The 55,074-nt window shown below is 60.6% G+C and carries 57 protein-coding genes and 2 pseudogenes (2 of these 59 only partly in view); 32 read left to right on the top strand and 27 right to left on the bottom strand.

The annotated features are described in order from the left end of the window. Nucleotides 1–13: the start of an MmgE/PrpD family protein gene (locus BWR59_RS14215; RefSeq protein ID WP_081566270.1), read on the bottom strand. 1,469 nt of this gene lie to the left of the window's left edge; 13 of the gene's 1,482 nt are visible here — the first part of the coding sequence; the start codon lies at nt 11–13; its stop codon lies off the left edge, out of view. A 111-nt stretch (nt 14–124) separates the two neighbouring features. Here BWR59_RS14215 and BWR59_RS14210 point away from each other — a divergent pair, with 111 nt between their 5' ends. Further along, nucleotides 125–1,024 (top strand): LysR family transcriptional regulator, encoded by a 900-nt coding sequence (locus BWR59_RS14210; RefSeq protein ID WP_343286987.1) that lies wholly within the window; start codon nt 125–127, stop codon nt 1,022–1,024. 103 nt (nt 1,025–1,127) lie between these two features. On the opposite strand, the gene BWR59_RS14205 is transcribed toward BWR59_RS14210, so the two are convergent. Continuing rightward, nucleotides 1,128–2,024, bottom strand: coding sequence for a LysR family transcriptional regulator (locus tag BWR59_RS14205; protein WP_081566269.1), 897 nt, complete (start codon nt 2,022–2,024; stop codon nt 1,128–1,130). A gap of 100 nt (nt 2,025–2,124) precedes the next feature. Between BWR59_RS14205 and BWR59_RS14200 the strand changes: the two genes are divergently transcribed. Further along, nucleotides 2,125–2,988, top strand: coding sequence for an aldo/keto reductase family oxidoreductase (locus BWR59_RS14200; protein ID WP_081566268.1), 864 nt, complete (start codon nt 2,125–2,127; stop codon nt 2,986–2,988). 75 nt (nt 2,989–3,063) lie between these two features. On the opposite strand, the gene BWR59_RS14195 is transcribed toward BWR59_RS14200, so the two are convergent. Next, nucleotides 3,064–3,813 (bottom strand): creatininase family protein, encoded by a 750-nt coding sequence (locus tag BWR59_RS14195; RefSeq protein ID WP_081566267.1) that lies wholly within the window; start codon nt 3,811–3,813, stop codon nt 3,064–3,066. Nucleotides 3,814–4,013: 200 nt separating this feature from the next. Further along, a complete protein-coding gene (locus tag BWR59_RS14190; protein ID WP_081566266.1) occupies nt 4,014–5,729 on the bottom strand; it encodes an amidase in 1,716 nt (571 codons plus the stop codon). A 269-nt stretch (nt 5,730–5,998) separates the two neighbouring features. On the opposite strand from BWR59_RS14190, the gene BWR59_RS14185 reads away from it, so the two are divergent. The 6 genes from BWR59_RS14185 (at nt 5,999) to BWR59_RS14160 (ending at nt 10,720) form a co-directional block, all read left to right on the top strand. Beyond that, complete coding sequence (locus tag BWR59_RS14185; RefSeq protein ID WP_230982019.1) at nt 5,999–7,207, top strand: SpoIIE family protein phosphatase; 1,209 nt, start codon at nt 5,999–6,001, stop codon at nt 7,205–7,207. 8 nt (nt 7,208–7,215) lie between these two features. Then, complete coding sequence (locus BWR59_RS14180; protein ID WP_081566264.1) at nt 7,216–7,785, top strand: SiaB family protein kinase; 570 nt, start codon at nt 7,216–7,218, stop codon at nt 7,783–7,785. An 18-nt stretch (nt 7,786–7,803) separates the two neighbouring features. Continuing rightward, nucleotides 7,804–8,190, top strand: a complete 387-nt coding sequence (locus tag BWR59_RS14175) for a DUF1987 domain-containing protein (protein ID WP_081566263.1) — start codon at nt 7,804–7,806, stop codon at nt 8,188–8,190. A gap of 14 nt (nt 8,191–8,204) precedes the next feature. Then, entirely contained in the window at nt 8,205–8,951 is a 747-nt protein-coding gene (locus BWR59_RS14170; RefSeq protein WP_081566262.1) for a GGDEF domain-containing protein, read from the top strand. A 208-nt stretch (nt 8,952–9,159) separates the two neighbouring features. Next, complete coding sequence (locus BWR59_RS14165) at nt 9,160–9,639, top strand: VOC family protein (RefSeq protein ID WP_081566261.1); 480 nt, start codon at nt 9,160–9,162, stop codon at nt 9,637–9,639. A 127-nt stretch (nt 9,640–9,766) separates the two neighbouring features. Next, nucleotides 9,767–10,720, top strand: a complete 954-nt coding sequence (locus BWR59_RS14160) for a LysR family transcriptional regulator (RefSeq protein WP_081566260.1) — start codon at nt 9,767–9,769, stop codon at nt 10,718–10,720. Between the two features lie 335 nt (nt 10,721–11,055). On the opposite strand, the gene BWR59_RS14155 is transcribed toward BWR59_RS14160, so the two are convergent. Then, nucleotides 11,056–11,244, bottom strand: a complete 189-nt coding sequence (locus tag BWR59_RS14155; protein WP_081566259.1) for a hypothetical protein — start codon at nt 11,242–11,244, stop codon at nt 11,056–11,058. Between the two features lie 102 nt (nt 11,245–11,346). Between BWR59_RS14155 and BWR59_RS14150 the strand changes: the two genes are divergently transcribed. From BWR59_RS14150 to BWR59_RS14110, 9 genes are all read left to right on the top strand, one after another. Next, on the top strand, nt 11,347–12,258 hold the full coding sequence (locus BWR59_RS14150; protein WP_081566258.1) for a dihydrodipicolinate synthase family protein: 912 nt from the start codon (nt 11,347–11,349) through the stop codon (nt 12,256–12,258). Next, the gene (locus tag BWR59_RS14145; RefSeq protein WP_081566257.1) at nt 12,251–13,768 is read left to right on the top strand and encodes an aldehyde dehydrogenase; all 1,518 of its coding nucleotides are present in this window, start codon (nt 12,251–12,253) and stop codon (nt 13,766–13,768) included. Before BWR59_RS14150 ends, BWR59_RS14145 begins: the two co-directional genes overlap by 8 nt. Continuing rightward, the gene (locus BWR59_RS14140) at nt 13,765–15,111 is read left to right on the top strand and encodes an FAD-binding oxidoreductase (RefSeq protein ID WP_081566256.1); all 1,347 of its coding nucleotides are present in this window, start codon (nt 13,765–13,767) and stop codon (nt 15,109–15,111) included. Before BWR59_RS14145 ends, BWR59_RS14140 begins: the two co-directional genes overlap by 4 nt. 70 nt (nt 15,112–15,181) lie before the next feature. Beyond that, a complete protein-coding gene (locus tag BWR59_RS14135) occupies nt 15,182–16,030 on the top strand; it encodes a glycine betaine ABC transporter substrate-binding protein (protein ID WP_081566255.1) in 849 nt (282 codons plus the stop codon). Between the two features lie 78 nt (nt 16,031–16,108). Then, complete coding sequence (locus tag BWR59_RS14130; protein WP_081566254.1) at nt 16,109–17,227, top strand: glycine betaine/L-proline ABC transporter ATP-binding protein; 1,119 nt, start codon at nt 16,109–16,111, stop codon at nt 17,225–17,227. Next, the gene (locus tag BWR59_RS14125) at nt 17,224–18,072 is read left to right on the top strand and encodes an ABC transporter permease subunit (protein WP_081566253.1); all 849 of its coding nucleotides are present in this window, start codon (nt 17,224–17,226) and stop codon (nt 18,070–18,072) included. The genes BWR59_RS14130 and BWR59_RS14125 overlap by 4 nt, the downstream gene beginning before the upstream one ends. Further along, nucleotides 18,069–18,920 (top strand): ABC transporter permease subunit, encoded by an 852-nt coding sequence (locus BWR59_RS14120; RefSeq protein WP_081566252.1) that lies wholly within the window; start codon nt 18,069–18,071, stop codon nt 18,918–18,920. Before BWR59_RS14125 ends, BWR59_RS14120 begins: the two co-directional genes overlap by 4 nt. Nucleotides 18,921–18,932: 12 nt before the next feature. Further along, nucleotides 18,933–19,931 carry a 4-hydroxyproline epimerase gene (locus BWR59_RS14115; protein WP_081566251.1) on the top strand — a complete coding sequence of 333 codons (999 nt, stop codon included), beginning with the start codon at nt 18,933–18,935 and terminating at the stop codon, nt 19,929–19,931. Between the two features lie 140 nt (nt 19,932–20,071). Next, on the top strand, nt 20,072–21,055 hold the full coding sequence (locus BWR59_RS14110; protein WP_081566250.1) for a GlxA family transcriptional regulator: 984 nt from the start codon (nt 20,072–20,074) through the stop codon (nt 21,053–21,055). A gap of 373 nt (nt 21,056–21,428) precedes the next feature. Here the strand turns inward: BWR59_RS14110 and BWR59_RS14105 are convergent, their stop codons facing one another. The 3 genes from BWR59_RS14105 to BWR59_RS32395 are packed head-to-tail and all read right to left on the bottom strand — an operon-like array spanning nt 21,429 to nt 22,737. Beyond that, on the bottom strand, nt 21,429–21,818 hold the full coding sequence (locus BWR59_RS14105; protein ID WP_081566249.1) for a GFA family protein: 390 nt from the start codon (nt 21,816–21,818) through the stop codon (nt 21,429–21,431). A 16-nt stretch (nt 21,819–21,834) separates the two neighbouring features. Next, nucleotides 21,835–22,569 (bottom strand): glutaredoxin, encoded by a 735-nt coding sequence (locus BWR59_RS14100; RefSeq protein WP_081566248.1) that lies wholly within the window; start codon nt 22,567–22,569, stop codon nt 21,835–21,837. 27 nt (nt 22,570–22,596) lie between these two features. Next, nucleotides 22,597–22,737, bottom strand: a complete 141-nt coding sequence (locus tag BWR59_RS32395) for a hypothetical protein (protein WP_168184485.1) — start codon at nt 22,735–22,737, stop codon at nt 22,597–22,599. 259 nt (nt 22,738–22,996) lie between these two features. Between BWR59_RS32395 and BWR59_RS14095 the strand changes: the two genes are divergently transcribed. Together BWR59_RS14095 and BWR59_RS14090 are read left to right on the top strand one after the other, a co-directional pair. Beyond that, nucleotides 22,997–23,581, top strand: coding sequence for a hypothetical protein (locus BWR59_RS14095; RefSeq protein ID WP_081566247.1), 585 nt, complete (start codon nt 22,997–22,999; stop codon nt 23,579–23,581). A gap of 83 nt (nt 23,582–23,664) precedes the next feature. Continuing rightward, nucleotides 23,665–24,486: a transporter gene (locus BWR59_RS14090; RefSeq protein ID WP_143490838.1), complete on the top strand. Its 822-nt coding sequence runs from the start codon at nt 23,665–23,667 to the stop codon at nt 24,484–24,486. Between the two features lie 6 nt (nt 24,487–24,492). Here BWR59_RS14090 and BWR59_RS14085 read toward each other — a convergent pair whose 3' ends face one another. Beyond that, nucleotides 24,493–25,323 (bottom strand): helix-turn-helix transcriptional regulator, encoded by an 831-nt coding sequence (locus tag BWR59_RS14085; RefSeq protein ID WP_081566245.1) that lies wholly within the window; start codon nt 25,321–25,323, stop codon nt 24,493–24,495. A 98-nt stretch (nt 25,324–25,421) separates the two neighbouring features. Between BWR59_RS14085 and BWR59_RS14080 the strand changes: the two genes are divergently transcribed. After that, a complete protein-coding gene (locus BWR59_RS14080) occupies nt 25,422–26,309 on the top strand; it encodes an SDR family oxidoreductase (RefSeq protein WP_081566244.1) in 888 nt (295 codons plus the stop codon). A gap of 1 nt (nt 26,310) precedes the next feature. Here the strand turns inward: BWR59_RS14080 and BWR59_RS14075 are convergent, their stop codons facing one another. Genes BWR59_RS14075 through BWR59_RS14065 form a run of 3 tightly spaced genes read right to left on the bottom strand, consistent with a single transcriptional unit; the run spans nt 26,311 to nt 30,411 of the window. Beyond that, nucleotides 26,311–27,732, bottom strand: a complete 1,422-nt coding sequence (locus tag BWR59_RS14075) for an efflux transporter outer membrane subunit (protein ID WP_081566243.1) — start codon at nt 27,730–27,732, stop codon at nt 26,311–26,313. After that, nucleotides 27,729–29,309: a DHA2 family efflux MFS transporter permease subunit gene (locus BWR59_RS14070; protein ID WP_081566242.1), complete on the bottom strand. Its 1,581-nt coding sequence runs from the start codon at nt 29,307–29,309 to the stop codon at nt 27,729–27,731. Before BWR59_RS14070 ends, BWR59_RS14075 begins: the two co-directional genes overlap by 4 nt. Continuing rightward, complete coding sequence (locus BWR59_RS14065) at nt 29,302–30,411, bottom strand: HlyD family secretion protein (RefSeq protein ID WP_081566241.1); 1,110 nt, start codon at nt 30,409–30,411, stop codon at nt 29,302–29,304. Before BWR59_RS14065 ends, BWR59_RS14070 begins: the two co-directional genes overlap by 8 nt. A 98-nt stretch (nt 30,412–30,509) precedes the next feature. On the opposite strand from BWR59_RS14065, the gene BWR59_RS14060 reads away from it, so the two are divergent. Further along, a complete protein-coding gene (locus BWR59_RS14060) occupies nt 30,510–31,220 on the top strand; it encodes a CerR family C-terminal domain-containing protein (protein WP_081566240.1) in 711 nt (236 codons plus the stop codon). A 54-nt stretch (nt 31,221–31,274) separates the two neighbouring features. Here the strand turns inward: BWR59_RS14060 and BWR59_RS14055 are convergent, their stop codons facing one another. Together BWR59_RS14055 and BWR59_RS32390 are read right to left on the bottom strand one after the other, a co-directional pair. Beyond that, the gene (locus BWR59_RS14055; protein ID WP_081566239.1) at nt 31,275–32,084 is read right to left on the bottom strand and encodes a hypothetical protein; all 810 of its coding nucleotides are present in this window, start codon (nt 32,082–32,084) and stop codon (nt 31,275–31,277) included. Between the two features lie 2 nt (nt 32,085–32,086). Continuing rightward, on the bottom strand, nt 32,087–32,227 hold the full coding sequence (locus BWR59_RS32390) for a hypothetical protein (protein ID WP_168184484.1): 141 nt from the start codon (nt 32,225–32,227) through the stop codon (nt 32,087–32,089). Nucleotides 32,228–32,592: 365 nt separating this feature from the next. On the opposite strand from BWR59_RS32390, the gene BWR59_RS14045 reads away from it, so the two are divergent. Next, nucleotides 32,593–33,183, top strand: a complete 591-nt coding sequence (locus BWR59_RS14045) for an NADPH-dependent FMN reductase (RefSeq protein WP_081566237.1) — start codon at nt 32,593–32,595, stop codon at nt 33,181–33,183. Here BWR59_RS14045 and BWR59_RS14040 read toward each other — a convergent pair. Together BWR59_RS14040 and BWR59_RS14035 are read right to left on the bottom strand one after the other, a co-directional pair. Continuing rightward, the gene (locus BWR59_RS14040) at nt 33,148–33,516 is read right to left on the bottom strand and encodes a cytochrome C oxidase subunit IV family protein (RefSeq protein WP_081566236.1); all 369 of its coding nucleotides are present in this window, start codon (nt 33,514–33,516) and stop codon (nt 33,148–33,150) included. The genes BWR59_RS14045 and BWR59_RS14040 overlap by 36 nt on opposite strands. Next, nucleotides 33,516–34,142 (bottom strand): cytochrome c oxidase subunit 3, encoded by a 627-nt coding sequence (locus BWR59_RS14035; RefSeq protein ID WP_081566235.1) that lies wholly within the window; start codon nt 34,140–34,142, stop codon nt 33,516–33,518. Before BWR59_RS14035 ends, BWR59_RS14040 begins: the two co-directional genes overlap by 1 nt. An 80-nt stretch (nt 34,143–34,222) precedes the next feature. Here BWR59_RS14035 and BWR59_RS32800 point away from each other — a divergent pair. Continuing rightward, nucleotides 34,223–34,426: pseudogene (locus BWR59_RS32800) on the top strand (cbb3-type cytochrome c oxidase subunit I); the annotation flags it as partial. Here BWR59_RS32800 and BWR59_RS14025 read toward each other — a convergent pair. The 3 genes from BWR59_RS14025 to BWR59_RS14015 form a co-directional block, all read right to left on the bottom strand. Beyond that, complete coding sequence (locus BWR59_RS14025; RefSeq protein WP_081566234.1) at nt 34,362–34,724, bottom strand: hypothetical protein; 363 nt, start codon at nt 34,722–34,724, stop codon at nt 34,362–34,364. The pseudogene BWR59_RS32800 and the gene BWR59_RS14025 overlap by 65 nt on opposite strands. 238 nt (nt 34,725–34,962) lie before the next feature. Beyond that, nucleotides 34,963–35,592, bottom strand: a complete 630-nt coding sequence (locus BWR59_RS14020) for a cytochrome ubiquinol oxidase subunit II (RefSeq protein ID WP_178111227.1) — start codon at nt 35,590–35,592, stop codon at nt 34,963–34,965. A gap of 63 nt (nt 35,593–35,655) precedes the next feature. Then, nucleotides 35,656–36,186: a DUF4142 domain-containing protein gene (locus tag BWR59_RS14015; protein ID WP_081566233.1), complete on the bottom strand. Its 531-nt coding sequence runs from the start codon at nt 36,184–36,186 to the stop codon at nt 35,656–35,658. Between the two features lie 239 nt (nt 36,187–36,425). Here BWR59_RS14015 and BWR59_RS14010 point away from each other — a divergent pair, with 239 nt between their 5' ends. Together BWR59_RS14010 and BWR59_RS14005 are read left to right on the top strand one after the other, a co-directional pair. After that, the gene (locus BWR59_RS14010; RefSeq protein ID WP_081566232.1) at nt 36,426–37,283 is read left to right on the top strand and encodes an SDR family oxidoreductase; all 858 of its coding nucleotides are present in this window, start codon (nt 36,426–36,428) and stop codon (nt 37,281–37,283) included. Nucleotides 37,284–37,419: 136 nt separating this feature from the next. Next, nucleotides 37,420–39,449 (top strand): annotated as a pseudogene (locus BWR59_RS14005) (molybdopterin-dependent oxidoreductase). Between the two features lie 43 nt (nt 39,450–39,492). Here the strand turns inward: BWR59_RS14005 and BWR59_RS14000 are convergent. Both BWR59_RS14000 and BWR59_RS13995 read right to left on the bottom strand, forming a co-directional pair. Beyond that, a complete protein-coding gene (locus tag BWR59_RS14000) occupies nt 39,493–40,341 on the bottom strand; it encodes a mechanosensitive ion channel family protein (protein WP_081566231.1) in 849 nt (282 codons plus the stop codon). A 138-nt stretch (nt 40,342–40,479) separates the two neighbouring features. Beyond that, entirely contained in the window at nt 40,480–40,839 is a 360-nt protein-coding gene (locus BWR59_RS13995) for a glyoxalase superfamily protein (protein WP_081566230.1), read from the bottom strand. 185 nt (nt 40,840–41,024) lie between these two features. On the opposite strand from BWR59_RS13995, the gene BWR59_RS13990 reads away from it, so the two are divergent. The 3 genes from BWR59_RS13990 (at nt 41,025) to BWR59_RS13980 (ending at nt 45,454) form a co-directional block, all read left to right on the top strand. Continuing rightward, nucleotides 41,025–42,065: an extracellular solute-binding protein gene (locus tag BWR59_RS13990; protein WP_081566229.1), complete on the top strand. Its 1,041-nt coding sequence runs from the start codon at nt 41,025–41,027 to the stop codon at nt 42,063–42,065. After that, on the top strand, nt 42,062–43,783 hold the full coding sequence (locus BWR59_RS13985) for a sensor domain-containing diguanylate cyclase (RefSeq protein ID WP_081566228.1): 1,722 nt from the start codon (nt 42,062–42,064) through the stop codon (nt 43,781–43,783). The genes BWR59_RS13990 and BWR59_RS13985 overlap by 4 nt, the downstream gene beginning before the upstream one ends. Nucleotides 43,784–44,137: 354 nt before the next feature. Continuing rightward, a complete protein-coding gene (locus BWR59_RS13980) occupies nt 44,138–45,454 on the top strand; it encodes an OprD family porin (protein WP_230982018.1) in 1,317 nt (438 codons plus the stop codon). A gap of 50 nt (nt 45,455–45,504) precedes the next feature. Here the strand turns inward: BWR59_RS13980 and BWR59_RS13975 are convergent, their stop codons facing one another. The 5 genes from BWR59_RS13975 to BWR59_RS13960 all read right to left on the bottom strand — a co-directional run bounded on the left by BWR59_RS13975 (nt 45,505) and on the right by BWR59_RS13960 (nt 49,402). Continuing rightward, nucleotides 45,505–46,194 (bottom strand): DUF1275 family protein, encoded by a 690-nt coding sequence (locus BWR59_RS13975; RefSeq protein WP_081566227.1) that lies wholly within the window; start codon nt 46,192–46,194, stop codon nt 45,505–45,507. 69 nt (nt 46,195–46,263) lie between these two features. Continuing rightward, a complete protein-coding gene (locus tag BWR59_RS13970; protein ID WP_081566226.1) occupies nt 46,264–47,469 on the bottom strand; it encodes an MFS transporter in 1,206 nt (401 codons plus the stop codon). 230 nt (nt 47,470–47,699) lie between these two features. Continuing rightward, a complete protein-coding gene (locus BWR59_RS13965) occupies nt 47,700–48,719 on the bottom strand; it encodes an alpha/beta hydrolase (RefSeq protein WP_081566225.1) in 1,020 nt (339 codons plus the stop codon). A 198-nt stretch (nt 48,720–48,917) separates the two neighbouring features. Then, nucleotides 48,918–49,190 carry a hypothetical protein gene (locus BWR59_RS32795; protein ID WP_230982023.1) on the bottom strand — a complete coding sequence of 91 codons (273 nt, stop codon included), beginning with the start codon at nt 49,188–49,190 and terminating at the stop codon, nt 48,918–48,920. Beyond that, entirely contained in the window at nt 49,076–49,402 is a 327-nt protein-coding gene (locus BWR59_RS13960; protein ID WP_230982007.1) for a LysR family transcriptional regulator, read from the bottom strand. The genes BWR59_RS32795 and BWR59_RS13960 overlap by 115 nt, the downstream gene beginning before the upstream one ends. 207 nt (nt 49,403–49,609) lie before the next feature. On the opposite strand from BWR59_RS13960, the gene BWR59_RS13955 reads away from it, so the two are divergent. Continuing rightward, nucleotides 49,610–50,131: a carbonic anhydrase gene (locus tag BWR59_RS13955; protein ID WP_218191200.1), complete on the top strand. Its 522-nt coding sequence runs from the start codon at nt 49,610–49,612 to the stop codon at nt 50,129–50,131. A gap of 434 nt (nt 50,132–50,565) precedes the next feature. Here the strand turns inward: BWR59_RS13955 and BWR59_RS13950 are convergent, their stop codons facing one another. Next, a complete protein-coding gene (locus BWR59_RS13950; RefSeq protein ID WP_081566223.1) occupies nt 50,566–51,441 on the bottom strand; it encodes a helix-turn-helix domain-containing protein in 876 nt (291 codons plus the stop codon). A 251-nt stretch (nt 51,442–51,692) separates the two neighbouring features. Between BWR59_RS13950 and BWR59_RS13945 the strand changes: the two genes are divergently transcribed. The 3 genes in view from BWR59_RS13945 to BWR59_RS13935 are tightly spaced (at most 44 nt apart) and all read left to right on the top strand, a layout consistent with a single transcriptional unit that may run on beyond the window. Next, nucleotides 51,693–53,054, top strand: coding sequence for a glutamine synthetase family protein (locus BWR59_RS13945; protein WP_081566222.1), 1,362 nt, complete (start codon nt 51,693–51,695; stop codon nt 53,052–53,054). Nucleotides 53,055–53,098: 44 nt separating this feature from the next. Continuing rightward, nucleotides 53,099–54,184 (top strand): polyamine ABC transporter substrate-binding protein, encoded by a 1,086-nt coding sequence (locus BWR59_RS13940; RefSeq protein WP_275532538.1) that lies wholly within the window; start codon nt 53,099–53,101, stop codon nt 54,182–54,184. Between the two features lie 11 nt (nt 54,185–54,195). Then, nucleotides 54,196–55,074, top strand: the 5' portion of a protein-coding gene (locus tag BWR59_RS13935; protein WP_081566220.1) for an FAD-binding oxidoreductase. Its footprint extends 417 nt past the window's final position; 879 of the gene's 1,296 nt are visible here — the first part of the coding sequence; its start codon is at nt 54,196–54,198; its stop codon lies off the right edge, out of view.

Genomic DNA, 55,074 nt, shown 5'->3' with positions numbered 1-55,074 from the left:
TGATCGTAGTCATGAGGTGCGCTCCATTATTTATGATTGTTTGAGGACACGTGCCGAGCAGCACCCAGCGATCATGAAGCAGCGGTGCTAGCATTTGAATTGCAAGAATCTGATGGATCTATGCATGCCAAACATGAATCTGGAAATGAGCGATTTGCGCGCCTTTGTCGCGGTCGCCGAGTTGGGAACCTTCAGTGCAGCCGCGCTGGACCTCCATTTATCGCAACCCGCGCTGTCGCGGCGGATCTCTAAACTGGAAGCGAAGATGGGCGTGCGCCTGCTCGAACGCACCACGCGCCGGGTCGACCTCACTGCCTTCGGCCGCGACTTTGCGCGCAAGGCGCGGGACATCCTCAATAGCCTCGATGAGTCGTTGATCGGGCTGGGAGAGGTGGCCGCACGCATGACTGGCGAAGTCACCGTGGCTTGCGTTCCGTCAGTGGTGCGTTATTTCCTGCCGCAAGTGCTCAAGGACTTTCATGAGCAATACCCGCGCATCGTCATCCGCATCATGGACGAGGGTGCCAGCGACGTGCTGTCCAGCGTGGTGCGCAACGAGGCTGATTTCGGCCTGAATTACATCGGTGTTCAGGAAGCCAACATCGACTTTCAGGCGGTGCTGAAAGAAGCCTTCGTCGTCGCCTGCCGCCGCGATCATGCCTTGGCCAAACGCAAAAAAGTCAGCTGGGCAGAGCTCAAAGCGTACGACTACATGAGCGTCGCCAAAGCCAGCGGAAATCGCTTGCTGCTCGATCTGGCCCTGGCGGACAGTGCCGACCTGCCGCGTTCGTTCTGCGAAGTGCGGCATGTGATGAGCGTGGTCAGCCTGGTCGAGGCCGGCGTGGGCATCGCCGCGGTGCCTCGCCTTGCGATGCCTGATGACGACCACCCGCTGCTGGTGAGCGTGCCGTTGGTCGATCCTGTGGTCAGCCGCACGGTCGGTTTGATCAGGCGTCGCGGGCGCGTGCTGTCGGCAGCGGCGCAACAGCTTTACGACATGATCGGGGAGCGTGGACGCGAATGAAGGTCGAGGGCTGAGTCATTGGGGCGCAGTCAGGGTCGGTAGATCCGTTGATCGTTCCCGCGCTCCACGTCGTAACGCCTCTGGTAAAGCTGTAGGCGTTACCTCACCCCGCCCTGATGAAATCCACGAACGCTCTCAGCGGCGACGGCAGATATTTGCGGCCGGGGTAGTAGAGAAACGGGCCGCTGAAGCTTTGCCACCAGGGTTCGAGGATGGGTTCCAGTGCGCCGCTTTCAAGATGTGGGCGCAGCCAGTCTTCGAAGAGGAAGACGATGCCCAGGCCGTCAATGGCAGCCTGGACGGCGAGGTCGATGGCGCCGGAGATGTTGACGAGCAAGGGGCCGGTGGGGTCGACGCGGATGGTTTCGCCGTTGCGCTCGTATTCCCACAAGGGCATCGCGCCGCTGGGGAATTTGCCGCGCAGGCAGTCGTGGTCGAGCAGGTCCCGAGGATGTCGGGGGCGGCCTCGGGCATCGAGGTAGGCAGGGGAGGCGGCGGTGGCGAAGCGCTGGAAACGTGGGCCGATGGGGACCGCGATCATGTCTTGTTCCAGGCGTTCGTCGTAGCGAATCCCGGCATCGCAACCGGCCGCGAGCATGTCGACGAAGCTCTCTTCGACGATCACCTCCAGGCGGATATCCGGATGCGCTTGCAGGAACGGCGTGATGATCGCCGGCAGCACCAGCCTTGCCGCACTGGCAGGCACGTTGAGTTTCAGGGTGCCGGAAGGGCGGTCGCGAAAGTCGTTCACCACATCCAGCGCCGATTCGACTTCACCCAGGGCAGGCACGATGCGCTCCATCAGCCGAGCCCCGGCCTCGGTGGGCACCACGCTTCGGGTCGTGCGATTGAGCAAGCGCACCCCCAGCCGGGCTTCCATGCGCCGCACCGCATCACTCAGGCTCGACGCCGATTTGCCGCTCACCCGCGCGCCTTCGCGAAAGCCGCCTGCTTTGACCACGGCCACGAAGGCCAACACATCTTGAATATCCGCCGCCATTGTTCGCTCATCCGTACAACCTGTGCCGATTGCACCTGATTATCAGTGAAGTGGTCAACGCCTATAGTGGCACCACCTTACCTTGATAGAGGCAAACGACATGAGCGACGCCAGTAAAGCAGGCACTTTTCAATTGGGCGGGCGCAGCGTGAACCGCATGGGCTACGGCGCCATGCAACTGGCCGGTCCCGGCGTGTTCGGGCCACCGAAGGACCCTGCTGCTGCCGTCGCGGTCTTGCGCGAGGCCTTGGCATTGGGCGTGAACCACATCGACACGTCCGACTTCTATGGCCCACACGTCACCAATAAGCTGATCCGCGAAGCGCTGCATCCTTATGCAGAAGAGCTGGTGATCGTCACCAAGGTCGGTGCGCAGCGTGGCGCGGATGGTTCGTGGAATCCTGCGCAAAGCCCCGAAGAGCTGACTCGCGCGGTACACGACAACCTGCGCAATCTTGGCCTGGATGCGCTGGAAGTCGTGAACATGCGAGCGTGGGGCAATATGCATTCGCCGGGCGAGGAGTCCATCGAAGCGCAGTTCACCGCGCTGGCCGAACTGCAACGCCAGGGCCTGATTCGTCATCTGGGCCTGAGCAACGTCACGGCGGCGCAGGTGAAGCAGGCGCAGAGCATCGCCAAGGTCGTATGCGTGCAGAACTACTACAACCTGTCCCATCGCAACGACGAACAACTGATCGCCGAGCTCGGCAAACAGGGCATTGCCTACGTGCCGTTCTTCCCGCTGGGCGGTTTCACGCCGCTGCAATCGGACACGCTGGCCAGCGTCGCCCAGCGCATGGGCGCGTCGCAGCTGTGCATTGCGTTGGCCTGGCTGCTGCAACGTGCGCCGAACATCCTGCTGATACCGGGCACTTCGTCGGTGGCTCATTTGCGGGAAAACCTGACTGCCAGTGAGCGAGTGATTCCTGCTGATTTGCTGGCTGAGCTGGATGCCGTGGGATAGTAGGGAGCGGCGCTGTGGCATCGGTTTAACGGCCATGACGGCACCGATGCCACGGGAGAGGACTTGCGATGCTGCTTAGCTCGGCGACACTTCCCGGCTGAACGCCGCAAGTTCTTTGATCAGGCCTTGCGCCGCGAGCCGCACCAATTCTCCGCCTTTTTCCGGGCTTGCCAGATCCGGGTCGGAACCCATACGGCCGTCCGGGAAGCGGGCGCGGAAGTCGTGGGCTTCACGAATCGGGCCCATGTTGGCGATCTGTGGGGAGTAGGACGCGGACTTGATCGCATCTGGATAGGCCCACTGGGTCACGGCGATCTCCGAGGGCGTGGCGTGGACACCATGGCCTGTCGGGAATTGCTCGTGGGCCAGTTTGCCAACGCCTTCAAGGTCCCACCAGTTGCACAGCTTCAGGGCGAATCCTGCGGGGCGGCGGGCGAAGCTGGCTTCGGCGTAAAGCTCGGAAAACGCAGCCTCGATGGAGGCGACGTTACCGCCGTGACCGTTGAGGAACAGGATCTTCTCCAAGCCGTGGCCCACCAGAGAACGTGTCCAGTCGCCGATGGCGGCGATAAACGTCGAAGGGCGCAGGGAAATGGTGCCCGGGAAACCCAGGTGGTGTTGCGCCATGCCGATATTGAAAGTCGGTGCGATCAGAATGTCGGCGTTCTTCTGGGCTTCTTCAGCGATGATCTGCGGGCACATCCAGTCGGTGCCCAGCAGGCCGGTCGGGCCATGCTGTTCGTTGGAACCGATGGGGACCACGATGGTGCGGCTGCGGGTCAGGAATTGTTCGATCTCGCGCCAGGTCGACAGGTGTAAAAGCATGGTTGTTTCCTCTCTCGGGCTTGCCCGTTCTGGTTGATGACGGGTTGGAGTGGGTGGTCGAAACTGTCACACGGCACGGACAGCCCGGCAATGACACCTAAGTGCAGGTGTCGGGTTCTTCGTTGAACGACAGGGATCGCATCGACGATCCAGCGGCGGGGAAGGGCTTGGCGCCATTGCGGCGCCAAGCCCTTTTGCGTTTAGCGTTTTGCCGATGACAGCGCTGGCGTACGCGGCGGAATCAGTCGCTTGCTGCCGGTCGATTCGAAGGCCGAAGCCAGCTTTAGCAGCGTCGAATCATCGTAGGCGCGCCCGGCGAATGTCAGGCCGACCGGCATGCCGATGTCCGGCATCACGCCCATCGGTACGGTGACAGTCGGCACGCCCAGGTGGCGAATGGCGAGGTTGCCGTTAGCCACCCAGACGCCGTTGCTCCAGGCGATATCCGCCGAGTCGGGGTTGACGTCGGCATCCGCAGGGCCGACATCGGCCACCGTCGGGAACAGCACCGCGTCCAGTCCCAGTCGATCCATCCAGTCTTCCAGATCCATCTTGCGGGTCTTTTCCAGGCCGCGCAGGCCGTCGGCCAGCGTGGGGATCTTGTCCCACGGTGTGATGCCGCGCTCGGCCATGCGCACGTATTCGTCCATGCCAGCGGCGAGATCGCCCTCGCGATTCGGCAAGGTGCCGGGGTCATGGGGGAAGATCTTCGGACCGTCCACATCCACCAGACGGTTCAGCTTCGGATCACCGTTGGCCCGCAAAAAGTCATCGAAGGCCCAGGCCGACAGATCCCACAACTCGTGGTGCAGGAACTCCTTGGAGACGATGCCGCGATTGAACACGGTCGGCGCACCGGGGCGGTCGCCCTCGCAATTGGAAACCAGCGGGAAATCGACTTCGATGACTTCGGCGCCTGCCGCTTCGAGGGCCTTGCGCGCTTCCTGCCAAAGCCCGATCACCGAAGGGCGGGTATTGATGCGTTGCCCGGTGGGGCCGCCGATGCCCGGCGCGTCACTGGTGCCGGCTTGCGGGTCGGCATTGATGTACATGCGCGGTATGCCCAGACGCTTGCCGGCCAGCGCGTCGGCTTTCACGGCGAGTTCGGCATAAGAAGCAGGACGCACCGACTCAACGGCCGGAATCGGCACCCACGGCTGCAAACGCCACAGGTCGCCACGGGTGTCGGAATCGGGTGCCACGACCACGTCGAGGACTTCCAGCAGGTCGGCCATGGTCCGGGCGAACGGCACGACCACGTCCATGGTCGGCGTCAGCGGCCAGTTGCCGCGCACCGAAATCACTCCGCGCGAAGGCGTGTAGGCACATAAACCGTTGTTCGACGCCGGGCCGCGTCCGCTCGACCAGGTTTCTTCCGCCAGACCGAATGCCGCAAAGCTGGCCGCCGTTGCGGTGCCAGCACCGTTGGACGAGCCGGAGGCGAAGGGGGCGGTGAGGTAGTCGCCGTTGTACGGGCTCTGCGCACGCCCATAGACGCCGCGCTGCATTCCGCCGTTGGCCATCGGCGGCATGTTGGTCTTGCCCAGGCAGATCGCCCCGGCGCCGCGCAACCGTTCGATGGTGAAGGCATCGCGACATGCGACCAGGTCGGCGAAGGCCGGGCTTCCGGAAGCAGCGGTGAGGCCCTTGACCAGATAGCTGTCTTTGGCAGTGTAGGGAATGCCGTCCAGGGGGCCCAGGGTTTCGCCTTTGGCGCGGCGGGCGTCGGCGGCTTGCGCTTCTTTGAGTGCCTCGGGGTTGCGCACCACCACGGCATTCAGCGCGGTCGGCGTGTCCGGGCCATCGTAGGCGTCGATCCGAGCCAGATACGCCTTGACCAGTTCAACCGACGTGGTCTGCCCGGACTCCAGCGCTGCGCGCAGATGGGCGATGGAAACTTCGGTGACTTCGATCATGCGGTCACCGCCATAGGCAGGGAGGAGAGGCTGAGAGGTGTTTCAAAATGGTTTTTCATATCGCTTTCCGTTTCTGCGCCGTGCGACGGGGGCTGACGTACAACCTGAAGGCGGTATTTAACACCAAGTGCGGGGTCGCAGGCATGGGAGTAAAACGCCAGACCTGAACATATCCGCTTTTTGTAACATCACTTTAATATCACCTTGATAGTCTCCGCGCTTTAGTCTGGCGCGGTGGCACGAGCATGCAGGCAGAACATTTCACATTCATGCGTCCGGCATTGCCGAGGGATCACCGGTGCGCCGGCGATCTGTGCAATGAAGTGCCCGGTATCGACTCCGACAGCACCAACAGCCGGGTCATGGAAATCTTCTCGGCCCATCGCGATCGGGCCAGCCTGGCGGTGGTGGAGGGCGAGCGGCCAATCGGGCTGATCAACCGCAACATCTTTCTGTCGCAGATGAGCAAGCCGTTTCACCGCGAGCTGTACGACAAGAAAAGCTGCATCGCCTTCATGGACAAGGAACCGCTGATCGTCGATGCGCAGATGAGCATTGAAGAACTGACGTTCAAGACCGTGGAGTTCGGTGAAAAGGCCCTGGCGGACGGCTTCATCGTCACCCGCAACGGACGTTTCGCAGGGCTCGGCAATGGCCTGGAATTGATGGCGGTGGTCGCGGCCATGCAGGCCGAGAAAAACCGCCAGATGATGCAGAGCATCGAATACGCCAGCGTCATCCAACGCGCCATGCTGCGCGCCTCCCGTGAGGCGCTGACCTCGACCCTGGACGATGCCTCGCTGTTGTGGGAGCCGCGAGATGTAGTGGGCGGCGATTTCTATCATTTCTGCGCCTATCCGGACGGCTGGTTTGGCGCCATTGCCGACTGCACCGGGCATGGCGTGCCGGGGGCGTTCATGACCCTGATCGCCTCCTCGTCGCTGACGCAGGCATTGAACCAGCTGGGGCCACGCAACCCCGCGCGGCTGTTGTCGGCGGTCAACCGCAGCGTCAAGGAGCTGCTGGGGCAGGTCGACGGACTGGACGGCACCCCCGAGTCCGACGACGGCCTGGACGCCGCGTTCTTCTGGTTCGAGAACGCCACGCAGATCCTCAACTTCGCCGGCGCACGCATGGCCCTGCACGTGCTGCAACCCGATGCCGAACAGCTGCAGACCATCGCCGGACAGCGCATGGGCGTGGGCTACGTGGACAGCGATTTCGACTACGAGTGGTCGATCAGCACCGCGCAGATGCAGCGCGGCAGCCTGATGTTCATTGCCACTGACGGCATGACCGATCAAATCGGCGGCCCGAAGAAAATCGCTTTCGGCAAACGCAAGGCGTTCGACACCATCGTCGAGCACCGCACCCAGTCATCGAGCGCTGTCTGCGAAGCGCTGCAAGCGGCACTGGCCGTGTGGCAGGGCGAGCAGACCCGTCGTGACGACCTGACCTTATTCTGTGCCCGTCTTTAGGAATGATGATGTTCAACTCACCCACTGCTCAGCAGGACTGCACGTTCTTCGATCTCGCCCAACAGCGGAACGTGATTTTCTATCATATGGGGTATTTCTCCCATCACATCATTTCGGCAATGGCCGAGGTGGTGAAGTTGCAGCTGGAAATCTCGGGCGTCAGTGGCCCCACGCGGCGCAAGCTGTTTTCCTCATTCGTCGAACTCTCGCAGAACATCATTCATTACTCCTCCGATGCCCTCAGCGCATCGGTTGCCGATGAGTCCGGACTGCGTCAGGGCGCGGTGTGCATCAGCAGTGACGGCGAGCGCCATCTGATGCTCTGCGCCAACCCGATCGCTACCGTCGACATCGAACGCCTGCGTGAAAAACTCGAGCCGCTGCGCAACATGTCGATCGAAGAAATCAAGCAGGCCTACAAAGTGACGCTGCGCGCCGAGACACCGGAAGACAGCAAGGGCGCGGGCCTGGGCTTTCTGACCATGGCCCGCGACGCCTGCGCGCCTCTGGAATTCGGTTTTCATCCGCGCGCCGACGACCCGGACACCACTCTGTTTTGCCTTAAAGCCACTATCTGAATTGAGCGACGCCTAGCCATGGACAACTTCTACATCGAAGCAACGGCCACTTCGCCGGAAATCGATTTTCGTTTCGACCAGCACCTTCTTTCGATGAAAGGCGAGTCCTACCCGGAAAACGCCGCGGCCTTCTATGCACCCATCGTGCAGCAACTGCGCAGTTATCTGGCGAGCAAGGAAGGAGCGACGATCACCGCCAACATCGCGCTGGCGTACTTCAACAGCTCAAGTACCAAGATGCTGTTCAGCATTTTCGATGCCCTGGATCAGGCCGCCGAAGCCGGTAATCAGATCATCGTGAACTGGTACCACGAAGAAGAAGACGAAACCATCTTCGAGTTCGGCGAAGAGTTGAAGGCCGATTTCACCTCGATCATCTTCAACGACCATCCCGTAACGACGTGAACAGGATCATGGACATGGCAGCTTCAGTGGCTTCCTTCGGGGCTTCCAAAGATCCGGCTCCGGACCTGTTCAAAAGCGAGGCCGAGGCGCTGGAGCAGGCGCGCTCAACGCTGGCGCAGACCCACGCGGACGCGCAGGTGTATCGCCAGTCGCTGTCCGAGCTGGCGTCCCACTACGAGCGGCTCATGCGCGAAACCCGGCGCCTGATCGGTCGCAGTGACCGCGCAGAGCGTGAGATGAATGCGCTCAACGCCCAGTTGCAGACCCTGGCCCGGCAGTTGGAATACCGTGCTACGCACGACGCACTGACAGGTGTGCTGAACCGCGGTGCGATCATCGAGATGACCACCCAGGCCTTGTTGCGCACGGGCGCGGTGATGATCGTGCTGGACATCGATCACTTCAAGCATGTGAACGATGAGTTTGGCCATCCTGCAGGCGATGCGGTGATACAGGGCATCGTCGACTGCCTGCGGCGCATCGTTGGCGAACACGCCGCGATTGGCCGGGTCGGCGGGGAAGAATTCACGGTGTTGATCCCCGGCGGGCAACTCGAAGAAGGCCTGACACTGGCCGAAGCCATGCGCCAGGCCATCGCCGATCACGTATTCGGCCACCCGGTGGACCGCTGCATCACGGCCAGCTTTGGCGTCAGCGCCAATCCCACGGGCACGCGCTTCGATGATGCCTATGGCCTGGCGGACACGGCGCTTTATCACGCCAAGCGGGCGGGGCGAAATCGTGTGGAAGTGGCGGACTGAAAGCTCTACGCTTTTTGATCCTTCCCACGCTCCGCGTGGTAACGCCGATCTGGATGATCCGTGCCCGTGCCCGGTTGACGCAGAGCGTCAGACGCTGCATTCCCACGCAGAGCGTGGGAACGATCACGGCGTGAGCCGTCACCCGCAATCGCCACGCGGTATTCGCCGTCTAGACTGACTTCTCCATTCCCCGATCTGGAGAGCCAACATGGTCAGCAAGAACACAATCTGCCTCTGGTACGAAGGCACCGCTGAAGAAGCCGCGAACTTTTATGCCAGGACATTCCCGGACAGCGCAGTGACCGCCGTGCACCTCGCGCCTGACGACTACCCCTCGGGCAAGCAGGGTGATGTGATCACGGTTGAATTCACCGTGATGGGCATCCCCTGCATCGGCTTGAATGGCGGCCCGGTGTTCAAGCACAACGAGTCTTTTTCATTCCAGGTGGCGACTGATGATCAGGTGGAGACCGACCAACTGTGGGACGCGATCATCGGCCACGGCGGCGAGGCCAGTGTGTGCGGCTGGTGCAAGGACAAATATGGTATTTCCTGGCAAATCACCCCGCGGGTCCTCACGGCAGCGATTGCCAATCCTGATCGCGCAGCGGCCAAACGTGCATTCAACGCGATGATGGGCATGAGCAAAATCGACATCGCGGCGATAGAGGCGGCGGTGAGGGGGTAAGCCTGCTTCCTGTCACATGCCATCACTTTGAGATAACCTCGGCGCCTGCGCTTCGGGGCGGGCATCGCGGTTGCCTGTTCCCGCTATTCTCTGAAAGGCTTGCGGACGGGATTCAATACTTCAAGTTATGGTCAAGCACATCGATCCAGACATGACGCTGCTGAAAATGCCTTCGCTCAAGGCGGTGAAGTCATTTGTGGCAGCGGCCAAGTACCAGAGTTTTACCCGTGCCGCAGAGGCGCTCTGCGTGACGCAGGCGGCGATCAGCCGGCAGATCCGCGAGCTGGAAACCTACCTGGGCGTGGCGCTGTTCAAGCGGGTAGGGCGCGCTGTCGAGCTGACCGAAGCGGGCGTAATTTTCTTCGACGCGGCGCAGATGTCCTTCGTCAATATCTCCCAGGCCGCGGAGCGCATCCGCACCCATAACGCCGGGAAGCGCGTACTGACGCTGTGCTGTTCCCCCGCGTTCTCTGCCCTTTGGCTGTCGGCGAAACTGCCGACCTTTTTCAGCCAGAATCCTGATATCGACCTGAACCTGATCACCACCCAGAACTTTCTGTCGATGGAGCCCGGCATTCGCCCGGACATTTTCATCACCAAGATGGCGCGGATCCAGGATGGCTATCGCAGCTATCCACTGTTTCACGACGTGATCTATCCGGTCTGTACCCCGCAATACCGAGACGCTCACCCTGAGTTGTCGAGCCTGGAGGGGCTGCGCAACGGCGTGCTGCTCAATCTGAGCCCCTACGGCCGTTCGCAGGTGGCGGAACATGTGGACTGGAGCGTGTGGTTCGCCTTCCACAACATCAACCTGGACGAGCGCCCTCACGACAGCCCGCATGTGCTGAACGCCAACGACTACAACCTGATCATCAGCATGGTGCTCACCGATCAGGGCGTGTCTCTGGGCTGGAACCACTTGGTGACAAAGCTCATTGAGGAAGGGCGGCTGGTGCGGCCGGTCGCCGAAGAGGTGGTGCTCAAGGAAAGCCAGCATTACCTGACGTTCAGGGAAGACCGCGAGCATGACGAGGCCTGTTGTCGGTTCAGGGACTGGGTCCTGTCGCAGTTCGAATGAACCGGGTATCAGCTGCGCGAACGACGTCCTGGAGTCCAATCGATAACATTTTTTTATGCATTGTCCAGTGAAAAGGTTTCTTGTTGGCAAACGCGTTCGACACGTAATCTTCACACAAGCCGCCAGTAATCCTCAGGCCCGACGGTAGAGGATTCGAGACGTGCAAAAGCCGATGGAAACTGTCCATACGTGCTGAAAATAAGAAACCGTCGTCACTGCCAATTGGGATAGATACGGTCTGACTATGTTTACTGAAGCTATTGCTCATCTGCCCTGTGTCGAACAGATCCTGCCTGATCCAAAGGCGTTGTCTCGACCGAACGATTTCTAAGGATTCAGCGTTTTTCTATCGCCTGCTCGGTGCCACTTGAGCCGGTTTTGAAATGTGCTTCGCTGCGCGCTGAATAAAGAACATTGACGTTCTGATTGATGCTCAGATGAAAATCCAGGTCTTGATCTAGCGGCGCTGTTGCACCTGCACAATTTGTTTTGAAGTCGGGATTTATCCCTGAACCAAACGGCATTTTATTTCGCGTTCCATGGCTTCGGCCGCGTACAGCTTCGCCTGTTGTTTATTGTCCGTTGTTCGTTAAACGCTACGGCCATTCTATTCGGAGAATATCGTCTTGAAATTCGAAGGCATTTACACACCGGCAGTTACGCCACACACCCCTGACGGTGAAATCGACTGGAGCGTGTTTTCGGAGGTTCTCGAATCTCTGATCGAAGCGAAAGTGCACGGGATCATCATTGGCGGTTCCACCGGGGAATATTATGCGCAGACGGCTGAAGAACGCCTCAAACTCGCCGCACACGCCAAGGAAGTCATCGGCTCCCGCGTGCAGTTGATCATCGGCACCGGCGCCATCCGCACCGAAGACGCGGTGCTGTTTGCCGAAGACGCCAAGCGGATCAAGGCCGACGCGATCCTCGTCACCACACCGCCATACGCGCTGCCCACCGATCAGGAAAACGCCATTCACGCGTTGACCATCGACCGCGCGGCCAACATGCCGATCATGTTGTACAACTATCCAGGTCGCATGTGCGTGCAAATGAACGAGGAGTACCTCGCTCGTGTCGGCAAGTCCAAAAACGTAAAAGCCATTAAAGAAAGTTCTGGCGACATGGGCCGTGTTCATTTACTGGCTCGTGAATTCCCTCATATAGCGCTCTCTTGCGGCTGGGACGATCAGGCACTGGAGTTCTTTGCCTGGGGTGCCAGAAGTTGGGTATGTGCCGGTTCCAACTTCCTGCCCAAAGAGCATGTTGCGTTATATGAAGCCTGTGCCGTCGAGAAGAACTTCGACAAGGGCCGCCAGATCATGTCGGCGATGATGCCGCTAATGAATGCCCTGGACGGCGGCAAGTTCGTGCAGTGCATCAAGTTCGGTTGCGAGTTGAACGGGCTCAAGGTCGGCGACGTGCGTGCGCCACTGCGTCCGCTCAATGCGGACGACAAACGTAGCCTGCAGACCGTCATCACCAACGTGAAACGTACCGTCGCCCACATCACCTCGGGAGCCAACAATGCGTGATCTTCTGACTGCGGCCGAATATGCCGCCATCGCAAAGTCGATGTCGTTTCCGAACACCGCCTTTATCAACGGCGCTTTCAAACCTGCGATTTCCGGCAGCACCTTTTCTACCGCCAATCCTGCCACCGGTGAGCTGTTGACCGAGGTCTCGGCCTGCGCTTCGGACGACGTGGACTACGCCGTCAGCAAAGCCCGAGAAGCCTTCGAAGATGGCCGTTGGAGGCTGCTGCCGCCCGGCGAGCGCAAGGCCGTGCTGCTCAAGTTCGCCAAACTGCTGGAAAACAATCGTCATGAACTGGCGGTGCTGGAAAGCCTGGACAGCGGCAAACCGGTGCGTGAGTGCCAACTGGTCGACGTGCCAGACACCATCCACACCCTGCGCTGGCACGCCGAGGTCATCGACAAGCTCTACGATCACACCGCGCCGGTCGGCAACGATGCCCTGACCATGGTGGTGCGCGAGCCGATTGGTGTTGTGGGCTGCGTGCTGCCGTGGAACTTCCCCCTGTTGATGCTCGCGTGGAAGATCGGCCCTGCGCTGGCCGCCGGTTGTTCGGTGATCGTCAAGCCCGCTGAACAAACCACCCTGACCACCCTTCGCGTCGCCGAGCTTGCGTTCGAAGCGGGCGTTCCGGCTGGCGTGCTGAACATTGTCACCGGTACTGGCAAGGACGTTGGCGAACCCCTCGGCCTGCACCCGGATGTCGACATGGTGAGCTTCACCGGTTCCACCGCTACCGGTCGCCGCTTCCTGCATTACGCCGCCGATTCCAATCTCAAGCGTGTAGTGCTCGAGTGTGGCGGCAAGAACCCGGCCGTGGTCATGGACGACGCCGAGGACCTGGACCTGGTCGCCGAACAGGTGGTCAATGGCGCGTTCTGGAACATGGGCGAGAACTGCTCGGCCACTTCGCGTTTGCTGGTTCATGCCTCGGTCAAAGACGAACTGCTCCAGCGCATGGGCGCCTATATCCGCGAGTGGAAAATGGGCGATCCGCTGGACCCGCAGAATCGCGTGGGCGCACTGGTCAGCAGCGACCATTTCGAGAAAGTGAAGTCGTACCTGGACTACGCCAGTGCGAGCAATCTGGAAGCCGTTTACGGCGGCGACACACAGGACGGCGCCTTCATTCAGCCCACCGTCATCGACGGCGTGGACCGCGACAGCCGGCTGTTCCAGGAAGAGATCTTCGGCCCGGTGCTGTCGGTCACGACCTTCAACTCAATCTCGGAAGCCATCGCTCTGGCCAATGACACGAACTATGGCCTGGCCGCCTCGGTGTACACCGGCAACCTGCGCCGGGCGATCAAGCTGGCTCGCGAAATTCGCGCCGGGATCGTCACCGTCAACTGTTTCGGCGAAGGCGACGCTTCCACGCCATTCGGTGGCTACAAGGAATCCGGTTTCGGTGGTCGTGACAAGTCGGTGTTCGCGCACGACCAGTACACCGAAATCAAAACCATCTGGATCGATGTGTCTGATCGGTCGGTTGACGAGACCGTAAAATGAGCGATCACACCATCAAGCGGCTGCCGGTAGACACCGGGGTTTCAGGCTGGGAGGCGATCTCCACGCGTTCTGCCCCTGTGCGAATGCTTGATGGGAACGTGTCGGCGGACTGGCTGATCATCGGTGCGGGATTCGCCGGTCTGTCGGCGGCGCGTCGGCTGTCCCAGTTGCGCCCGGACGACAGCATCGTGGTGGTCGACGCCCATGAAATCGCCAAAGGCCCTGCGGGGCGCAACTCCGGTTTCATGATCGACGTGCCTCACAGCCTGTCCTCCGGCGAATATTCGGTGGCCGGTGAGTCGGCCACCGCGCTGGAGATCGCGCAGAACCGCTTTGCCATCGACTTTGCGGCTCAGGCTGCGGCCGAATATGGTATGTCGCCGCAGACCTTCGACCCGTCCGGGAAGATCAATGCGGCGGCCACCGAGCGCGGTTTGAAGCTGAACCTCAAGTACGCGAAATCCCTGGCAGGGATCGGCGAACGGCATGAGTTGTACGACGCAAAGCAGATGCTGGAAATCACCGGTTCCAATTACTACCACGGCGGCTTGTACACCCCCGGCGCGGTGATGATTCAGCCGGCCCAGTACATCCGCGATCTCGCGCAGGGGCTGGGGCAGAAGATCAGCCTCTACGAGCGCTCGCCGATTGTCGAGCTCTCGAAGTCCGGAACGGGCTGGGTAGCGAAATCCCACAAGGGCCGGGTCTCGGCACCGAAAGTCATTCTGGCGGTCAACGGTCACATCGAAGACTTCGGGCACTTCAAGGGGCGGTTGCTGCACGTCTTCACCTACGCCTCGATGACTGCCGGGTTCAGCCACGACGAATTCAAACGCAACGTCACCGGTCACGACCGCTGGGCGCTGCTGCCCGCCGATCCGATGGGCGCAACGGTGCGCAAGATCACTTCGAACGGGCAATCGCGAATCGTTATTCGCACCAAGTTCACCTACGACCCGAACATCACCGTGACGCCCATGCGGGTTGCGGCGGTGGCCGAAGAACAGCGGCATTCGCTGGACGCACGTTTCCCGGAGCTGAAGTCGACGCCCATCGAATTCAGTTGGGCGGGGCGCCTGTGCCTGAGCCGCAACAGCGCCCCAGCGTTTGGCGAAGTGGAAGAAAACCTCTACGCCGCGTGCTGCGAAAACGGTTTGGGCACGGTGAAAAGCACGCTGGCCGGGGTCATGGCAGCAGAGCTGGCAACCGGCACGCAGTCGGAGTTTTTGCAGCGTTACAGCCAGGCTCCTGGGCCGAGCAAGTTACCACCCAGGTTGCTGACGCAGCTGGGTGTCAGTTCAGTCATTCGCTGGCAGGCACTTCGGGCCGGTCGGGAAGGTTGAGGTCGAGTCGCAATACCGAGTTTTGTAAAACACCCATAACCAGTTTGATAAACGTAGATCGGGGAACGCCATGAAGAAAATCTGGAAGGCAGTCTGTGCGGTTGCGGTAGCAGGCATGATGAGTCTGCCGGTTCACGCCGAAGAGAAAACCATCACCATGGGCACCATGAACTGGGAAGACTTGACCCCCATCACCGGCATCACCAAGAAGGTCCTTGAGGACTCGGGTTACACGGTCAAAGTGGTGGAGTTTTCGGAGTGGGGCATTGCCTATGCAGCCTTGACCAAAGGTGATGTTCAAGTCCTGGCTTCGCAGACCGATTACGCCGCCTCCGATTACTGGAACAAGAACAAGAACAGGATCGAAAAACTGTCGCCTGTCTCGTTCGGTCTGTACCAGGGGCTGGCAGTGCCCAGCTACGTCGACATCGATTCGATCGATCAACTCAATGCCAACGCCGACAAGCTCGGCGGCAAGATCATCGGCATCGAGCCCGGTTCAGGTTTGATGAGCGATGCCAACAACGTGGTCAAGGCTTATGACCTCAAGCTGAAGCTGGTCGAAGGCAGTACCGCTGCGATGACCGCGGCGCTGAAGTCTGCCGTGGACCGCAAGGAGTGGGTGGCAGTCACCGTGTGGGATCCGTCCTGGATGACCAAGAAGTTTGATCTGAAATTTCTGAAAGACCCCAAAGCCATCTTCCCGCCGCTGCAAGGCTATTACTGGATCGGCCACAAAGGCTTCGCCGAGGGCAACCCGCGTGCCCGTGAGCTGATGGCCAGTGTTTACGTGCCCATCGCCGACATCACTGCCATGAACGCCGAGGTCAAGGACGGCAAAACCATGGATGAGGCCGTCAAGGGCTGGACCGACAGCCACGCCGATTTGTTGAAGCGCTGGGAAAACGTCAAGAACTGATACGCAACGCTTTTTTGCCACTGCCGCCTTTTGATCAATGAGAGAAGTCAGCCAAAAACTGACTCGACGGGTTACGACATGACAACGGCTAAAATTGACACTAACGAAGTGCTGGTAGATTGCCAGAACGTCTGGAAAATCTTCGGGAAAAGCGCACCTGCCGCGATGCAAGCTGTCGTGCAACAGGGCCTCACCAAGACCCGGATTCTGCAAGATTACAGCTGCGTGGTCGGGGTCTCGGACGTCAGTCTCCAGGTCCGCCGTGGAGAAATCTTTTGCATCATGGGGTTGTCCGGCAGTGGCAAATCCACCCTGATCAGGTTGCTCAACAAGCTGATCACCCCAAGTTCCGGAAAGGTCCTGGTCAAGGGCAAGGATCTTTCCACGCTTTCAGCGGCACAATTGCGCGAAGTCCGCGCCCGGCACATCGGCATGGTGTTCCAGAGCGTGGCCTTGCTGCCCAACCGCACGGTGCTGGAAAACACCGCGTTCGGCCTGGAAGTGCAGGGCATCGGCAAGGCTGAGCGTTACAAGGTGGCCGAGCGTGCGTTGGCGAAAGTGGGCCTGAGTGAATGGTCGCAGCGTTACCCCAGCGAGTTGTCCGGGGGCATGCAGCAGCGGGTCGGTCTGGCCCGGGCGATCACCGCCGACCCGGAAGTGATCCTGATGGACGAGCCGTTCAGCGCCCTCGACCCGTTGATTCGCCGCCAGCTGCAGGACGAGTTCCGCCAGCTGACCAAAGAGCTCGGCAAATCTGCGGTGTTCATTACCCACGATCTCGATGAAGCGATCCGCATCGGCGACCGCATTGCGATCATGAAAGACGGCGTGATCATTCAGGTCGGTACCGCCGAAGACATCGTGCTCAACCCGGCCGATGATTACGTGACCGAGTTCGTCGCGGGCATCTCGCGCCTGCATCTGGTCAAGGCCCACTCGGTGATGACTCCGGTCGAGCCGTTCAGGGCGGCCAATCCCGGCTGCGATATCTCGCGCTTGATCAAGACCACGCTCGATGCGGACATCAACGAGCTGATCGGGCTGACCATGAAATCCGAGCGCGATGCCTTGGCGGTGGTCGATAACGGCGCTGTGGTCGGGATCATCACCCCGCGTGATCTGCTGCGCGGCGTGCAGGGGATTCCGAACGAATTCTCAGCCTCGTCAGCCACTGCTGCGCTGGAGGCTTCGGCATGAACACCCCAGACTTTTCCAGTCAGTTCGATTTGGCCATCGATTCCAGTCTGGAGTGGCTGGCCGACCATGGCGAGTTCCTGTTCAGCGCGGCCAACGATGCGCTGACGGCGGTCTACAAGGGCGTGCTCTGGTGCATCGCATTGCCGCCGTTTTACGTCGTTGCGCTGCTGTTCGCAGTGATCGGCTGGCGCCTGATTGGCGTGCGTTTCGCGGTTCTGTCGGGGCTGGCACTGGTGTTTTGCGCCCTGATCGGATTGTGGCCGGAGACCGTGAGCACCCTGGCTCTTGTTCTTACCGCGACCATACTGGCGCTGTTGGTCGCCATTCCGTTGGGCGTGGTCGCGGGGCTTGCGCCGGCATTCGACCGGGTGGTCGATCCGTGTCTGGACCTGGTGCAGACCATGCCGCCCTATATCTATCTGCTGCCGGCCATTGCGCTGTTGGGTTATGGCCCGGCCACTGCGCTGCTGGCGACGTTCATTGTCGCGTTACCACCGGCCTTGCGCCTGACTTCGCTGGGCATTCGCATGACCCCCAAGGAGTTCATCGAGCTTGGCGACGCCAGCGGGGTGACCGGGATGCAGATGTTCTTCAAGATCCGCCTGCCCTTCGCCATGCCGAGCATCATGGCAGGCGTCAACCAGAGCCTGATGATGGCCTTCGGCATGGTAGTGATCGCCGGCATTGTCGGTTCCGGCGGCCTCGGTGAGTCGATCTACGGCGCGGTCCGAACGCTGGACATCGTCAAGTCGATCAACGCGGCCATCGCCATCGTCATCCTGACCATGATCCTCGACCGTCTGGCGCAAAGCGCCGCGCGGTCTCGTGTGGGAGCAAGCCAATGAGCATCGCCGACCTGCGTTTTTCTCCCGGCGAGTTTCTCGCCCCCGCGGTGGACTGGCTGAACGCCAACCTGCATGGCTTGTTCGTTGCCATCAGCCAAGTGGTAGAGGCGGTACTGGGGCTGGTCGAGCGCCTGTTGCTGGCGCCTCATCCCTACATAATGATCGCCATCGTCTTCGTCGCAGCGCTCATCTTCGCCACCAAACGCGTGGCGGTGTTCGCGGCGCTGATGTTGGCGTTCTGCCTGTTCTCTGGCCTCTGGGTTGCCTCGATGCAGACCATCGCGCTGGTGTCGGTGTCGGTGCTGATTTCGGTGGCGATTGCCTTCCCGCTGGGCGTGCTGGCGGCTCGGGTCAAGCGCGTCGACGATGCGTTTCTGCCGATCCTCAACATCATGCAGACGGTTCCGCCGTGGGTGTACCTGATTCCGGCAGTGATCCTGTTCAGCCTGGGTCGTGTTCCGGCGATCATCGCCACCATCGTTTACGGCATTCCGCCGATGCTGCGCCTGACCACCCTTGCGTTCAAACAACTGCCCAAGGACCTGCTGGAACTGGGTCAGGCATCCGGTGCTTCGCCGAAGGACATCCTGTTCAAGATCGAACTGCCGACCGCCGCGCCAACGCTGTTGGTGGGCCTGAACCAGTGCATCCTGATGTCGCTGGCGATGGTGGTCCTCGCCGGTCTGGTGGGGGCGGGTGGCTTGGGGGCTGAAGTCACTCGCGGGCTGTCGCGGATGGAAATGGGCCTGGGCCTGCGCGCCGGTCTCGCCATCGTCGCCATCGCCTTGCTCCTGGATCGTCTGTCTCGCGGCGCGCTGCAGCGCCATTCTCCAAGCAAAATGGTTTAACAGGACGTCACCATGAGACGCAGTTTTTTCTGTATCGACTCCCACGCCTGCGGCAATCCGGTTCGTGTCGTGGCCGGCGGTGGTCCGTTGCTGCCATCGGTCTCCATGGCCGAGCGACGGGAGATATTCGTCCGTGATCATGACTGGGTTCGCACCGCGTTGATGTTCGAGCCACGCGGCCACGACATCATGTCCGGGGTGATCATCTATCCCTCGGTGCGCGATGATTGCGATTTTGGCGCGTTGTTCATCGAAGTCAGCGGCTGTCTGCCGATGTGCGGTGCGGGGACCATCGGGCTGTCGACGGTGGTCATCGAAGAGGGCCTGGTAACGCCGAAACAGCCGGGCAAGCTGGCCATCGAAACCCCGGCAGGCCGGGTCGATGTCGAGTACACCCTGGGCGATGAGTACGTCGAGTCGATCACGCTGTTCAACGTCGCCAGTTACTTGCACAGCGCTGACGTCGTGGTGGATGTGCCGGGTGTAGGCCAACTGACTGTCGACATCGCCTATGGCGGCAACTTTTATGCAGTGGTCGAGCCGCAGCAATGCTGGGCCGGGTTTGAAGGGCAGAGCACCGCTGACATCGTCGGTCTGAGCGTGAAACTGCGTGCGGCACTGGCCGAAATCTGCAATCCGCTGCACCCGGAAAATGACCGGATCAGCGGCGTTCATCACGTTATCTGGTGTGACAAACCGCAGAACAGTACGGCGGATGGTCGTTGCGCAGTGTTCTACGGCGACAAGGCCATCGATCGTTCTCCTGGTGGCACCGGAACTTCCGCTAGAATGGCCCAGTTGTTCGGCAAGGGGCGGCTGAATGTCGGCGACACCTATCGACACGAGAGCCCGATCGGCACGCTGTACGAGGGCAAGGTCGAGGCGGCGGTCAAGGTCGGCGACTTCGACGGCATGCGGCCGAGCATTACGGGTTGGGCGCAGGTGATCGGCCACAACACTATATTTGTCGATGACCGAGACCCGCTCGCTCACGGTTTTCAGCTCCCATAGTGGGCATCCGGGATGCACGGCGCGTCATCCCGGTTTTGACTTTGATTGGCAGGCGCGTACGTGAAAGGCACCAGAAGATTGACCGTTGAAACAACAGGGCGAGGCGTGGGTTGAGCGAAAGACGAGAGTTCAGCGGAGGCATGAAGGGCAAAAACCTTCGCTATCTGGAAGAGAACAGAAAACAGCCTTGCTCGCATACCCGGACCGGGTTCCTGCTGCTGGAGAACTTTTCCCTGCCTGCGTTTACCCAGGCACTGGATACCATCGTCACGGCGAACCTGCTGAGACCCAAACTCTTCACCTCGAAAACCTTCGGTTTGCAGGAGGGCGAGGTCACCAGTGATCTGGGCCTGGTCATCCGGCCCGACGCGCGTCTTGAACTGCCTTCGCTCAAGGACCTCGATCTACTGGTCATCTGCGGTGGCTATCGAACGGAACTCAACGTCGACGAAGACTTGATCAACCTCCTTATCACCGCCGCTGAACTGGGGATCACCTTGGCTGGCCTGTGGAACGGCGCCTGGTTTCTGGGCGCCGCCGGGTTGCTCGAAGGCTACCGTTGCGCGATCCATCCCGAGCACCGTCCGGCACTGGCCGAAATCTGCAAAGTCACTCATGTGACCAGCGAACCCTTTGTCGTCGACCGCGACCGCCTTACCGCGTCCAGCCCATCCGGCGCCTTTCACATGGCGCTGGAGTGGATCAAGGAACTGCACGACAAAGCGTTGGTGGAAGGCATCGAAGACATTCTGTCGTTCGAAGAATCCCGCTATCGCCGCATCAAACCCAGCCGCCATATCTCGGTCAGCGCGCCGCTCAAGGAAGTCGTCAAACTGATGGACGCCAACCTCGAAGAGCCGCTGGAGATGGAACAACTGGCGGTCTACGCGGGCCGCTCGCGCAGGCAGATCGAGCGCCTGTTCAAGGAGCAGCTCGGCACCACACCCCAGCGCTACTACCTCGAATTGCGCATCACCGAAGCCCGGCGATTACTGCAGCACACCGAGCTGTCACAAGTGGAAGTGCTGGTGGCCTGCGGCTTCGTTTCCCCCAGCCATTTCAGCAAGTGCTACAGCTCCTACTTCGGCTACCGGCCCTCGAAAGAAAAGCGCTTGGTGAAGTAAGGGCGACCCGACGATTGGCTTGAGCTTCTGACTTGAAGTTGACTCGATTTATTGCGAGAGGGAGCTTGCTCGCGCAAGCGTAGTGTCAGTCGAAAGTGTGGTCACTGCCCCCCAGGACGCAGAGCGTCCGAACATGCATTCCCGCGCAGGCTTGGGAACGATCAGCTGAAGAGCGATGCGATCCCTGTGGGAGAAGCCGGAGCTGCGCGACGGCAGCGATGCGGTGGGTCAGTTGACGAACGGGTACCTGAACCACCGCATCGTCCGATCGCGGCCCGGGCTGTCGCACAGCTCCAGCTTCTCCCACAGGATCGGGATTGAATTCCAACCGTCGACCCAGCACAGAACCCTTGTAGCAGCCGGCTTGCCGGCTTCACTCGCAGCGGCCCGAACCCTCACGGTCTCGCTCATACCGTTGTTTGAGTGCAAATGCCGGCAGCCACGATTCCCGGCGAACCGTCCAGCATTCGTAGGTCGGTGTCAGTTGATCAGGCGCATCGAGTGAGCCCAGGTTCACCTCGACCTCATCTTCATATCGAGCGAATACCGACGAGCCGCAATTGGGGCAGAAGAAGCGCCCGGCGTAGTCACGTGTTTCGCCTTCGACGCTCACCGCGTCCTGAGGGAAGATCGCCGAGGCGTAGAACAGCGCGCCATGATGTTTGCGGCAATCCAGACAGTGGCAGAGGCCGACCCGAAAGGGCTGCCCCGATGCTACGAATCGAACCTCGGCGCACAAGCATCCGCCAGTGTAACCATCCATACTCGATCTCCACTCATCAGGACGAGAACCCCATCCACAGCGCCATGACCACCATCATCAGGTTCTCGGTCAGCGAAACGAAACCCAACGGCACGTTGCTGCCGCCTCCGACGCAGGCGCATTTGATGTCGCGTTTTTCCATATACACCGCCTGAAAAACCGACCACGCACCGACGCTGCCGATGAATAGCGCGACCGCTGCGGCGAGCCATGTCAGCGCCCCTGCAATCATCAACACTCCGGCGAAGGCTTCTGCGAACGGATAGACATAGGCGTAAAGGACGACTCTGCGCGCGAGCAGGTCATAGCCGAGGAACATGTTGCTGAAGCTTTCGAGATCGCGGAGCTTGAGAATCGCCAGAATGCACATACTGAAGGCGATGAACCACTTGATGACCTGTGCTGTAAGCAGGCTGTGTGACGCTGCCCAGCCGGTGGCGCTTGCCATCAGGGCCGCAACGACGAATACCGCGATGACCGGTTGATACGTCACCTCGTTCGGGTTACGCACGGGTTTGCCCAGATAGCGGCGCAGGTCATCATGACCACCGATGCGAACGCCCTGGATGAAGACTTGGGGTGTAGTCTCGACCCCCTGTTCACGCATGAAAGCGTCGGTCTGTTCCCGCGTGCGTAGCCAGTGGTCGTCAACTTCGAAACCATTACGCACCAGCAGATCGCGGGCCTTCAATCCGAATGGGCAGATGTGTTCCTTCATGACCATGCGATAGATCGTCGCTTTTTGGCCCATAGGCGCCTCCTTGCTACATGTGGAATCTCACTTGCTTTCGTCCGGTTTCTGCATCTGCACAGATGCCTTGCTCTGGTCTTTGTCCTTGGCCTGATCGTTGTCAAAACACCCAGGCAGCGAGAGCACGCAGCACAGGCCCAGAAGCGCACAGATCTTCTTCTTCTTCATGGCGGTTTGCCTCCTTATCCAGATACCGACGCCGTTCCGCGTACTCCAGCGATTGTCGGTATGAAATGGAGATGTCGGTGGTACAGAAAGATTCCGGATTTTTGCCAAGTGGCTGACACACGCCGTTCAGATGGCTGTTTCAAGGCCTCAAACCGCCGGCTGGTTTATCTTTTCAGCACAGTTTCAGCTTGTGTCTATGCTTGAGCGGACGAATGGATCTGCCTCATTCGCCACTCCGCTCTCGACAAGGAAAGTTGTCATGAATCTGCATTCGCTCGCCAAAGCCGTTGCCTTGGCCACCGCTTTATCTACTGTCAGCCTGACGGTGCATGCCGCCGATATACCGTTGTCTTCCGTCGTGGAGGCCGATCAGGTGGTTACCAAAGTCCTGGCCGTTGACGCCGCAGCGCACCAGGTCACCCTCGAAGGGCCGCAAGGCAAACCGGTCCATGTACAACTGACTGACAAGGCGAAGGACCTGGGCCATCTGAAGGTGGGTGATCAGGTTCAGGTGCAAGTGACGCATTCGATCGCCGCTTATCTGGATACCGATGTCCAGAAAGCCGCCCCCGGTGCCCAGGCAAGCAGCGGCGAGCTTCGTGCCACCAAGGACAACCCGAACCCTGGCGGCGAAGCGTTTCGTCAGGTTCAGGTGCAGTTGAAGATCACCCACATCGACCTGAAAAAGAACCAGGTGACCTTCGAAGGTCCGGCTGGCAAGAGCAAGACCGTGGACGTCGTGCGGCCTGAAGTGCAGGCGAAACTCAAGAACCTGAAAGTCGGCCAGACCGTCGTCGTGACCTACACCGACGTGCTCAAGGTGATCACTCAGCATCAGGGGTGAACAGCGGTTTCTGTCCCGCAAAGTCAGGTGCATTAGCCAAGGCAGGCGTTCGGGCCTGCCTTGTGTAATGGAGGCTACGCATGATGGTTTCGAATGATTGGAGAAACGTGGCGGCATCGGGAGTGATCTTCACGTTCGGGTGGGTGCCTGCCGCTTATGCCGAGGACTCCGCAGAGCTTGCGAAAAAGGCGCTCAACCCGGTCGCGGCGATGTACAGCCTGCCGGTGCAATACAACTGGGACCAGAAAATGGGCTCGACCGGTGACGGCATGCGTAGCGTGACCAATATCCAGCCGGTGCTGCCGTTCAGCCTGAACGAGGACTGGAACCTGATTTCACGTACCATTTTGCCGATCATCGACCAACACGGTCTGGCGCCAGGCGGCGCGGCTGACAAATCAGGCACGGGCGACATCACCCAGAGTTTTTTCTTCTCACCGAAAAAGGAGACGGATAACGGCTGGATTGTCGGAGCTGGCCCGGCGATCCTGATTCCTACCGGCAGCGACGAGTTGCTGGGCAACGAACAATGGGGGCTGGGGCCCACCGCCGTTGCGCTGAAGCAATCCAACGGCTGGACCCGGGGCATTCTCGCCAATCACATCTGGGGACTCGACAGCCATCCGGGTCATGACAAGGACAAGGTCAATCAGACCTTTCTGCAACCCTTCCTTTCCTACACCACCAGCACGTTCACCACCTACGGTGTAAACACCGAATCGACCTACAACTGGCAGTCCCGGGAGTGGTCGGTGCCGGTCAACCTGACAGTGACTCAGTTGCTGAAAATCGGTGGGCAACCGCTGACGATTCAGGCAGGCCCGCGCTACTGGATGGACCGCGATGGCGATGGTGCGCAGGGCTGGGGTTTCCGGGCTGCGGTGACGTTGCTGTTTCCGCGCTGACCGCCGTCAGCCTTTATGACTTTGCACCAGCGCCCGAATCCGCTCGGCGGTTTCGGGCGTCGCGGGGTTGTAGACGATCATTCCCAGATCCGGACGGCCGTCCACTGCAAAACCCGAGTACTCCAGCTCGATCACGCCATGAGTTTCATGGTGCAGTCGTTTGGTGCCTTCGCCATGAACGCGCACATCGTTGTCGCTCCAGAAGGTTGCGAACTCCGGGCTCTGGCTGCACAGCTCCTCGACCAGCCTGCTGACTTGCGAGGCGGCGCCGGCGCGAACGGCGTCCGCGCGAAAGGTCGCAACGATGAAGCGCGCCATGCTTTCCCAGTCATCCTGCCTCGCACGTGCGCCAGGGTTGAGAAACATCAGCTTGAGGATGTTGCGCTGCGATGTCGGCAACAGGTTGTAATCGGTGAACACTGCCGCCGCTGCGCGATTCCAGGCCAGTACGTCCCAGGTAGCGGTCTTGATCAGGGCGGGGCTGAATTCGAGGGTGTCCAGCAAACGTTGCAGGCGCGGTGTCACGCCCTCCGGCGCGTGATAGACGACCTCCGGCGGATGGCCGAACGCGAGCAGGAACAGGTGCTCGCGCTCGGGCTCGGTCATCAGCAGGCTTTGGGCGATCCGGTTCAGGACCTCGGTTGAAGGCGCGCCGCCACGGCCCTGTTCCAGCCAGGTGTACCAGGTCGGACTGATATTCGCGCGTTGGGCCACTTCCTCCCGGCGCAGGCCCGGCGTGCGCCGACGGCTGCTGGAAAAGCCGAAGCTGGCCGGGTCCAGCCGCGCACGGCAATCCTTCAGATAGGTGCCCAAGAGATGAATCGACTGATCTGCCATGCTGAGCCTGTTAGTTCCTATACCCTGATAACGTCACGTCTTTTACCGGATAAACACTACGCGCACGCTGGCACCTTCAGCAAAGAGAGATTTGACCCATGCGCGTATTTCTTACCGGTTCAACAGGCTTCATAGGCTCCCAAGTCGCTCAGGAATTGCTCCATGCAGGTCACCAGGTTCTGGGGCTGACGCGTTCGCAGGAGGGGGCACGCAAGCTGCTGGCCATGGGCGCCGAATCCCATCAAGGTGACATTGAAGACCTTGCGAGTTTGCAGCGCGGAGCGGAGCAGTGCGATGCGGTCATTCATACCGCCTTCGATCATGACTTCGCGAATTTCATCGCCAACTGTCAGAAGGATGCGCGGGTCATTGCCGCGTTGGGTTCCGCACTGGCGGGGTCGCAACGCCCACTGATCATCACTTCCGGTACGGCGATGGGCTCAACGGGGTTTGGGCAGGCTGCGGACGAAGATCATTTCGACCCTGATCATCCCAACCCACGGGTGGCGTCCGAGCTGGCCGGGCGCGAGCTGACACAACGCGGCATCAACGTGGTGGTCATGCGTTTGTCGCAGATTCACAACCCGGTCAAACAGGGGCTGGTCAGTTACCTGATCGAACTGGCGCGGCAAACAGGGCTGTCCGCCTACGTCGACGAGGGGCTCAATCAATGGTCGGCGGCGCACCTCGCAGACACCGCGCACCTGTACCGACTGGCGCTGGAAAAGCACCAGCCGGGTGCTCGCTATCATGGCGTCACCGAGGAAGGCATCGCCTTTCGCGACATCGCTCAGACGATTGGTCAGGGTCTCGGCATACCGACCGTGGCATTGTCAGGGGAAGCAGCAGCGGCGCATTTCGGCTGGATGTCAGCCTTCGCTGGCAAAGACATGTCTGCGCATAACAGCAAGACCCGGCAACGGCTTGGCTGGCAGCCAACCGGGCCGGGTCTGATCGCCGACCTTGAAACGTTCTTCGGCCGTTAGCCTACAGCGTCCAGCCCAAGCCGAGGGATTTGTGCAAGGAAGCAAAATCCTTGAGCAGGGCGGCGTCGCCGGATATCCGGCTTTCCTGCGCCTGATAGCGGGTGCGTTCGGCGTCCAGCCAGTCCAGGGTGCTGGCGGTGCCTGCGCGATAGCGCTGCCGTGTGAGATCGGCGGCGCGCACTGCCGAAGACTCGACGCTGCGCAACAGCACCACGTTTTCCCGTTGATGCCCGTAGCGCGCCAGTGCCACATCGGCATCACGCAGCGCGCTCAACACCACACTCTTGTATTGCGCCAGCGCTTCATCTCGCCCGGCTTCAGCGCCTTCGACACTGGCCGCAACTCGCCCGAAATCAAGGATGTTCCAGGTCAGCCTGGGCAGCAGCAGCCAAGTGCCGTTGTCCTTGCGCGCAAGGTGCCCAGGGTCTGCAGCGGAGAACGATAAGTCTCCGGTCAGGCTGAGCTTGGGAAACCAGTCGGCCTTTTTCTCGCCGATCTGGGCGTTGCTCGACGCCAGTGCCCGCTCGGCGACGCGGATGTCAGGGCGAGCCTTGAGAATGGCTGCGGGGTCGGCGAACGGCACCTGGCTGGGAATCGAAGGCAGGGGACGTGCTGGATCGAGGCGCGCATCCAGTTCGCCGGGTTCCAGCCCGCAGAGCAGTCCCAGTTGATCCACTGACTCGACAATCGAGGCTTGCAACGGCAAACGCTGGGCGCGAGTGTTATCGGCCTGAGTCAGCACCTGTTCCAGCTGCAACTGGGAGGCGACGCCTCGGCTGCGCCGTTGCCGGGTGAGGTCCAGGGCCTGATCTTCGATGTCGACACTGGCATCGATCAGCGCCAGTCGCGCTTGTTGATCGCGCAGGTCGGCGTAGGTCTGTACCACTTCGGCTGCCAGTTGCACCTGTGCGTCGGCCAACCGCGCCTGAGAAGACTCGGCTTCAGCCTGCGCCGCTTCGATCGCCCGGCGCGTGCCGCCGAACAGGTCGGCTTCCCAACTGGCGTCGAAGCCGGCGAGGTACAGCGTCAACGGGCCGCGTCCGCCACCGCCGCTGCCTCCCAGGGCCGAGGTGTCGGGGGAGCGCAGTTTCAGCATCGCGGCATCGGCGCTCAGCTTTGGCATCGCATCGGCGTTGGCGCCACTGAGGCTGGCGCGGGACTGCCTTAATCGCGCCTGGGCGGTAGTGATGTCCGGGCTGTTTTGCAGTGCCTGGTTGATCAAATCATTGAGCTGAGTATCGCCCAGGGACTGCCACCACTGGGCGACACCGGGCTCGCGCGATGCCGTGTTGTCGGCATGGGGCAACCGCCCGGCGGCCAGGGTTTTCGGGGCGACGGCAGGGGCGCCATGATAGTCCGGCCCGACGGTGCAGGCAGAGAGCAGGCCAACGGTCAGCGATATAGCAAGTGAGCGAGAAATCATGTTCGTGGGCCTGCCTGCGCCGCGCGCTTTTTCAGGATGAAGATCAGGGGCAGACAGGCAATCATCGCCAGCCCCAGCACGTAGAACGCATCGTTGTAAGCCATCACGGCAGCTTGTTGGGCGATGTCGTTGGCCAGTTGGGCGAATGCCTGCAACTGCGCCGTGGAAGCAGCGCCGGTCTGAGCGAGGTAGCTGGCGGTGTTGCTTGCCATTTGGTCCTGCGCCAGTTGACTGTTGGCCAGAATGCCTTCGCGCAGGGCGTCGTCATGGAAGTGGCTGCGGCGATCCATCAGTACCCCGAGCAGCGCCAGGCCGAGGGTGCCGCCCAGATTGCGCGACATGTTGTAGAGCCCTGAGGCGTCGCCAGCATCCTTGGTCTCGACCGATCGCATCGACAACTGGCTGAGCGGCATCATCACCAGGATTTGGCCGAAGCCGCGTAACAGTTGCGAGAGGACGAAGTCATGGCCGACGCTTTCGACGGTCAATTGCGTGTCGAGAAAGCAACTGGCCCAGTACAGCAACAGCCCTGCGCCGACCATCAGGCGCAGGTCGTAACGGCCGAGCATTTTCGGCAGAAACGCCATGAGCACAAATGCAGGAATGCCCGACAGCAGCATGATCGAACCCGACTGCTCGGCGTTGTAGCCTGAGAGCACGCCAAGGAATTGCGGCACCAGATAAGCGGTTCCGTAAAGCCCGGCGCCGACGGTGGTAGCGATCAGCAGGACGCCGCCAAAACTGCCGTTGAGCACCAGTTGCAGGCGCAGGATCGGCGTGCCCGACCTGATTTGGCCGACTGCGATCAGAAAGAACCCGACCAGCATGGCAATGCTCAGCCAGATGATCAGCAGCGAATCGAACCAGTGCTCGCGCTGACCTTCTTCCAGTACCACGGTCATCGAACTCAAGCCCATGGCCAAACCGAGGATGCCCAGCCAGTCGGCCTTGATGAAACGCTCCAGGTTCATGCGCTCGGCAGGCAGCCCGGTGAACAGCAGCGCGATCAGTGCGATGGCGATGGGCAGGTTGAGAAAGAAGCACCAGCGCCAGTCGATGTTTTCTGTCAGCCAGCCGCCCACTACCGGGCCCAGCAGCGGCCCGAGAATCGCCGTCATGCCGAACAGGGTGGTGCCGATGGGCAACTGATGCGTAGGCAGGCGTGTGCGAACGATGGTCTGCGCCGTCGGGATCATCGCGCCGCCGGCAAAGCCCTGGCCGATTCGCCCGGCAATCATGGCGCCGAGGCTGGACGACAGGCCGCAGAACATCGAAAAGAAGGTGAACATCAGCGCGGTGCCGATCAGGAACCGGCGCAGGCCGAAGACGCGGGTCAGCCATGCAGCGAGGGGAATCATCACGATTTCCGACATCAGGTAGCCTGTGGCAATCCAAGTCCCCTCAGTGCCGGTTGCGCCGATCTGCCCCTGAATCTGCGGCAACGCCGAGTTGGTGATCGAGATATCCAGCGTCGCCAGCAGTGCGCCCAGCGAGCCGGCGGCGACGGCGATCCAGTCGGTCAGGGACGCGTTTCGCGGCCGGTCCGCCGGGACCTCGCTCACGAGCGCCTCAGCCATGATTGGTTTCTGCCTTCTTGGTGCGCGTATCGACCTCCACCGTGGCCGACAGGCCGGGAACCAGGGCGGTGCGCACGTCATCGGTCACGTCCAGCGCAATGCGTACCGGCACGCGCTGAACGATCTTGGTGAAGTTGCCGGTGGCGTTGGACGGCGGCAGCAGGGCGAACTGGGCGCCGGTGCCGGGCGCCAGGCTGTCGATGTGGCCGTTCAGTGCATGCCCCGGCAGAGCGTCTACGTGGACGGTGACGGTCTGACCGGCGCGCATGTCGCCAATCTGCGTTTCCTTGTAGTTGGCCGTCAGGTAGATCGAATTTACCGGCACTACCGTCAACAGCCGCGTGCCCGGCTGAACGTACTGACCGACACGCACGCCGCGATCCGCCACCCGGCCATCGAGCGGGCTGCGGATCACCGCGTCGTCGACATCCAGTTGGCTTTGCGCTTCGCTGGCCTTGGCGACGCCGAGCTGGGCCTGCGCCTGCTTGAGTTGGGCCTGCAAGGTTCCATAACGGGTTTCACTGGAGCGCAACGCCGCCTGCTTTGCCGCCACGGTACTGCGGGCCTGGGCGAGCTGGTTGTTCAGCTGCGCCAGGCGTTCTTCCGGCTCGGCCCCCGAGCGCGCCAGCGGCGCATATCGGGCGACTTCGGTCTGGGCGTGGCGAGCATCAGCCTCGGCGCCTTGCAGCTGCGCGCGGGCCTCGGCAATCGTCGAATCCTGCTGCACGAGATCCGCCTGCGCCTTGGCCAGATCGGCGTTGCGTGCGGCGATGGTCGCGGAGGCTTCGTCACTGATCGCCTGATACTTGCGGGCGTCCAGCCGCACCAGCACGTCGCCGCGCTTCACGGTCTGGTTATCGGCCACCAGCACTTCACCCACGTAGCCGCTGATCTTCGGCGCCACACTGATGCTGTCCGCCTGAAGATAGGCGTCGTCGGTGCTTTCGATGAAACGGCCGTTGATCCACCACCACGCGGCCCAGGCAACGCCGATCAGCAAAGCGATCGTCACCAGCGTCTGCAGTACTCGACGGGCTTTGCCGCGTTGGCTGTTGACTGTGTTTTCAGGAATGACCTGAGGGGAGGGGGGCGCAGCGGACATCGGGTCACTCCAGATTTATATCAGGTGGAATAAATTCGTGTGTTCGCGAATTTTTGTCAACTGGTATATTTTGGCCGGGTCCCGAAATGGAGCTGCACATGGCACGACACAAACCTGCCGCCGAGGGTGGTTACCAACGCGGTGAAGAAACCCGCGCGCGCATCGTCGAGGCGGCCATCGCGGTATTTGGCGAACGCGGCTACGAGGGCGCATCCACTCGCGACATCGCCAACGCCGCGGGAGTCAATGCCCCTGCGCTCCAGTACTACTTCGATGGCAAGGAAGGGGTTTACCTCGAGTGCGTCGAGCACCTGATCACCCTGATGTGGCGAATGATGGGCGACACCGTGGAGGCGGCCGAACGCGCACTGGCTGACGAAAACACCAACGACCAGGCATTGATAGAAGCGGCGTTGGGCATGCTCAGCGCGGTAGTCTCGACCATTCAGGACAGCACCAGGGCCACGGCCCTGAGGGCGTTTCTCGATCGCCACCAGGCCGGCCTGTGTCCCGAAAGCGCTTCTATGGCCTTCGAAGAACGCTTCAAACGCCGCGTCGGCACCGTCATCCGCCTGTTGATCGCCCGCCTGTCCGGGCTCGCAGTCGACGACGAGCGCACGATCATTCACTCGATGGCGCTGTTCACCCAAGGGCTCGCGTTCAGAGTGCAAAAACCCAAGCTGCTCGAAGCGCTGAAATGGACCGAGATCAACCAGAAGGAAATGGAACTGGTGCGCGGGGTCGTGTTGACTCAGGCGCGGTTTACGCTGGAAGGGTTGGTGAGGGAGCGGGATTTACGCATCGGATGAAATGGGGGTTGCGGGATATTCGGAAAATTCGTTGCTCTGCGCTAGCCGTCTCTATTACTGATTACAAATGCGGCTACGATGATTTTTCAAACGCTGACGGAAGCTTTTTCTGACGCTCTCTGTCGTTTTTTCTTGTCGCTGCGAGGAAAACACTTCCCAGCGTGCGGCATTCCAAGGCGTCGCTGTCATTACGTTCTCTTCCCGCAATACCACCGCGATCTTGTCGCTGTCCGAGTAGATCGTTGTGAGTTCGAGTTCCAGCTTGTCTTTGTCACGGTAGCCGCTGAGCTTCGGCAAAAAGCTGAATGTTCTTTGCGGGGACTCTTTCTCACTGGCTTCGCCGAGTGAGTCGACCAGACCAATGTAGACCTTACGATCATTCATGGTGAGCATAAGGATCTGGCGTGTCCTGGAAACGGAATCAAACAGCAATTCACCCAACGGTGTGCCGATCAGCAGTCGTGCGCGGTGATACGCTGAGGCCGATTCGAAATGGGTGAATTTTCCCTTCAAGAAGCCCAGGAAGCGGGCCGTTAACACCCACGGAACGGGTATGAAAAACGACAGTATGGCAACTTCAAGGAGGAATGCGTAATGCGCGACATCGGCCTCATTGGCAATTCCCATCGTGAGCAGGGTCGACGCCGCATACTCCTGAGGTTCGAACCATTCATGATGGCGGGACAGGTACACCACGCCGCCCCATGCAAAGAAAGCAAACAGCAGGCAATAGAGACCAAGTTTGGCAACCAACAGATAGAGCAACTGACCATCGTAGCGGTGCAGTCGAGAGAAATGATAAGGGTGGTTCATACAGACCAGATAGCCACTCACCAAAAGCGGGAGTATTAATAGCAGCCCCATGATTACGCTTGCTTGGCGGCGATGCGTTTGGCCATCTCACAGGCTTGTTTGTAGCTTTCGGAGCTGTAAATTTCGTTCCGATCCACTTTGAGCATGCCTCGGCCCACGACACGGATACCTTTGCCTCCGCCCTTAGCCCTCATGTACATGTCCGTCTCGTCCAGTATCCCAAGAAATTTCATAACGCTCGCGACTGACATAGGCTTCTCCCTTTTCCGTGAACGAAGCTTCTTCTCCAGTCACAGCCTTGTCAAACCCTCAAACGGTACTCCGGCCTCGCCTGGCAACCGTTCCGAGACGGTCGAACTGACCAACACGACCATAAACTTCGTGGATGTCATGGACAAACCACCCGAAAAACCGGGTTAGGTAACCCGCTGAACCTCACTCTCGCTATTGTTTCAGAATATGAGGCCCGTGCGCGGACAGGCTGCTTTTGGAACGTCCTGCCGAAAGCGACGTCAACTCTCAGAGCTCGTCCACGCACTCATCTCTGGAAGCCGCACACATGTCAGACACCGCTCCTCTCACCATCGCCGTGCTGCTGGGTTCGGTACGCGTGGATCGTCAAGGTATCAAGGCCGCTCGTTTACTGGTCCCAGCGCTTGAAAATAGAGGGCATGAGGCGGTGCTGGTCGACCCCATGGAGATTCGGCTACCTCTGCTCGATCGCATGTACAAGGAGTATCCAAAAGGTGGCGCGCCTGCCGAGCTTGAGCAACTGGCCAGCCTTTACCGACGTGCCGACGGCTTTCTGTTGGTCAGCGCCGAGTACAACCACGGCGTGCCTCCGGCGTTGAAGAATCTGCTCGATCACTTTCTCGAAGAGTACTTCTGGCGGCCTTCGGCGATTGCCTGTTATTCGGCAGGGGGATTCGGGGGCGTGCGAGCGGCCATGCAACTGCGGATGATTCTTGGCGAACTGGGCATGCCGAGCATTCCCAGCCTGTTTTCCATCCCGCGCATTGGCGAAGCGCTCGCCGATGACGGGCAGCCTAAAGATGAACGCACGACGAAACAGATGGAGCGTTTTCTCGACGAATTCGAGTGGTACGCGCACGCCTTACGGCGCCAACGGGCGAGCGGCACGCCGTATTGACTGTTTTCGCGAGAATCGCAGGTCAGCCCATCCTCTGCATCTGGTCGATAAACACCAGCAGCGTGCGCCCACCATCAGCAGCACAATCACGGCAGTAAACAGGATCAACCCGAGTTCATCACGGCTGGAGCGTTGGGTGTCGATGTGGAGAAAGCAGTACAGGTGAACGGCAATCTGTATGAGCACCAGAGCCAAAACCCACATCAGCGTTGCAGACGCAGAAAAACCACCCCAGCGCACCAGAACGGTCGGGACGGCGGTCAGGATGATCGCCAGCAACAGCCCCGCGCGATAGCGCCTCAGTTCCTGGCGATAACCTGCTTGCCTGTCCATCAGATCAACCCCTGCAAATAGACGATTCCGTAGATTGCGACCCAGATAACGTCGAGGAAGTGCCAGAACAGGGCCAGACACTTCAGGCGCAGTCTGACCCTGGCATCCAGACCGAACACCTTCAGTTGTACCAACATCAGCAACAGCCACACACAACCCGCCGTGACATGCAGGCCATGGGTGGACACCAGCGCGTAAAAAGCCGACAGAAACCCGCTGCGTTGTGCGCTCGCGCCTTGGGCAATCAGCAGGCGGAAGTCGTTGAGCTCCATGGCGAGGAAGGCCAGCCCCAGCGCCAGTGTTACCCCTAGCCAGCCGACCAGCAGCCGAAGCCGCTGCGGACGATACATCACGTTCAGCGAGGCCATGCCGAAGGTAAAACTGCTGACCAGCAACAGCAGGGTTTCGATCAGGCTCGCCTTGAGGTTGAACAGCTGTTTGCCGGTAGGGCCGCCGTCAGTGGCGTGGATCATCGTGGCGTAGACGGCGAACAGCAGCGCGAAGATCAGCGCGTCGCTCATCAGGAACACCCAGAACCCCAAGAGTCTTGGCTGCTCTTCACGTTGCTTGTCGATCACGTGGTCGGGATTCATCGGCACTGGAATGGTCGGCGTGCTGCTGCTCATGTTCTCACCTGCGCCAGGCCAGCGTTAAGGCCGCTGTCCTCCTCGTCCCGGGCGACGGCGGCTGCGCCTCGAAGTTGTTGGCCATCACGGTGTTGTCGTTCACGGTATGGCTGCATCACTTCTTCACCATGGGCCAGAGCGCGGGCGTCAATGCCGCGTTCGGCATCGCGACCATGCTCATTGGCATTCCCACCGGAGTGAAGATCTACGACTGGATGCTCACTGTGTTCCGCGGACGAGTGCGGTTCTCGGTGCCGATCCTCTATTCAGCGATGTTCCTGATGCTGAGTTGACCGCGAGTGCTTGCTGGGTCCGCATCATCACGGCCTCGATGATGCCGCGCATCAGCATGATCAGCGACAACGCCACGTACATGATGCCGATGCGCTTATGGTCCAGGCTGGTAAACCATTCCCGCCACAGGTACGGCCACCAGCGCTTGACGGTGATCAGGATCAGCGCAGCGATGATTACCAGCAGCACCAGTGACGCTGCGGCGGTCGCAACCTTGCTGTACAGCGGCAGGGCGTTGAGGTCGAGCCTGCCGAGCAGAGAGGACCAGACCGCGCCCGACTCATTCATGGGGATTCTCCAGACCGGGCGCCTCGCAAGCCCGGCTGGAAGCGCCATGAAACGAATGCATTACCCAGTCGAACAAGCCCGGCTGGAGGCTGCTGTAGCGAGAAGGGGGAGCCAGCGACCGGGTCTGGCTCAGTTGTAGATCGCTGGTGCAATTCAGCGTCGCCTGGGCTTGCCGGGTTTCTTCCAGCCATTGCTCGAACCCTTGAGGCTCGAGTGCGCGGGTCTTGAAGTTTTGCTCCTAAAAACCGAAACCGTTGAACTGAGTATTGCGACCGGCGAACTCTCCAGGGGCATCAGCCTGGAGATACTGTTCAGTTTGCATCCCGGCCATGGCGTACATCTGCCCGGCCAGACGCGGGATCATCAACGACTGCATCACCGTTGCGCTGGTCATGCTCAGATGCACGCTTCGACCGCTCGGGATGACCAGTTCGTTGACCGTTGCGACGCCTTGCTGGGGGTAGATGAACAGCCATTTCCAGTCCAGTGCGATGGCCTGAACCTCAAACGCCGGCGCAGGGCCGGGTAACGGCCGATAAGGGTCGAGCTGGCGAGTCCGTTCCCAGGTCAAGACGCCGAGCAGAACCACCACCAGCACCGGCACGCCCCAACTGAGGGTTTCCAGCGGCAGGGAAAACTCCCAGCGTGGCCGGTACGCAGCCTGGCGCTGCCCATAGCGATATCGCCAAAGCAGCACAGGCGTCAGTAGCAGAACCGGAAGCACAACCACTAAAGACAGGCCCACTATCCAGAAAAACAGCTCGCGCTGGGCGCTGGCGACGGGACCCGCCGGGTGCAGGAAACCAAAGCCCACCGGCGAGCACCCGCTGACGCAAACAGCGAGCGCCCCGACCAGGGGCGCTCGCATGGTTGTGCTATCTGGCAGTGGAGTCGGCATGGGCGAGCATCCAGCGTTCAACTCGGTTGCCGATCACTCTTTGGCAGCGTCACCACCGTGTGCTGCGGCCAGTTTCTTCGCCTCGTCCAAGTGATGTTTCAGCTTTGGAAGGGTATCTGAAGCGAACTTTTTCAGGTCCGCGTCCTTGCCGTTGGCGGCTTCTTCCTCGAACAGCGCGATGGTCGCTTCGTGAGCCTTGACCTGGTTATTGGCATAGGCCTGATCGAACGATTTGGCGCTGCGCAGTTCAAGAATCATTGCCTTGGCCTTGTCCATGAGCTGCGGGTAGCTTGAGACCTCAAGCTTCTTCTGCTGGGCAATAGCCTTGAGCTTGTCGTTGGCCGCGGTGTGGTCTGAGACCATCATCTTCGCAAACGACTTCACATCCGCAGCGACGCCTTTTTCCTGGGCGAGTTTGCCCGCTTCCACTTCCGCAACCCCTTTGGCGGACGCATCGTCAACGAAGTCATCCGGATCCTGAGCTGCGAATGCGCTGCCGCATCCCAGAGAAAGCACAGCTGCCAGCGCACCGACGTGCACGCAATTTCGCAAGTAATTGGCCATATCGAACATTCCTTATTGTTGGACGAGTACTGCTTTGGGCTACGTCCTTGGGGACGGCTTGAAAATGTCGACTGAGGGTGTTTTCGATGGTTCAGCTTTTCGGCCATGTGGTCGGCCCTGTGGCTTCGACGTCATGCCTTCCAGAGCCTGCGGCGCAAATAGTGCGAACTCCGTCGAAGCGGGCAGAGTCCACTCCTCAGATTGAGTCATTTGCCATTCAGACCATCAGGAGACCAGACATGAGCGACTATCCAACGCCGCCGTTCGAGCCCCAACAGCAGCCAGTCCCCGGCGATCAGGGCCGGATGAATCCTTATCCCGATTGCGGTGAGACGAGCTACAAGGGCTCGGGCAGGATGGCCGGCAAAATTGCCTTGATCACCGGCGCCGACAGCGGCATTGGCCGGGCAGTGGCCATCGCTTTTGCTCGGGAGGGCGCCGACGTCGCGATCTCCTATCTGGACGAGCACGAGGACGCAAAAGAGACAGCGCGCTGGGTGGAAGAGGCGGGCAGGCAGTGCCTGCTGTTGCCCGGCGATCTGGCCGACAAGGCGCATTGCGTGGCGATCGTCAACGACACCGTCGCGAAGTTCGGGCGCATCGATGTGCTGGTCAACAACGCAGCGTTCCAGATGACCCACGAGACGCTGGAAGAAATTCCCGATGAAGAATGGGTCAAGACGTTCGATATCAACGTTACCGCCATGTTCCGGATCTGCAAGGCGGCATTGCCGTCGATGGCGCGTGGTAGCTCGATCATCAACACCAGTTCGGTCAATTCCGATGCGCCCAAACCCACCCTGCTGGCGTACGCGACCACCAAGGGTGCGATTGCCAACTTCACCGCAGGCCTGGCGCAACTGCTGGGCGAGCGGGGGATACGGGTGAACAGCGTGGCACCGGGCCCGATCTGGACGCCGTTGATTGTGTCGACCATGCCGGAAGACGAGGTGAAGAACTTCGGCTCGCAGACGCCTCTTGGCCGGCCGGGGCAGCCTGTGGAAGTCGCGCCGATTTACGTGCTGCTGGCCTCTGATGAGGGCAGCTACATCTCCGGTTCACGCTATGGCGTTACAGGCGGCAAGCCGATCCTCTGATCAGCTTCGTGACCGGTGCTCGCACCCTGATGGCCGTCTGTCGTCGTGGGCGAGTGCTGGTCTGAACGAGGCAGGATCAGGCGCAGTCAGCAGCATGAGGCCCGTTGTCCCCGACCTCCCAGACGAAGGATTTCCCATGTCGCTCATTCACCCCGCTGCGCATTACCACCCTTATCGCTCCGCGTCCGGTGGATGGGGGTCGGCGCATGCCGTGATGAACATGCTCTGGCGCGAGCAAGCGCTGTTCAGCACGCCGCTCGCGTTGATGAGGCAGAACAAGCCCAAGGGGTTCGCGTGCGTCAGTTGTGCCTGGGCGAAACCGGGCAACCCTCATGCGCTGGAGTTCTGTGAGAACGGTGCGAAGGCCACCGCCTGGGAGCTGACGTCTTCCAGGACATCGCCGGCATTTTTCGAGGAGCATTCGCTGACCGAACTTCGGGACTGGAGTGACTACGCGTTGGAGCAGCACGGGCGGCTGACGCACCCTCTGCGCTACGACGCGAACAGCGACCGCTATCGCCAGACCACTTGGGAGCAAGCGTACCTCGACATTGGGACCAACTGCGGCAGTTGAGCGCTGATGAAGTGGTGTTCTATGCCTCAGGCCGCGCCTCGCTCGAAACCTCGTTCATGTATCAACTGTTCGCTCGCGCCTACGGCACTAATAACCTGCCGGACAGCTCGAACATGTGCCACGAAAGCACCTCGGTCGGCCTTCAGGAGAGTATCGGCGTGCCGGTCGGCACCGTCACGCTGGCGGATTTCGAACACACCGATTGCATCTTTTTCTTTGGCCAGAACGTCGGCAGCAACAGCCCGCGCATGCTTCATCCCTTGCAGGAAGCGCGCAAGCGCAACGTCCCGATTATCACCTTCAACCCGATCCGCGAGCGCGGGCTGGAACGCTTCGTCAACCCGCAATCCCCTCGGGAAATGGTCGGGCCCGAGTCGACGGTAATCAGCACCCAATACCATCAGGTCGCGATAGGTGGAGACACGGCAGCGGTGATGGGGATGATCAAGGCGCTGCTGGTCATGGAGCGCACGGCTTGCGAGCATCAGACTGGTAAAGTGCTCGATCAGGCCAAGGTCCCCAAGGACAAGATCGAGTCGCTCTTCGGTTTCAAGGTCCCCGAGCGCAAGGGCCTTGCAACCGTTGACACCTGCGAGGGCATGCTGGACGGGAGCGTCAAAGGCTTCATCGCCCTGGGCGGCAACTTTCTTCGGGCGATCCCCGACACCGATCGAATGGAGCCAGCGTGGGCCGGGCTGACGCTGAACGTCCAGATCGCCACCAAGCTCAACCGCAGTCATCTGCTGCCGGGCAAGCACGCCTGGTTGTTGCCGTGTCTGGGGCGTATCGAGATGGATCGCCAGGACGGTGTCGAACAGGTCTACAGCACCGAGGACAGCACCGGATGCATTCGCGGCTGGCAAGGAAGGGCGGATCCTGCCAGCGATCAACTGCGCTCGGAAACCGCCATCATCGCAGGCATTGCCCAAGCGACGCTGGACGGAAACGAAGGTGTTCCGTGGGAGGCGTGGCGTCGAGACTATGCGTTGATTCGCGCGTCTATCGCTCAGGTGTATCCCGAGATCTTTCACGACATGGAAACGCGCATGTGGGAGCCGGGCGGATTTCACCGCCCGCTACCAGCGGCGCAGCGGCAGTGGAAGACCGAGACCGGCAAGGCGCGGTTCATTGCGCCTCGCACCCTCGATGAAGATGACGACGTCTCCCCCGGCCACGGTGCGCACGATGTCATACAGTTGATGACGCTGCGCAGCAACGACCAGTTCAACACCACGGTGTACGGTTACAACGACCGTTTTCGCGGTGTTCACGGTACCCGCAGCGTGGTCTTCATGAACCGCAATGACATGGTGCGCCTGGGTTTTGCCGCGGGTGACTGGGTGACGCTGCGCACGGCCATAGAGCCTGAAGTTCGGCGCGAGGTCGGGCCGCTGCAGATCATCGCCTACGACATTCCCGAAGGGTGCGCGGCGGCCTACTACCCGGAATGCAATCCGCTGGTCCCGCTCTGGCATCACGCTGAGCGCAGCAAGGTACCGGCGGCCAAATCCGTTCCCGTCACGCTTCACCCGACATTCCCGGACAAACAAGCGCAAGCGCACGCATTGCCGCGAAAGGATCAGGTGGTTTAGTCCGGGCCGAAAACCGTGGCCGGTTTTGGCCCGGACAGCTGGCTTACGTCCCAGCCTGCTGCAGGATGACCGTCTGCGACGGCATCGGTGCCGGGAAGCCTGCTTCGCCGAGGGCGTCCTTGATCGTGCGGTTGGTGTCGAAATACACCTGCCAGTAATGCTCGTTATGGCAGTAAGGACGCACCGCCAGCACCGGGCCGACCAGATTGAAGTCCAGAATTTCGACATCGACCGGCGGATCGGCGAGGACGTTGGGCAGGGCTGCGATCTTCTCCTTGAGTAAAGCTGCTGCCGCTTTCCAGTCCGCACTCCCCGACAACTGCGCCTTGAGTTCGACGCGGCGGAACGGGTTGTGAGTGAAGTTCTGGATGTTGTCGCTGAAGATCTTGTTGTTGCCCACCAGGGTGAGCACGTTGTCGGGGGTGTTGATGGCGGTGGCGAACAGGCCGATTTCCGTGACCGTGCCGGTGACGCCACCGGCGCAGATGAAATCGCCGACCTTGAACGGTCGTAGCACGATGATGAAGGCGCCGGCTGCCAGGTTTGCCAGCAACCCGGACCAGGCCATGCCGATGGCCAGCCCGACGGCGGCGAGGAGGGCGGCGAAGGTGGTGGTCTGCATCCCGAGGTAGCCGAGGATGCCGATGACCAGGATGATATTGAGTGTCACGGTGATGGCCGAGCCGACGTAACGCAGAACGGTCGGGTCGACCTTTTGTTTGCCTAACGCTTTCTGGACCATGCTGACGGCAAAACCGATCAGCCAGCGGCCGACGATCCAGAAGGCGATTGCGGAGAGGATTTTGACTGCAAAAGCAGCACCGTACAGCTGCACTACTGCCAGGAGCGCGTTGAACTTCTCGGTGGTGAGATTAACGATGGTTTCGTCCATGGCGGAGCTCGCATAAGGGGGGCGGCTTTCAAACGCTAGCACAGGGATCGCGCCAGGATGCGAAAACTGTGTTCGGTTTTGATCTTGCTCTTAAGCGCCCGTCATATCAGGCGACACCAATATTCCTGCCATACACCGCTAAACCTGCTCACAAAACCGGATCCGGTTCCCGAAGGGATCTGCAATCTCCATCACCTTGCCCCAATCCATCTCCTGAATTCCCGGTTTGGCGTAGGCATAATCCTTGGCATTCAACTCCTCATGCAGCTGCACAATCCCCACAATCGGCACGAACAACGTCGAGCCGGGCGTCGCGTCGCCATGATGACCCGTGAGGTGAATGATCAAATCCCCCCGGCGAGCCTGAAGGTACAGCGGAAAGTTGTCGCCGAAACGATGCTCCCAATCGACGCTGAACCCCAGAAAGTCGAGGTAAAACTCCCTGGCTTTTTCTTCGGAAAACATTCGAATCAATGGTATGGCAGCGGAAATCTGCATTGCCCACGCTCCTTGATGGCTTGAGCGGCGATTCTAACCGAGACAGCGTCCTCTGGCTCGGACCCACCGGGAGGTTGCATCGCTGACGTTTCCGACCGGAGGTGTCATTTGCGCAAACAGGTTCTCAAGCACCGGCACATTGCCATAGGTATAGTGGCGGCATTCCCCGCCCCCTGGCATCGTCCATGAAATACCTGTGCGCTCTGTGGTTCATGTTTTGCGCCGTTTTCGCATCGATGCAGGCCAGCGGCGCCGAGCAGACGCTGCGCGTGCTGGCGTGGCCGGGTTATGCCGACAGCGATCTGGTGGAGGTTTTCCAGAAGCGCTACAAGGTCAAGGTCGAGATCACACTGGTGGGCAGCGATGAAGTGCTGCGCAGCAAACTTGCCGAGAATCGGGGGGGCGATTTCGATGTCATCGCCGCCAACACCGCCGAAATCCACAACTACGTGAATCAGGGCCTGCTACAGCCGCTGCACCCTGAACACATCGCCAATACCGCACGCCAGCTGCCGCGCTTTCGGGATTATTCGAGAATCCCCGACATTGTCGTCGACGGCGAGATTTATGCCGTTCCTTACGTGTGGTCGGACATGGGCCTGATCTATGATCGCAAGCAATTCAGCCAGCCCCCGGGGTCGATCAAGAGCATGTGGGACCCCAGGTTTCAAGGTCGGGTATTGGCGTTCAACACCGGTAACCACAACTTTTCCATCGCAAGCCTGGCGTTGGGTGGCGATCCGTTTCAGATCAAGGCTGCCGACTTCCCGCAGGTCACCGACAAGCTGATCGCCTTGCGGCGCAACGTCCTGACCTTCTACTCGCTGCCGGAAGAGGCCGCCGAGCTGTTTCGCAGCCATTCGGTGGCGCTGATTTTCGCCAACTATGGCCGACAGCAACTCAAGCAATTGCGCGATGCCGGGGTGGATGTCGGTTATGTGGTGCCGCGCGAAGGTGCCTTGGCCTGGCTCGACTGCTGGGCAGTGAGCAAAAGGGCCCGGGACCCGGCGCTGGCCAACCTGTGGATCAACTACATGCTCGAACCCGAGGTCAGCAAGGCACTGACCGAGCGCCAGGACCTGTCCAACACCCTGCAGGAGCCCAAGGATGCCAGTCCTTCCAGCCGGCTGATCTGGTTGCGCCCGGTCGAAGACGACCAACGTCGGGCAGCCTTGTGGCAACGCATCGTCTCCGGTGAGCGACCGCCGTTGAGGGAGCAGCGATGAGGTTCGGCATCTCCTTCAAACTCGGGTGCCTCATGGCCCTGTTCGGCATGTTGCCCACCGGGCTTGCCGGTTATTACATCTATAACAGCAGCCGGGAAATGCTGCTGCACGCCGCCGAGCGCGATTTGCTCACTTCGGTGCAGGTGCTGGGGCGCAACCTGCACGCCAGCCTGCGCAATATTTCCCTGGACGCCGCCGTGCTGACCAACGGGCCGCAGGTGCACGATCTCGGTGACATGGCCGATGCGAACGAACGTACTCACGCCGAGAACGATCTGGCCGAGTCGTTTCGGGCGATATTGCTGGCGCATCCGGATTACATGCAGATCCGCCTGATCAGCGCGACCGACCATGGCCTGGAGCTGGTACGCGAGGACCGCGACGGACGACGCATCGTCAGGGTCGAGGGCAACGATTTGCAGGAAAAGGCGCATTACGCCTACGTGTTCGAGACGCTGCGTCTGGCACCCGGCGAGGTACGTATTTCGCCCATTGTCATCAACCACGAGCAGGGTGCGCATTCGGGGCTCGGCAAGCCGACCCTGCACGTTTCGACCCCGGTGGCGGACGCGGGTGGCAAGGTCTTTGCGCTGCTGGTGATCAACGTCGACCTCGACCAATTGTTCAGCCAGTTGCAGAGCGACTTGCCCAAGGAATATCAGGTCTACCTGAGCAATCGCTGGGGCGATCTGCTGGTGCATCCGGACCACCGTCGCACCTTTGGTTTCGATCAGGGGCGCCGGTTGTTCCTGCAGGACGAGTTTCCCGACGTCTCCCGCCTGCTCAACGAAACCGGTCCCAACAGCCTGATCAGCCGCAGTGTGGAGCAGAGCCAGCAGGATCGCCTGGTGGCTGCGTTCGTCCGGCTTTCTCACAACGGCGCATCCGAACCTTTCGTGGTGCTGGGGCTGGGCCAGCCGCAGAGTCACGTTCTGGCCCAGGCGTCGCGGGCCGGAACCAACATTGCGCAAATCGCGCTGCTGTTCAGTCTGTTGGCGGTGCTGGCCGCGTTCATTGCATCGCGCACGCTGATCCGGCCGCTGCGCAGCATGACCGATGCGGTGGAGCTGTTTTCCCGCGAGCGCAGAATCAGCGAACTGCCGCCCCGAGACGATGAGTTGGGGCTGCTGGCCCGTCGCTTTCAGTCGATGAAGCAAGAGATTCTTGGCCAGCTCGATGACCTGACCTGCAGCCGCGCGGCGTTCGAGCACCTGGCGCGGCACGATCCGTTGACCGAACTGCCTAACCGCCGCCGTTGCTTCGAGCTGCTTGAGCAGGCGCTGGTCGCGGCGCGAGAGAACGGCCACAAAATGGCGCTGCTGTTCGTCGATCTGGACCACTTCAAGGAAATGAACGACCAGTACGGCCATCGCTTCGGCGATCTGGTGTTGCAGGCCGTCGCCAAACTGCTGACATCCGCCAGCGACGGCGCCGACTGCGTGGCGCGGTTGGGTGGCGACGAGTTCGTGATCTTCTTCAACGACGTCAAGGCGCCGCAGAAGATCGTCGTGCTGCTGGAAAAACTGCATCAGTGTTTCCAACTGCCGTTGTTCATCGATGGGCACCGAGTGCAGATTCACGCCAGCATGGGCGTCAGCCTGTTTCCTCGCGATGGCGACGACATCGGCGCGCTGATTCAGCATGCCGACCACGCGATGTATAAAGCCAAAAGTGCCGGGCGCAACCGTTATTCATTCGAAGTATTGGAAGAAGAGTGAAAGCCGTTGAAGGACGCCCGATAGTAAAGTGCCGATTACCCGCTGTTAATGCCGCCCTCGGTTACTTCTGTTAATACCTCATGTAATAAGTATTCGCGCTTATGATTACTGCGTGTTTTGAAGAAAGTCTTTTTCCATAACACCCGTATTTCCCATGATTGCAGTCACTTAACCTGCCTGCGAGCGCCTGCCTTGACCTGTTCGCGACTGACCGACACTGATCGGTAAAGGCTCGCTGAAGCCTGCCCGTGCCTCGCAAAAGCACATACTCCGAAGACCGATAGATCTCCAACCTGCTGCCAGCAAAACACTATAAGAGTGACAATAAACGTGAGTAAGAGAATCAGCACTTCAATCAATACTGTCGTCGCCAGTTCCGTGATCGGCGTTGCACAATTGGCCCATGCCGGCTTTATCGACGACAGCAAGCTGACCCTGGGACTGCGTAATTTCTATTACGACGCAGACAACCGTGACGGCGGCGCGAATCAACGCGAGTGGGCGCAATCGTTCAAGCTCGATTACCTCTCCGGGTTCACCGAAGGCACCGTGGGTTTCGGCGTCGATCTACAGGCGCTGGTGGGCGTGCACCTGGATGGCGGCAAGGGGCATCACCCGGACAGCAACACCTTCACACCCAGCGACAGCGATGGCTCGGCGACCCATGAATGGAGCAGCGGCGGCGCGACGGCCAAGGCGCGCTTTTCCCAGACCGAGTTTCGCTACGGCAACACGCTGACGCCGAGCCTGCCGATCCTCATCGCCAACGACGGTCGGCTGCAGCCGCAGACCTACGAAGGCGCAATGTTCACCTCCAGGGAGATCGACAACCTGACGATCACCGGCGGCCAACTGGGTCATGCCAAAGGCCGCGCTTCGACCAACAGCACAGGTTTGTCGGTGTCCGGGGCTACGGAGGAGAGCAATAAATTCACCTTCGCCGGTGCCGACTGGAAGGCGACCAAAAACCTGACGCTGCAGTACTACTACGCGAATCTGGAAGACTTCTACAAACAGCACTTTTTCGGGCTCATTCATGTGCAGCCCATCAGTGAAAACCAGAGTTTCAAGACGGACCTGCGGTATTTCAGAAGCACCTCAGACGGCGCCAACGGTGACCCCGGTTATCGCTTCAACAACAATGGCGGTTATGCGAAGAATCCGGGGGAGGTCGACAACAGCACGGCCATCGCGATGTTCACCTACACCTTCAAGAGCCACAGCCTGATGTTGGGTCACCAACGGGTTTCGGACGACGGCGGTCTGGTCTGGCTGAGTCAGGCCAATGTGGTCAATGGCCGTGGGCGCAACGAAGGCGAAGGCGGAATTTCGTTCTATTCCTTCACCGACGCCATCGTCGGCAACTTCGCCCGCGCCGGGGAAAACACCACCTTCGGCCAATACACTTTTGATTTTGCCGGGCTGGGCGTGTCCGGCCTGAAAGCATCGATTGGCTATTTGCATGGCGAAGATGCCAAGGCCGTCAACGGCAGTGGCCCGGACACCCACGAATGGGAAACCGACATGCGCGTCGATTATGTGGTGCAGGACGGGCCGCTCAAGGGCTTCGGCACCACGTTGCGTCATGGCACTTATCGTGGCGGCGGCACGGCAATCGAAGACCAGGATCAGACTCGCCTGATCTTCAACTACACCTACAAGTTCTTCTGATCGATCGGAAAGGGCCCTGCATGCGGGCCTTCTCCAGTTCCGGACAAGGGTCAGGTCAGGCTGTCGGTGCTGCCGAAGGTCTGCACGCAGGTCCAGATCGCTACCAGAATCGGCACTGCCAGACACCACAGGCCGAGCGCCAGATACAACAACGCCGCGCCGATACAACCCACGGTAAAGCCCAGCAGGTTCAGACCGATGGGTTTGAGTCGCTGCTTGATCGCCGCCCGTTGCTCCTCATCGCGCAAACCGATCAGCGCAAACACATCAATGGCGCCCTGGGTTACGTTGCCGGTCATCAAGGTGGTCGGGGGCGCGCCCTTGAGGTGCTGGCGCGAGATCGCATTCTGAATCGCCATGGCAGCAACGCCGGTCATGCCGGTGAGCAACGCGGCGCCGCTGTCGCCGTCGTTGAACGGTCCCAACCAGATCGCCAACCCGCCGAACAGTGCGAGCAACAGGGTGTGCAGAATCAGCAGAGGGCGCAGGGGTGTCAGCCCGCGACGATTGATCGAGACCGCCGCGATGTGGGTCAGCCCGACCACCAGTGCGAACACCGGCAGGGCCAGCAATTTTGCCAGCGCACCGGAAGTGCCGTGGACGATGCTCACGCCCAGGGTCACGAAGTTGCCGGTGACGTGCGCAGTGAACAGCCCTTGCAGCGCTAGAAAGCCGATGGTGTCGACGAAACCGCCGTTGAAACTGAGGGCGGGTGCCATGGAGCGATGAATCGTTGGCATGGGAATTCCTTGATTGATGGGATTGGCCAACAGCCCGGTTGCCACCGCCCAGGCTGCTACAACGGTGTGTCAGTTATCGGGTTTGTGATCGGGCTCTCGCACATAGATCGCCAGCAACATCGCCCCCAGACTCAACCCCGCCAATGCCAGCGACCCTACATCGATGGCCAGATCCAGACCCCAGGCCGTGGCGGCGCGACCCAGCAGCATCGCCACCACGCCTTGCATCAGATAGGCCACCAGAAACAGTGCCGACAGCGTCCCGGCCCGGTGATGCATCGGCGCGTGGGCGTTGATCAGGTTCAGGCCGCCCATGAACAGCAGGCTGTAACCCGCGCCGCTGGCAGCGCTGGACAGCAGGAACACCGGCAGCGCGTGCGTTGCGGTCGCCAGCATCAGCAGCAACAGGCTGACAATCGAAAAGCTCGCGCCGGCGATGATCGACAGCTTCGAGGTGAAGCGTTTGGCGACGATCCCTGTGGCACCGAGCACGATGGCGAACAGTGAAATGGCACCACCGTTGACCAGTGCATTGCTCGAACCGATCAGGTCGTGGGCGATTTGCGAACCGAGCGAGAGCATGGTCGCGCCCACCGAATAGGCGCTGAGCACTGCGCTCACCGACACCAGAAACGTACGGCGCAAAGGCTTGTGGATCTGTGGCATTTTCAGCGACCAGCGTTTGCTGCTTTCCGCTTTGGTGTGGCGTGGCAGATGCCAGACGCCGAACAGCGTGGCGATCAGCACGATCACCAGGACCCAGAAGCTCAGGCGGGTCGGGAAGGGGGCGTACTGAATCAATCCGCCGCCGATGATCAGCGCCGCCGCCAGACCGAACGCCTGCGCCGCCGTGGTGATTGCACCGGCCAGTTTCGCCTTGCCCGGCGCGCTGAACTCGACCACAGCCGCCGCCGAAGGCCCTGCCGACAGGCCGACACCGACACCCATGAATGCGCGACCGACCAGCAGCCAGGTGACGTTCGGCGCCACGGCGAACAGCAAGACGCCGATCAACGACGCGCTCAGCCCCAGCAGCATCGCGGCGCGACGTCCGATGTAGTCGGAGAGATCGCCCAGGGCAATCAGCGTTGCGACAACGAACACCGGGAACACCGCAAAGATCATCGTGGTGACGGTGGGCGTCAGTTGCCATTGATGGGCATAGAGCGGGTACATCATGGCCGGAGCGGCGCTGGTCCAGAGGGTATGGACGACGACTGCGGCGGCCACCCAGAAACTGCTCGTGCGGCCCCATGTGCGTGGAGAGTGGCTCATTTGATCGGCCTCAAGGTGTCGGTCGTGACGTTAAAGTGGGGAAGCGTGAAAAGCTTGTATCGATGTGCGTTTGTTCGGCTGGTCACAACAGACCGGCGGTCTTCTGTAGCCGTACGGCGGGGCGGAGTTCCGTTGCCGGCGGTAGCGATCATGATGATCGTCACCGCCGGCAAGCCGGACTCTACAGGGGCATCACATCAGCCTGATTCCTGACCCATTCGGTGTCCTGATCAGTTCAGGTGCACCTTCAGTTCGCCCGCCGCCTGACGCATCGCGGCCTTCACTTCGGGAATGTCGCTCAGCGGGTTGAGCAGGCCATAGTCGTGGACCATGCCGTTGTAGCGCACGGCCGTCACCTCGACACCGGCCGCGTCCAGCTTGCGGGCGTAGGCTTCACCTTCGTCACGCAGCACGTCGAGAGCGGCGGTCTGCACCAGCGCCGGTGGCAGGCCTTTCAGTTGCTCGGTGGTCGCACGCAGCGGCGAGGCATGGATCTCGGCACGCTGTTTCGCATCCGTGGTGTAGCTGTCCCAGAACCAGGTCATCATGTTTTTGGTCAGGAAGTGCCCCTCGGCGTAGGCCTGATAGGAGCCGGTGTCGAAACTGGCATCGGTTACCGGCCACAACAGTAATTGGAAGCGCAGCTTCGGCGTGTTCTGTTCCTTGGCCATCAGCGCCACGACCGCCGCCATGTTGCCGCCGACGCTGTTCCCGGCCACGGCCAGACGCGAGCCGTCGACATTGATTTGCTTGCCGTGTTCGGCCACCCATCTGGTCGCCGCGTATGCCTGATTGATTGCAGTCGGGTAATGCGCTTCCGGCGATGGCGTGTAGTCGACGTAGACCGCGACCGCGCCGGAACCCACCACCAGATCGCGAATCAGACGGGCGTGGGTCGGGTAGTCGCCGAGTACCCAGCCGCCACCATGGAAGTACATGAACACTGGCAGTTCACCCTTGACTCCTGCGGGGCGCACGATGGTCAGCTTGATGTCCTGATGGTCGGCCTTGATGGTCTTTTCGCTGACCTGAATGCCGGACATGTCCACCTTCACCGAGTTCTGCGCGCCGGTCAGCACGGCGCGGGCATCCTTGGGGTTCATCTGCTCCAGAGGTCGGCCACCGCCTGCGGCGAGCGCGTTGAGGAAGGCCTGGGTCTGGTGTTCAGGCACTGCGGTTTCTGCGGCGAAGGCGTTGCCGATGGACAGGGCGAGGAGGGTAGCGGTCAGGGCTTTTTTCAGGTTGTTCATAATGAGCTCACTTAATCCTTTGGGTGTCGCTGATGGTCAGTAGTGGTTAGCCGCTGCAACCCGTTGAGGTGTTTGCCGGCTGGCTTGGAACTCAATCTACGGACCAAACGACGATGGAACAATCAGGCTAAATAGAGACTCATTGTTTCCAAATCTGGGACATTATGGTTTGACGTTTTCTAAGGCTCGAAACGTCTGTCAGGGGATAGGAGTAGCGGGCCGCTGCTCAGGGTGTTCGCCAGAAAATCCGCAAACGCCCGAGCCGCCATGCGCGTGGTGCGGCCCAGCGGAAAGTAGGCGTGGACCGGCAGCTCGGCCATTTTCCAGTCGGGCAACAAAGGCCGACAGCCGTGGCATCACCACCCGGATGCCCATGGTCGAGGGCATGCCGATGCGCAAGAGGCCGCGCAACTCACCGGTCTCGCGCACGCTGTTTTCCGCATCGTCCACCGCTGCAAGAATCGGCTCCATCCGCGCCAGAAACTCAAGGCCAGCTTCCGGGTGGGCGTCACGGCGCGGGTCGTGCGCGACAGCAATCGCGTGCCGAGGCTGGCTTCAAGCTCCGCGATCATCCGCGAGACCTGAGATTGCGCCAGACCGCTCTCGCGAGCCGCCGCCGAGAAACTCCCCAGACGTACCACGCGGGTGTACAGCCTCAGGGTGAGCAGGTCTTTGAGTGCCATTGTGGGTTCCTGGGTCTGGGGATGAACCGGCAGAGCGCGGCCCATTAATGCTGAATCGAGATAAATCTTAGCCTAATCCGACCGCTACCGGCGGCTCTGCGAAGGGCAGATATTTGACCCATCGAAACGCAGCGACCAATCAGGTTCGGCCTGTGTTTACAGCTTCATTCACTTGAATATGAGGTCACCATCGACTTTCTTGAAACCGTGCTGCAACGCAACGCCGAGTTCGCCGACAACGATTTTGCCGCCGAGCTGAAAATCATTCCTTCGCAAAAGACCATGATCATCGGCTGCGTCGACCCGCGCGTCGATCCGATGGATGTACTCAAGCTTGCACCCGGCGAGGCGGCGGTGATCCGCAATGTCGGCGGCCGGGTGAATCCTGCGCTGCTCGAAACGATGGCCATCCTGCGGACGGTTTCCAAAGTGGGTGGCAACGAAGTCGGCCAGGGCTGGAACCTGATCGTGCTGCATCACACTGACTGTGGCATTTCAGGTTGCTATCACCAGGCCCCTGAACTGCTGGCCAGGCACATGGGCGTCGCCGAGGAGCACCTGGCCGCGCTGGAAATCGACGATCCGTACAAGGCGGTGGCAGTGGATGTCGCGGCACTCAAGGCCAACCCCAGACTGCCCGGCGGATTCAAGGTGTCGGGTCTGGTCTACGACGTGAAAACCGGCCGGATCGACACCGTGGTGCCTGCGCAATTGCTGCGCACCGAATAACCCTGACGACCACGTTCCTCCAGGAGCTGCTGACACCGGCGCAGTTCATCGCGCAACATCGCGGGCAACTGGCGTAACGCTCGGCCTGAGGTCGCCCGCCGATGGCATTGACCGTCGGCGGGCGCTGGCACCGATGCATTGGCGAAAGAAATACTGTGGGAGGGAGCTTGCTCGCGAATGCGTTGTGACAGTTGCCATTGTGAAAACTGACACACCCCTTTCGCGAGCAAGCTCCCTCCCAGAGTTTTTGCGTGACAGGCTGACTGTAGGAGCTGAGAAACCCCTGTCGCGAGCAGATTCCCTTCCACAACGCTTGCGGCGATCCGATCAGCTTCCGCCGAACTGAATCCCTGTAGCCGCACGGATTGCCAACGGCGTATGAAAGCTCACCGCCGCCGGCCAGTCGTAACAAGGCGATGGGGCCGCGCTTTTCTCTATTTGCGGGCCAGGGTCTGACTCGGATATTCCAGAAACAGGTTGCGGTAGGTTTCCGCGAATCGCCCCAGATGCCAGAAGGAATAGCGCATCGCAACTTCGGCAACGTTGGTGTCTTCGGTCTTGGCTGACAAGAGATCCTGACGCGCCAGGTTCAGGCGTCGAGTCCGCAGCCAGGCGGTCGGGGCCATGCCGACGCATTCATTGAAAGCCTTGCGCAACTGCTGGAACGACGTATCCGCCGTCTCGGCCAGTTGCGCCACGCTGAAGTTCTCGGTCGGGTAGGCGCTGAGCTGTTCGAACACCCGTTGCACGATCTTGCGCTGATCCCGCACCCGCAGATTGCTATCGCTCAGGCGCGTGGGGTCGGATTGCTCCAGCACGAACAGACAGTCTTCGATCAACTGATCGCCCAGGTGATTCGACTCCGATCCCTCGGCCCGAGTCATGCGCGTCAGCAGGGTGCTCAGCCAAGTGCTGAACAGGGTGCCGTGAGGGGATTTGAGCGGGGTCAGCAGCAGGTCTTCGAAGGTGCGATGCAGGTGCCGGGTGCCGAGGCTTTCCTGCCTGATCACCACGGCGATTTCGCGATAGTTTTCCGGGGTAATCCAAAGGTTCTGGGTGCTGGCGTCCAGCAGATACAAAGCGCGGTCGCTCATGTCGAAACTGAACACCAAGGCATCGTTCGGCGCCTTGTAGTACTGCTCGATGCGGGTGTTCATGTGCTCTTCGTAGACTTGCACGCCGCCCAGTTCCGCCTCCACCAGACGACCCTTGAACTGTCCCGAAGACATCTGCGCGTAGTGCAGGCTCCAGCCCGCGTTCGATATGCCTTGCTGATCGGCGGCGACGGTTTCGAATACCTTGACCGACATAAATGGCCTGCGCGTTTGCGCTGTTATTAGGAGGTGCCAGCACCTTAGCAGTGCCGCTCGGGGCCGGGCAACCGGTGCGCTCAGGGATGTCGGTAATGAACGAACAGGTCGCACGCTCGCACCAAAATGAAGCGCTGGCACCGTTCGAAAGTGGATAGACCGCTGCACCGAGGATCTTCCAGGATTGGCCCAGCACAGCGTTCGGGCCCAATCTCCGCGCGCCACGATTCGTCGTCACCCCCAGAGGTCCCATGGACAGCAGCGTGAAAGACCCACTCGCCGAGTGGTTGAAGAGCTACGGCATTACCGAAGTCGAATGCGTGGTCAGCGATCTGACGGGCATCGCCCGAGGCAAGATTCTGCCGACCAACAAATTCCTCAACGAACATGGCATGCGCCTGCCGGAGAGCGTGCTGCTGCAGACCGTGACCGGCGATTACGTCGACGACGACATCTACTACAACCTGCTGGACCCCGCCGACATCGACATGACTTGCCGCCCAGATCCGCAGGCGGTCTACGTTTTACCTTGGGCGATCGAGCCCACGGCGATGGTCATTCACGACACTTTCGACCGCTACGGCAACCCCATCGAGCTGTCGCCGCGCAACGTGCTGAAGAAGGTTCTGGAACTGTACGCCGCTCAGGGCTGGCGCCCGGTGGTGGCGCCGGAAATGGAGTTTTATCTGACCCAGCGCTGCGCCGATCCGGACCTGCCGCTGCAAGTGCCGACGGGGCGTTCCGGGCGTCCGGAGAGCGGTCGTCAGTCGTTCTCCATCGAAGCGGCCAACGAGTTCGATCCTTTGTTCGAAGACGTCTACGACTGGTGCGAAGCTCAGGGTCTGGACCTGGACACGCTGATTCACGAGGACGGCCCGGCGCAGATGGAAATCAACTTCCGTCATGGTGACGCACTGGATCTGGCCGACCAGATCACCGTGTTCAAACGCACCATGCGCGAAGCGGCGCTCAAGCACGATGTGGCTGCCACATTCATGGCCAAGCCGATTACCGACGAGCCTGGCAGCGCCATGCATATCCACCAGAGCGTGGTCGACATCAAGACCGGCCTCAGCGTTTTCAGCACCTCTGAAGGCGAGCCGAGCAAGCTGTTTCTGCAGCACATCGGTGGCCTGCAGCGTTACATCCCCGAAGTGCTGCCGCTGTTCGCGCCGAACGCCAATTCGTTCCGGCGTTTTCTGCCGGACACCTCGGCGCCGGTCAACGTGGAGTGGGGCGAGGAAAATCGTACGGTGGGCCTGCGGGTCCCTGCGTCGAACGCGCAAGCCCGTCGGGTGGAGAATCGTTTGCCGGGGGCCGACGCCAACCCGTATCTGGCCATCGCCGCGAGCCTGCTGTGCGGCTACATGGGCATGATCGAAGGCTGCGATCCAAGCGCGCCCGTGCAGGGCCGAGGCTATGAACGGCGCAACCTGCGCCTGCCGCTGACCATCGAGGATGCACTGGAACGCATGGAAGCCAGCGCTGCGGTACGGCGGGTGCTGGGGGAGAAATTCGTGCAGGGTTACGTCGCGGTCAAACGCGCCGAACATGAAAACTACAAGCGCGTCATCAGCTCATGGGAACGCCAGTTCCTGATGATGAGCGTGTAAGCGCAGCCGTCTTATCCATTGATGTTGGGGGCACCATGAAGTCGATCGTTACCACGCTGTTTCTGCCGGCGATACTTGCTGGCGCCATCGCTCAGGCACATGCTGACGGCGAGACCGTGAAGATTTACAACTGGTCCGATTACATCGGCCCGACCACCCTGGCCGACTTTCAGAAGGCCACCGGGATTGCGCCGACCTACGACGTGTTCGACTCCAATGAAACCCTGGAAGGCAAGATGCTGACCGGGCGTTCCGGCTACGACGTGGTGGTGCCCTCGAACCACTTCCTCGGTCGGCAGATCAAGGCAGGCGCGTTTCAAAAGCTTGATCGCAGCCAGTTGCCGAACTGGAAAAATCTCGACCCGCAACTGATGAAGCAGCTGGAAGCCAACGACCCGGGCAACCAGTACGCGGTGCCCTATCTGTGGGGCACCAATGGCATCGGCTACAACGTGGACAAGGTCAAGGCCGTGCTGGGCGTCGACACCATCGATTCCTGGGCGGTGTTGTTCGAGCCGGAAAACATGAAGAAACTGCAAAAGTGCGGCGTGTCGTACATGGACTCGCCGGACGAAGTCTTCCCCGCGGTCCTCAACTACATGGGCCTGTCGCCGCGCAGCGAGAATGCCAAGGATTACGAAAAGGCCACTGCGAAGCTCAAGGCGGTGCGTCCGTATATCACCTATTTCCATTCATCCAAATGGGTATCGGACCTGGCCAACGGCGACATCTGCGTCGCATTCGGCTACTCCGGCGATGTGCTGCAGGCCAAGTCCCGGGCCGAGGAAGCGAAGAACGGTGTGAACATCGCCTATTCGATTCCCAAGGAAGGCGCCAACGTCTGGTTCGACATGCTGGCGATCCCCAAGGACGCCGAACACCCCAAAGAGGCGCTGGCGTTCATCAACTACCTGCTTGATCCGCAGGTCATCGCCAAAGTCAGCGAAACGGTCGGTTATGCCAACCCCAACCCTGCGTCCAATGCGCTGATGGGCACGGAAATCACCGAGAACCCATCGATCTACCCGTCGCCTGAGGTGATGAGCCGCTTCTACATTTCCTCGGAACTGAGCCCCGCAACCTTGCGCCTGATGACGCGCAAGTGGACCGACATCAAATCCAATCGCTAAGGAACGCCCCCATGCCTGCTGCACTGCCACACACCGGCTCCTACTATGCCGCCTCTGTCGGGTCGGCAGCCGAGCGCGCCTCGCTGGACAGCACGATCAGCGCCGACGTCTGCGTCATCGGCGGTGGCTTCACCGGGGTGAACACGGCGCTGGAACTGGCCGAACGCGGTCTGTCGGTGGTGCTGCTGGAGGCCCAGCGCATCGGCTGGGGCGCCAGCGGTCGCAACGGCGGGCAACTGATTCGCGGGCTGGGGCATGACGTCAGTGGCGTCGAGCGCTGGGTCGGAAAAGAGGGCGTGCGTTATTTGCAGCAGGCGGGGACCGAGTCGGTCGACATCGTGCGTCAACGGGTGCAGCAGAACGGGCTCGATTGCGACCTGCGCTGGGGCTATTGCGATCTGGCCAATACGCAGTCGCACTGGAAAGGGTTGCAGGAGGAATTGCAGGCGCTGACCGAGCAGGGTTACCCGCACCCGTTGCGCCTGGTGGAAAAACACGCGCTGCATGAGGTGGTGAGTTCGTCGGCCTATGCGGGCGGGCTGATCGACATGGGCTCGGGTCATCTGCATCCGCTCAAGCTGATTCTGGCCGAAGCGCGGCTGGCGGAGCAGAAGGGCGCTGTTCTGTACGAGGCGAGCCCGGTACGGCGCATCGTGCATGGCGACAAGGTGCAGGTGTTTACCGATCACGGCCAGGTGACGGCCCGTCATGTGGTGCTGGCCTGCGATGCGTTTCTGGAAAAACTGGAACCGGCGCTGACCGGCAAACTGCTGCCGGCGGGGAGTTACATCATCGCCACCGAGCCGTTGGGCACGGAGCGGGCGAGGGGGTTGATTCCCCAGAACATGGCGCTGTGTGACCAGCGGGTGGCGCTGGATTATTACCGGCTT

The sequence above is a fragment of the Pseudomonas sp. Bc-h genome, assembly GCF_002080045.1.
Taxonomy (GTDB): domain Bacteria; phylum Pseudomonadota; class Gammaproteobacteria; order Pseudomonadales; family Pseudomonadaceae; genus Aquipseudomonas.
The sequence above is the reverse complement of the archived record's forward strand: the minus strand, read 5'-3'. Positions and strand labels throughout refer to the sequence as shown.

Excerpts from the sequence above, each read along its gene's own strand:
- BWR59_RS14170 (WP_081566262.1), top strand. The coding sequence starts at position 8,205 with ATGGCAGCTTCAGTGGCTTCCTTCGGGGCTTCCAAAGATCCGGCTCCG.
- BWR59_RS13945 (WP_081566222.1), top strand. The coding sequence starts at position 51,693 with ATGGACAGCAGCGTGAAAGACCCACTCGCCGAGTGGTTGAAGAGCTAC.
- BWR59_RS13950 (WP_081566223.1), bottom strand. The coding sequence starts at position 51,441 with ATGTCGGTCAAGGTATTCGAAACCGTCGCCGCCGATCAGCAAGGCATA.
- BWR59_RS14110 (WP_081566250.1), top strand. The coding sequence starts at position 20,072 with ATGAAGGGCAAAAACCTTCGCTATCTGGAAGAGAACAGAAAACAGCCT.
- BWR59_RS14020 (WP_178111227.1), bottom strand. The coding sequence starts at position 35,592 with ATGCGAGCGCCCCTGGTCGGGGCGCTCGCTGTTTGCGTCAGCGGGTGC.
- BWR59_RS14025 (WP_081566234.1), bottom strand. The coding sequence starts at position 34,724 with ATGAATGAGTCGGGCGCGGTCTGGTCCTCTCTGCTCGGCAGGCTCGAC.
- BWR59_RS14100 (WP_081566248.1), bottom strand. The coding sequence starts at position 22,569 with ATGGGCCAAAAAGCGACGATCTATCGCATGGTCATGAAGGAACACATC.
- BWR59_RS14135 (WP_081566255.1), top strand. The coding sequence starts at position 15,182 with ATGAAGAAAATCTGGAAGGCAGTCTGTGCGGTTGCGGTAGCAGGCATG.
- BWR59_RS14015 (WP_081566233.1), bottom strand. The coding sequence starts at position 36,186 with ATGGCCAATTACTTGCGAAATTGCGTGCACGTCGGTGCGCTGGCAGCT.
- BWR59_RS13960 (WP_230982007.1), bottom strand. The coding sequence starts at position 49,402 with ATGGCACTCAAAGACCTGCTCACCCTGAGGCTGTACACCCGCGTGGTA.
- BWR59_RS13985 (WP_081566228.1), top strand. The coding sequence starts at position 42,062 with ATGAGGTTCGGCATCTCCTTCAAACTCGGGTGCCTCATGGCCCTGTTC.
- BWR59_RS13975 (WP_081566227.1), bottom strand. The coding sequence starts at position 46,194 with ATGCCAACGATTCATCGCTCCATGGCACCCGCCCTCAGTTTCAACGGC.
- BWR59_RS14075 (WP_081566243.1), bottom strand. The coding sequence starts at position 27,732 with ATGATTTCTCGCTCACTTGCTATATCGCTGACCGTTGGCCTGCTCTCT.
- BWR59_RS13995 (WP_081566230.1), bottom strand. The coding sequence starts at position 40,839 with ATGCAGATTTCCGCTGCCATACCATTGATTCGAATGTTTTCCGAAGAA.
- BWR59_RS14105 (WP_081566249.1), bottom strand. The coding sequence starts at position 21,818 with ATGGATGGTTACACTGGCGGATGCTTGTGCGCCGAGGTTCGATTCGTA.
- BWR59_RS14010 (WP_081566232.1), top strand. The coding sequence starts at position 36,426 with ATGAGCGACTATCCAACGCCGCCGTTCGAGCCCCAACAGCAGCCAGTC.
- BWR59_RS14045 (WP_081566237.1), top strand. The coding sequence starts at position 32,593 with ATGTCAGACACCGCTCCTCTCACCATCGCCGTGCTGCTGGGTTCGGTA.
- BWR59_RS14055 (WP_081566239.1), bottom strand. The coding sequence starts at position 32,084 with ATGGGGCTGCTATTAATACTCCCGCTTTTGGTGAGTGGCTATCTGGTC.
- BWR59_RS14165 (WP_081566261.1), top strand. The coding sequence starts at position 9,160 with ATGGTCAGCAAGAACACAATCTGCCTCTGGTACGAAGGCACCGCTGAA.
- BWR59_RS14160 (WP_081566260.1), top strand. The coding sequence starts at position 9,767 with ATGGTCAAGCACATCGATCCAGACATGACGCTGCTGAAAATGCCTTCG.
- BWR59_RS32390 (WP_168184484.1), bottom strand. The coding sequence starts at position 32,227 with ATGAGGGCTAAGGGCGGAGGCAAAGGTATCCGTGTCGTGGGCCGAGGC.
- BWR59_RS32395 (WP_168184485.1), bottom strand. The coding sequence starts at position 22,737 with ATGAAGAAGAAGAAGATCTGTGCGCTTCTGGGCCTGTGCTGCGTGCTC.
- BWR59_RS14140 (WP_081566256.1), top strand. The coding sequence starts at position 13,765 with ATGAGCGATCACACCATCAAGCGGCTGCCGGTAGACACCGGGGTTTCA.
- BWR59_RS14000 (WP_081566231.1), bottom strand. The coding sequence starts at position 40,341 with ATGGACGAAACCATCGTTAATCTCACCACCGAGAAGTTCAACGCGCTC.
- BWR59_RS13965 (WP_081566225.1), bottom strand. The coding sequence starts at position 48,719 with ATGAACAACCTGAAAAAAGCCCTGACCGCTACCCTCCTCGCCCTGTCC.
- BWR59_RS14040 (WP_081566236.1), bottom strand. The coding sequence starts at position 33,516 with ATGGACAGGCAAGCAGGTTATCGCCAGGAACTGAGGCGCTATCGCGCG.
- BWR59_RS14060 (WP_081566240.1), top strand. The coding sequence starts at position 30,510 with ATGGCACGACACAAACCTGCCGCCGAGGGTGGTTACCAACGCGGTGAA.
- BWR59_RS14205 (WP_081566269.1), bottom strand. The coding sequence starts at position 2,024 with ATGGCGGCGGATATTCAAGATGTGTTGGCCTTCGTGGCCGTGGTCAAA.
- BWR59_RS14090 (WP_143490838.1), top strand. The coding sequence starts at position 23,665 with ATGGTTTCGAATGATTGGAGAAACGTGGCGGCATCGGGAGTGATCTTC.
- BWR59_RS14175 (WP_081566263.1), top strand. The coding sequence starts at position 7,804 with ATGGACAACTTCTACATCGAAGCAACGGCCACTTCGCCGGAAATCGAT.
- BWR59_RS14035 (WP_081566235.1), bottom strand. The coding sequence starts at position 34,142 with ATGAGCAGCAGCACGCCGACCATTCCAGTGCCGATGAATCCCGACCAC.
- BWR59_RS32795 (WP_230982023.1), bottom strand. The coding sequence starts at position 49,190 with ATGGAGCCGATTCTTGCAGCGGTGGACGATGCGGAAAACAGCGTGCGC.
- BWR59_RS14125 (WP_081566253.1), top strand. The coding sequence starts at position 17,224 with ATGAACACCCCAGACTTTTCCAGTCAGTTCGATTTGGCCATCGATTCC.
- BWR59_RS14185 (WP_230982019.1), top strand. The coding sequence starts at position 5,999 with ATGCGTCCGGCATTGCCGAGGGATCACCGGTGCGCCGGCGATCTGTGC.
- BWR59_RS14200 (WP_081566268.1), top strand. The coding sequence starts at position 2,125 with ATGAGCGACGCCAGTAAAGCAGGCACTTTTCAATTGGGCGGGCGCAGC.
- BWR59_RS14130 (WP_081566254.1), top strand. The coding sequence starts at position 16,109 with ATGACAACGGCTAAAATTGACACTAACGAAGTGCTGGTAGATTGCCAG.
- BWR59_RS14190 (WP_081566266.1), bottom strand. The coding sequence starts at position 5,729 with ATGATCGAAGTCACCGAAGTTTCCATCGCCCATCTGCGCGCAGCGCTG.
- BWR59_RS14070 (WP_081566242.1), bottom strand. The coding sequence starts at position 29,309 with ATGGCTGAGGCGCTCGTGAGCGAGGTCCCGGCGGACCGGCCGCGAAAC.
- BWR59_RS14145 (WP_081566257.1), top strand. The coding sequence starts at position 12,251 with ATGCGTGATCTTCTGACTGCGGCCGAATATGCCGCCATCGCAAAGTCG.
- BWR59_RS14095 (WP_081566247.1), top strand. The coding sequence starts at position 22,997 with ATGAATCTGCATTCGCTCGCCAAAGCCGTTGCCTTGGCCACCGCTTTA.
- BWR59_RS14195 (WP_081566267.1), bottom strand. The coding sequence starts at position 3,813 with ATGCTTTTACACCTGTCGACCTGGCGCGAGATCGAACAATTCCTGACC.
- BWR59_RS14120 (WP_081566252.1), top strand. The coding sequence starts at position 18,069 with ATGAGCATCGCCGACCTGCGTTTTTCTCCCGGCGAGTTTCTCGCCCCC.
- BWR59_RS14180 (WP_081566264.1), top strand. The coding sequence starts at position 7,216 with ATGTTCAACTCACCCACTGCTCAGCAGGACTGCACGTTCTTCGATCTC.
- BWR59_RS14155 (WP_081566259.1), bottom strand. The coding sequence starts at position 11,244 with ATGCCGTTTGGTTCAGGGATAAATCCCGACTTCAAAACAAATTGTGCA.
- BWR59_RS14065 (WP_081566241.1), bottom strand. The coding sequence starts at position 30,411 with ATGTCCGCTGCGCCCCCCTCCCCTCAGGTCATTCCTGAAAACACAGTC.
- BWR59_RS13990 (WP_081566229.1), top strand. The coding sequence starts at position 41,025 with ATGAAATACCTGTGCGCTCTGTGGTTCATGTTTTGCGCCGTTTTCGCA.
- BWR59_RS14080 (WP_081566244.1), top strand. The coding sequence starts at position 25,422 with ATGCGCGTATTTCTTACCGGTTCAACAGGCTTCATAGGCTCCCAAGTC.
- BWR59_RS13970 (WP_081566226.1), bottom strand. The coding sequence starts at position 47,469 with ATGAGCCACTCTCCACGCACATGGGGCCGCACGAGCAGTTTCTGGGTG.
- BWR59_RS14115 (WP_081566251.1), top strand. The coding sequence starts at position 18,933 with ATGAGACGCAGTTTTTTCTGTATCGACTCCCACGCCTGCGGCAATCCG.
- BWR59_RS14085 (WP_081566245.1), bottom strand. The coding sequence starts at position 25,323 with ATGGCAGATCAGTCGATTCATCTCTTGGGCACCTATCTGAAGGATTGC.
- BWR59_RS14210 (WP_343286987.1), top strand. The coding sequence starts at position 125 with ATGCCAAACATGAATCTGGAAATGAGCGATTTGCGCGCCTTTGTCGCG.